Source organism: Thermus caliditerrae (genome assembly GCF_021462525.1).
Taxonomy (GTDB): Bacteria; Deinococcota; Deinococci; order Deinococcales; family Thermaceae; genus Thermus; species Thermus caliditerrae.
In genome coordinates this window covers 1-53518 of the sequence record NZ_JAKEDT010000010.1, presented here as the reverse complement: position 1 = coordinate 53518, position 53518 = coordinate 1, and the positions used below count along the sequence as shown (strand labels likewise).

The 53518-nt window shown below is 67.6% G+C and carries 55 protein-coding genes, 3 tRNA genes and 2 CRISPR repeat arrays (1 of these 60 cut by a window edge); of the genes, 27 read left to right on the top strand and 31 right to left on the bottom strand.

Annotation, left to right across the window (positions count from 1 at the left end):
• Nucleotides 1–630, top strand: partial view of a glycoside hydrolase family 130 protein gene (locus L1088_RS07070; RefSeq protein ID WP_234554310.1) — the 3' portion only. Its footprint begins 417 nt before the window's first position; the window shows 630 of its 1047 coding nt (coding positions 418–1047); its start codon lies off the left edge, out of view; the stop codon is at nucleotides 628–630.
• A gap of 35 nt (nucleotides 631–665) precedes the next feature.
• Here L1088_RS07070 and L1088_RS07065 read toward each other — a convergent pair whose 3' ends face one another.
• A complete protein-coding gene (locus L1088_RS07065; RefSeq protein WP_234554309.1) occupies nucleotides 666–2051 on the bottom strand; it encodes a phosphohexomutase domain-containing protein in 1386 nt (461 codons plus the stop codon).
• A gap of 52 nt (nucleotides 2052–2103) precedes the next feature.
• A CRISPR array of direct repeats spans nucleotides 2104–2559; the repeat unit is 29 nt; unit sequence CGGTCCATCCCCACGCGTGTGGGGACTAC.
• Nucleotides 2560–2758: 199 nt separating this feature from the next.
• Between L1088_RS07065 and L1088_RS07060 the strand changes: the two genes are divergently transcribed.
• From L1088_RS07060 to cas2e, 9 genes are read left to right on the top strand one after another with little or no spacing between them, the layout of a single operon-like run.
• Entirely contained in the window at nucleotides 2759–3727 is a 969-nt protein-coding gene (locus tag L1088_RS07060) for a helix-turn-helix transcriptional regulator (RefSeq protein WP_234554308.1), read from the top strand.
• Nucleotides 3728–3736: 9 nt separating this feature from the next.
• Nucleotides 3737–6532 (top strand): CRISPR-associated endonuclease Cas3'', encoded by a 2796-nt coding sequence (locus L1088_RS07055; RefSeq protein WP_234554307.1) that lies wholly within the window; start codon nucleotides 3737–3739, stop codon nucleotides 6530–6532.
• 53 nt (nucleotides 6533–6585) lie between these two features.
• On the top strand, nucleotides 6586–8046 hold the full coding sequence (gene casA, locus L1088_RS07050; protein WP_234554306.1) for a type I-E CRISPR-associated protein Cse1/CasA: 1461 nt from the start codon (nucleotides 6586–6588) through the stop codon (nucleotides 8044–8046).
• Nucleotides 8043–8546, top strand: a complete 504-nt coding sequence (gene casB, locus L1088_RS07045; RefSeq protein WP_234554305.1) for a type I-E CRISPR-associated protein Cse2/CasB — start codon at nucleotides 8043–8045, stop codon at nucleotides 8544–8546. The genes casA and casB overlap by 4 nt, the downstream gene beginning before the upstream one ends.
• Entirely contained in the window at nucleotides 8543–9688 is a 1146-nt protein-coding gene (gene cas7e, locus L1088_RS07040; RefSeq protein ID WP_234554304.1) for a type I-E CRISPR-associated protein Cas7/Cse4/CasC, read from the top strand. Before casB ends, cas7e begins: the two co-directional genes overlap by 4 nt.
• A gap of 1 nt (nucleotide 9689) precedes the next feature.
• Nucleotides 9690–10460 carry a type I-E CRISPR-associated protein Cas5/CasD gene (gene cas5e, locus L1088_RS07035; RefSeq protein ID WP_234554303.1) on the top strand — a complete coding sequence of 257 codons (771 nt, stop codon included), beginning with the start codon at nucleotides 9690–9692 and terminating at the stop codon, nucleotides 10458–10460.
• Nucleotides 10435–11055 (top strand): type I-E CRISPR-associated protein Cas6/Cse3/CasE, encoded by a 621-nt coding sequence (gene cas6e, locus L1088_RS07030; RefSeq protein WP_234554302.1) that lies wholly within the window; start codon nucleotides 10435–10437, stop codon nucleotides 11053–11055. Before cas5e ends, cas6e begins: the two co-directional genes overlap by 26 nt.
• A 3-nt stretch (nucleotides 11056–11058) precedes the next feature.
• Nucleotides 11059–12036 (top strand): type I-E CRISPR-associated endonuclease Cas1e, encoded by a 978-nt coding sequence (gene cas1e, locus L1088_RS07025; RefSeq protein WP_234554301.1) that lies wholly within the window; start codon nucleotides 11059–11061, stop codon nucleotides 12034–12036.
• Complete coding sequence (cas2e, locus tag L1088_RS07020) at nucleotides 11990–12346, top strand: type I-E CRISPR-associated endoribonuclease Cas2e (protein ID WP_234554300.1); 357 nt, start codon at nucleotides 11990–11992, stop codon at nucleotides 12344–12346. Before cas1e ends, cas2e begins: the two co-directional genes overlap by 47 nt.
• 58 nt (nucleotides 12347–12404) lie before the next feature.
• Nucleotides 12405–12738: direct repeats of the CRISPR family, unit length 29 nt; unit sequence GTAGTCCCCACACGCGTGGGGATGGACCG.
• Between the two features lie 81 nt (nucleotides 12739–12819).
• Here cas2e and L1088_RS07015 read toward each other — a convergent pair.
• Nucleotides 12820–13950 carry a vWA domain-containing protein gene (locus L1088_RS07015; protein WP_234554299.1) on the bottom strand — a complete coding sequence of 377 codons (1131 nt, stop codon included), beginning with the start codon at nucleotides 13948–13950 and terminating at the stop codon, nucleotides 12820–12822.
• Complete coding sequence (locus L1088_RS07010) at nucleotides 13931–14545, bottom strand: hypothetical protein (protein ID WP_234554298.1); 615 nt, start codon at nucleotides 14543–14545, stop codon at nucleotides 13931–13933. The genes L1088_RS07015 and L1088_RS07010 overlap by 20 nt, the downstream gene beginning before the upstream one ends.
• 76 nt (nucleotides 14546–14621) lie before the next feature.
• Here L1088_RS07010 and L1088_RS07005 point away from each other — a divergent pair, with 76 nt between their 5' ends.
• Nucleotides 14622–15575 (top strand): TRM11 family methyltransferase, encoded by a 954-nt coding sequence (locus tag L1088_RS07005; RefSeq protein WP_234554297.1) that lies wholly within the window; start codon nucleotides 14622–14624, stop codon nucleotides 15573–15575.
• Entirely contained in the window at nucleotides 15575–15994 is a 420-nt protein-coding gene (locus L1088_RS07000) for a hypothetical protein (protein ID WP_234554296.1), read from the top strand. Before L1088_RS07005 ends, L1088_RS07000 begins: the two co-directional genes overlap by 1 nt.
• Before the next feature lie 278 nt (nucleotides 15995–16272).
• On the opposite strand, the gene L1088_RS06995 is transcribed toward L1088_RS07000, so the two are convergent.
• Genes L1088_RS06995 through L1088_RS06960 form a run of 8 tightly spaced genes read right to left on the bottom strand, consistent with a single transcriptional unit; the run spans nucleotide 16273 to nucleotide 22371 of the window.
• Nucleotides 16273–16515 (bottom strand): hypothetical protein, encoded by a 243-nt coding sequence (locus tag L1088_RS06995; RefSeq protein WP_234554325.1) that lies wholly within the window; start codon nucleotides 16513–16515, stop codon nucleotides 16273–16275.
• Nucleotides 16516–16561: 46 nt separating this feature from the next.
• The gene (locus tag L1088_RS06990) at nucleotides 16562–16969 is read right to left on the bottom strand and encodes a helix-turn-helix domain-containing protein (RefSeq protein WP_326490763.1); all 408 of its coding nucleotides are present in this window, start codon (nucleotides 16967–16969) and stop codon (nucleotides 16562–16564) included.
• 38 nt (nucleotides 16970–17007) lie between these two features.
• Entirely contained in the window at nucleotides 17008–17682 is a 675-nt protein-coding gene (locus tag L1088_RS06985) for a DUF58 domain-containing protein (protein ID WP_234554295.1), read from the bottom strand.
• Nucleotides 17679–19442 carry an adenosylcobalamin-dependent ribonucleoside-diphosphate reductase gene (locus tag L1088_RS06980; protein WP_234554294.1) on the bottom strand — a complete coding sequence of 588 codons (1764 nt, stop codon included), beginning with the start codon at nucleotides 19440–19442 and terminating at the stop codon, nucleotides 17679–17681. Before L1088_RS06980 ends, L1088_RS06985 begins: the two co-directional genes overlap by 4 nt.
• Before the next feature lie 9 nt (nucleotides 19443–19451).
• Nucleotides 19452–20420 carry a class II fructose-bisphosphatase gene (gene glpX, locus L1088_RS06975; protein WP_267961113.1) on the bottom strand — a complete coding sequence of 323 codons (969 nt, stop codon included), beginning with the start codon at nucleotides 20418–20420 and terminating at the stop codon, nucleotides 19452–19454.
• Between the two features lie 18 nt (nucleotides 20421–20438).
• Nucleotides 20439–21077, bottom strand: a complete 639-nt coding sequence (hisIE, locus tag L1088_RS06970; protein ID WP_234554293.1) for a bifunctional phosphoribosyl-AMP cyclohydrolase/phosphoribosyl-ATP diphosphatase HisIE — start codon at nucleotides 21075–21077, stop codon at nucleotides 20439–20441.
• A gap of 5 nt (nucleotides 21078–21082) precedes the next feature.
• Nucleotides 21083–21841 (bottom strand): imidazole glycerol phosphate synthase subunit HisF, encoded by a 759-nt coding sequence (gene hisF, locus L1088_RS06965; protein WP_135259769.1) that lies wholly within the window; start codon nucleotides 21839–21841, stop codon nucleotides 21083–21085.
• Entirely contained in the window at nucleotides 21838–22371 is a 534-nt protein-coding gene (locus L1088_RS06960; protein ID WP_234554292.1) for a Uma2 family endonuclease, read from the bottom strand. Before L1088_RS06960 ends, hisF begins: the two co-directional genes overlap by 4 nt.
• 61 nt (nucleotides 22372–22432) lie before the next feature.
• On the opposite strand from L1088_RS06960, the gene trmFO reads away from it, so the two are divergent.
• Complete coding sequence (trmFO, locus tag L1088_RS06955) at nucleotides 22433–23746, top strand: methylenetetrahydrofolate--tRNA-(uracil(54)-C(5))-methyltransferase (FADH(2)-oxidizing) TrmFO (RefSeq protein WP_234554291.1); 1314 nt, start codon at nucleotides 22433–22435, stop codon at nucleotides 23744–23746.
• Here trmFO and L1088_RS06950 read toward each other — a convergent pair.
• Genes L1088_RS06950 through uvrC form a run of 6 tightly spaced genes read right to left on the bottom strand, consistent with a single transcriptional unit; the run spans nucleotide 23723 to nucleotide 31039 of the window.
• Entirely contained in the window at nucleotides 23723–25183 is a 1461-nt protein-coding gene (locus L1088_RS06950; protein ID WP_234554290.1) for a Mur ligase family protein, read from the bottom strand. The two genes, trmFO and L1088_RS06950, sit on opposite strands and share 24 nt — an antisense overlap.
• Nucleotides 25180–25788, bottom strand: coding sequence for a deoxynucleoside kinase (locus tag L1088_RS06945; protein ID WP_234554289.1), 609 nt, complete (start codon nucleotides 25786–25788; stop codon nucleotides 25180–25182). Before L1088_RS06945 ends, L1088_RS06950 begins: the two co-directional genes overlap by 4 nt.
• Nucleotides 25789–25796: 8 nt before the next feature.
• A complete protein-coding gene (locus L1088_RS06940; RefSeq protein WP_038041786.1) occupies nucleotides 25797–26405 on the bottom strand; it encodes a deoxynucleoside kinase in 609 nt (202 codons plus the stop codon).
• Nucleotides 26406–26425: 20 nt separating this feature from the next.
• Complete coding sequence (locus tag L1088_RS06935) at nucleotides 26426–27475, bottom strand: S1C family serine protease (RefSeq protein ID WP_135343507.1); 1050 nt, start codon at nucleotides 27473–27475, stop codon at nucleotides 26426–26428.
• A 4-nt stretch (nucleotides 27476–27479) separates the two neighbouring features.
• A complete protein-coding gene (locus L1088_RS06930; protein WP_234554288.1) occupies nucleotides 27480–29258 on the bottom strand; it encodes an arginine--tRNA ligase in 1779 nt (592 codons plus the stop codon).
• Entirely contained in the window at nucleotides 29258–31039 is a 1782-nt protein-coding gene (gene uvrC / locus L1088_RS06925) for an excinuclease ABC subunit UvrC (RefSeq protein WP_234554287.1), read from the bottom strand. Before uvrC ends, L1088_RS06930 begins: the two co-directional genes overlap by 1 nt.
• A 14-nt stretch (nucleotides 31040–31053) precedes the next feature.
• On the opposite strand from uvrC, the gene L1088_RS06920 reads away from it, so the two are divergent.
• On the top strand, nucleotides 31054–32016 hold the full coding sequence (locus L1088_RS06920; RefSeq protein ID WP_234554286.1) for a dipeptidase: 963 nt from the start codon (nucleotides 31054–31056) through the stop codon (nucleotides 32014–32016).
• Here L1088_RS06920 and L1088_RS06915 read toward each other — a convergent pair.
• On the bottom strand, nucleotides 31999–32403 hold the full coding sequence (locus L1088_RS06915) for a PaaI family thioesterase (RefSeq protein WP_234554285.1): 405 nt from the start codon (nucleotides 32401–32403) through the stop codon (nucleotides 31999–32001). The two genes, L1088_RS06920 and L1088_RS06915, sit on opposite strands and share 18 nt — an antisense overlap.
• 22 nt (nucleotides 32404–32425) lie before the next feature.
• Between L1088_RS06915 and L1088_RS06910 the strand changes: the two genes are divergently transcribed.
• The 3 genes from L1088_RS06910 to L1088_RS06900 are packed head-to-tail and all read left to right on the top strand — an operon-like array spanning nucleotide 32426 to nucleotide 33877.
• Nucleotides 32426–33058 (top strand): alpha/beta fold hydrolase, encoded by a 633-nt coding sequence (locus L1088_RS06910; protein ID WP_038041791.1) that lies wholly within the window; start codon nucleotides 32426–32428, stop codon nucleotides 33056–33058.
• Nucleotides 33055–33417, top strand: coding sequence for an alpha/beta fold hydrolase (locus L1088_RS06905; RefSeq protein WP_234554284.1), 363 nt, complete (start codon nucleotides 33055–33057; stop codon nucleotides 33415–33417). The genes L1088_RS06910 and L1088_RS06905 overlap by 4 nt, the downstream gene beginning before the upstream one ends.
• A gap of 25 nt (nucleotides 33418–33442) precedes the next feature.
• Nucleotides 33443–33877: a hypothetical protein gene (locus L1088_RS06900; protein WP_234554283.1), complete on the top strand. Its 435-nt coding sequence runs from the start codon at nucleotides 33443–33445 to the stop codon at nucleotides 33875–33877.
• Between the two features lie 35 nt (nucleotides 33878–33912).
• Here the strand turns inward: L1088_RS06900 and truD are convergent, their stop codons facing one another.
• Together truD and L1088_RS06890 are read right to left on the bottom strand one after the other, a co-directional pair.
• Complete coding sequence (gene truD, locus L1088_RS06895) at nucleotides 33913–34968, bottom strand: tRNA pseudouridine(13) synthase TruD (protein ID WP_234554282.1); 1056 nt, start codon at nucleotides 34966–34968, stop codon at nucleotides 33913–33915.
• A gap of 14 nt (nucleotides 34969–34982) precedes the next feature.
• Nucleotides 34983–36698 (bottom strand): M3 family oligoendopeptidase, encoded by a 1716-nt coding sequence (locus L1088_RS06890; RefSeq protein ID WP_234554281.1) that lies wholly within the window; start codon nucleotides 36696–36698, stop codon nucleotides 34983–34985.
• A gap of 485 nt (nucleotides 36699–37183) precedes the next feature.
• Between L1088_RS06890 and L1088_RS12470 the strand changes: the two genes are divergently transcribed.
• The 5 genes from L1088_RS12470 to L1088_RS06865 all read left to right on the top strand — a co-directional run bounded on the left by L1088_RS12470 (nucleotide 37184) and on the right by L1088_RS06865 (nucleotide 43694).
• Complete coding sequence (locus L1088_RS12470) at nucleotides 37184–38191, top strand: polyadenylate binding domain-containing protein (RefSeq protein WP_206201725.1); 1008 nt, start codon at nucleotides 37184–37186, stop codon at nucleotides 38189–38191.
• A gap of 877 nt (nucleotides 38192–39068) precedes the next feature.
• On the top strand, nucleotides 39069–39872 hold the full coding sequence (locus L1088_RS06880) for a hypothetical protein (protein WP_135259753.1): 804 nt from the start codon (nucleotides 39069–39071) through the stop codon (nucleotides 39870–39872).
• A 141-nt stretch (nucleotides 39873–40013) separates the two neighbouring features.
• On the top strand, nucleotides 40014–40895 hold the full coding sequence (locus L1088_RS06875) for a hypothetical protein (RefSeq protein WP_234554280.1): 882 nt from the start codon (nucleotides 40014–40016) through the stop codon (nucleotides 40893–40895).
• Nucleotides 40882–41721 carry a hypothetical protein gene (locus tag L1088_RS06870; RefSeq protein WP_234554279.1) on the top strand — a complete coding sequence of 280 codons (840 nt, stop codon included), beginning with the start codon at nucleotides 40882–40884 and terminating at the stop codon, nucleotides 41719–41721. Before L1088_RS06875 ends, L1088_RS06870 begins: the two co-directional genes overlap by 14 nt.
• A gap of 185 nt (nucleotides 41722–41906) precedes the next feature.
• Complete coding sequence (locus L1088_RS06865) at nucleotides 41907–43694, top strand: RNB domain-containing ribonuclease (RefSeq protein ID WP_234554278.1); 1788 nt, start codon at nucleotides 41907–41909, stop codon at nucleotides 43692–43694.
• Between the two features lie 3 nt (nucleotides 43695–43697).
• Here the strand turns inward: L1088_RS06865 and icd are convergent, their stop codons facing one another.
• Complete coding sequence (gene icd, locus L1088_RS06860) at nucleotides 43698–44975, bottom strand: NADP-dependent isocitrate dehydrogenase (RefSeq protein WP_234554277.1); 1278 nt, start codon at nucleotides 44973–44975, stop codon at nucleotides 43698–43700.
• 61 nt (nucleotides 44976–45036) lie between these two features.
• Here icd and L1088_RS06855 point away from each other — a divergent pair, with 61 nt between their 5' ends.
• The 3 genes from L1088_RS06855 to L1088_RS06845 all read left to right on the top strand — a co-directional run bounded on the left by L1088_RS06855 (nucleotide 45037) and on the right by L1088_RS06845 (nucleotide 46779).
• Complete coding sequence (locus L1088_RS06855) at nucleotides 45037–46149, top strand: NAD(P)/FAD-dependent oxidoreductase (RefSeq protein WP_234554276.1); 1113 nt, start codon at nucleotides 45037–45039, stop codon at nucleotides 46147–46149.
• A 56-nt stretch (nucleotides 46150–46205) separates the two neighbouring features.
• The gene (locus L1088_RS06850; RefSeq protein ID WP_234554275.1) at nucleotides 46206–46655 is read left to right on the top strand and encodes a YbjN domain-containing protein; all 450 of its coding nucleotides are present in this window, start codon (nucleotides 46206–46208) and stop codon (nucleotides 46653–46655) included.
• 47 nt (nucleotides 46656–46702) lie between these two features.
• Nucleotides 46703–46779 (top strand) — tRNA-Met (locus tag L1088_RS06845).
• 77 nt (nucleotides 46780–46856) lie between these two features.
• Here the strand turns inward: L1088_RS06845 and L1088_RS12545 are convergent.
• Together L1088_RS12545 and L1088_RS06835 are read right to left on the bottom strand one after the other, a co-directional pair.
• Complete coding sequence (locus L1088_RS12545) at nucleotides 46857–48053, bottom strand: tyrosine-type recombinase/integrase (protein WP_234554274.1); 1197 nt, start codon at nucleotides 48051–48053, stop codon at nucleotides 46857–46859.
• Nucleotides 48054–48055: 2 nt separating this feature from the next.
• Nucleotides 48056–48280 carry a hypothetical protein gene (locus L1088_RS06835; protein ID WP_119360013.1) on the bottom strand — a complete coding sequence of 75 codons (225 nt, stop codon included), beginning with the start codon at nucleotides 48278–48280 and terminating at the stop codon, nucleotides 48056–48058.
• 255 nt (nucleotides 48281–48535) lie between these two features.
• On the opposite strand from L1088_RS06835, the gene L1088_RS06830 reads away from it, so the two are divergent.
• Nucleotides 48536–48613: transfer RNA gene (locus tag L1088_RS06830), tRNA-Ile, on the top strand.
• A 5-nt stretch (nucleotides 48614–48618) separates the two neighbouring features.
• Nucleotides 48619–48695: transfer RNA gene (locus L1088_RS06825), tRNA-Met, on the top strand.
• A gap of 48 nt (nucleotides 48696–48743) precedes the next feature.
• Here the strand turns inward: L1088_RS06825 and L1088_RS12460 are convergent.
• The 8 genes from L1088_RS12460 to L1088_RS06785 are packed head-to-tail and all read right to left on the bottom strand — an operon-like array spanning nucleotide 48744 to nucleotide 53399.
• Nucleotides 48744–49433: a DNA-methyltransferase gene (locus L1088_RS12460; RefSeq protein ID WP_267961105.1), complete on the bottom strand. Its 690-nt coding sequence runs from the start codon at nucleotides 49431–49433 to the stop codon at nucleotides 48744–48746.
• Nucleotides 49423–49908 (bottom strand): hypothetical protein, encoded by a 486-nt coding sequence (locus L1088_RS06815; RefSeq protein ID WP_234554273.1) that lies wholly within the window; start codon nucleotides 49906–49908, stop codon nucleotides 49423–49425. The genes L1088_RS12460 and L1088_RS06815 overlap by 11 nt, the downstream gene beginning before the upstream one ends.
• Before the next feature lies 1 nt (nucleotide 49909).
• On the bottom strand, nucleotides 49910–50212 hold the full coding sequence (locus tag L1088_RS06810; RefSeq protein ID WP_234554272.1) for a hypothetical protein: 303 nt from the start codon (nucleotides 50210–50212) through the stop codon (nucleotides 49910–49912).
• Complete coding sequence (locus tag L1088_RS06805) at nucleotides 50209–50526, bottom strand: PDDEXK family nuclease (protein ID WP_234554271.1); 318 nt, start codon at nucleotides 50524–50526, stop codon at nucleotides 50209–50211. The genes L1088_RS06810 and L1088_RS06805 overlap by 4 nt, the downstream gene beginning before the upstream one ends.
• Before the next feature lie 9 nt (nucleotides 50527–50535).
• Nucleotides 50536–50832, bottom strand: coding sequence for a hypothetical protein (locus L1088_RS06800; protein ID WP_234554270.1), 297 nt, complete (start codon nucleotides 50830–50832; stop codon nucleotides 50536–50538).
• The gene (locus L1088_RS06795; protein ID WP_234554269.1) at nucleotides 50825–51163 is read right to left on the bottom strand and encodes a hypothetical protein; all 339 of its coding nucleotides are present in this window, start codon (nucleotides 51161–51163) and stop codon (nucleotides 50825–50827) included. The genes L1088_RS06800 and L1088_RS06795 overlap by 8 nt, the downstream gene beginning before the upstream one ends.
• Entirely contained in the window at nucleotides 51160–52464 is a 1305-nt protein-coding gene (locus tag L1088_RS06790) for an AAA family ATPase (protein ID WP_234554268.1), read from the bottom strand. The genes L1088_RS06795 and L1088_RS06790 overlap by 4 nt, the downstream gene beginning before the upstream one ends.
• On the bottom strand, nucleotides 52455–53399 hold the full coding sequence (locus L1088_RS06785; protein WP_267961114.1) for a bifunctional DNA primase/polymerase: 945 nt from the start codon (nucleotides 53397–53399) through the stop codon (nucleotides 52455–52457). Before L1088_RS06785 ends, L1088_RS06790 begins: the two co-directional genes overlap by 10 nt.
• Between the last annotated feature and the right edge of the window lie 119 nt (nucleotides 53400–53518).

Below are 53518 nucleotides of genomic sequence, written 5' to 3'. Positions count from 1 at the left end.
ACGGGGGTGGGGAAGCTGGGTGAAGCCGCCTTAACGGACCACAAGGATGTGTTTTTCCCTGCCCTGGCCTTGGCGGAGCTTGGGAGGGACCTCCGCCTGAGGCGTAAGGGCATTGTGCGCTTGGGCAGGGAAGGCGAGGGCCTTCTCCTGCCTACCAAGAACGCCACCTTCCTGGAAGGAGACGCCTTCCTCCTGCGGCCCAGCCTGCCGGGCTTGCCGGATACCGGCTGGCGGGGAAGGTTGGATAAGGAGAGGCTTAGGGCCTTTGCCCTCGAGCCCGTTCTCCCGCCGGAGCCCTTCGAGTTCAAGGTGGGCTGGTCCACGAATGCGGTGAGGCTCGAGGACGGCACCTACCTGGTGGCTTACCACGGGATTTTGCGCGCCGATTTCTCTTACCGCCACGGCTTCGTCCGCCTTTCCGGGAGCGGGGAGTTGTTGGCCTACACCTCCTATTTGCTTGCCCCGCGGGGCTTGAACGAAAGCTACGGCGATCGCCCGCTAACCCTTTACGGCAACGGACTTTTCCTGCACGGGGAGGAACTTGTCTTTGTGGCGGGGGTGGGCGACTACGGCATTGGGGTCATGACAGCTCCTTTGGAGGAAGTTCTGAAAAGGATGCGGTCAGTGTAGGAAGCCCCACCTTCCCAGGATCACCCCGTAGGCCCTCATGCCCCCTCCACCAGGGCCCTGGCCTCCCGGAGAAGGGCCCGCACCAGCTCCGGGCTCGTGGCCTCCGCGTAGACCCGGAGCAAGGGCTCCGTGCCCGAGGGCCGGAAGAGCACCCAGCCCTCGGGGTAAAGCCACTTGCTCCCGTCCAGGGTCTCCAGCCCCACAGGGGCCATCCCCGCCAGGGGCCGGGGCTCCAGGAGGCGCCTGGGATCGAACCCCGGGGGCAAGGGCAGGTCCAAGCGGTCGTAGGCATGGGTGAGGCCCGCCAGGCCTTCGGCCTCCCGGAACCCCTCCTCCAGGGGCTTCCCCGTGGCCCCCACGCTCTCCAGGAGGAGGAGGGCCGCCAAAAGCCCGTCCCGCTCGGGTAGGTGTTCCGGCACCCCCACCCCCCCGGACTCCTCCCCGCCCAAGGAGCACCCTCCCTTGAGGAACTCCTCCTTGATCCACTTGAACCCGATGGGGGTGGTGGTCACCCCGAACCCCAGCCGCACCCCCAGCCGGTCCAAAAGCCAGGTGGTGGCGAAGTTCTTCACCACCCGCTCCCTGTGCCCCCGGCGGAAGCGGTGGAGGGCCAGCACCGTGAGCACCTGGTGGGGGTTGAAGTACCGGCCCCCCGCCAGCACCACCCCCAGCCGGTCCCCGTCCCCGTCCGTGACCACCGCCAAAGCGGGCGGGGCCTCGGCGGAAAGCACCGCCAGGGTGGGCCCCAGGTTGGCGGGGATGGGCTCGGGGTTCACCCCGTGGAACAGGGGGTGGAGGGCCTCCCTGAGGGGCCGGAAGGGGATGGGGAGGCCGAAGCGCAGGAGGAAGTCCCGCAGGTACCCCGCCCCCGCGCCCCCCATGCTGTCGTGGTACAGGGGGCCGGGGAAGCGGGCCAGGGCCTCCAGGTCCACCCGCCGGGCCAGGGCCTCCAGATACTCCCCCTTGAGGTCCAGCTCCTCGTAGGTGCCTTCCCTCTCCGGGGCCTCCTCGGGCACCCGGGCCTCCAGGGCCTTGGCCTCCTCGGGGCCGATGGGGCCCCCGGTGGCGTCCTTGAACTTCACCCCCAGGTACTGGGGCGGGTTGTGGCTGGCGGTGAGCATGGCCCCGCCCGCCGCCTCCAGGTGGCGCACGGCGAAGGAGAGGAGGGGGGTGGGCACGGGGCCCCGGAGGAGGTAGACCTCAAGCCCCATCCCCGAGAGGTGCCCCGCCAGGGCCCGGGCGAACGCCTCCGCCAGGAAGCGGCCGTCGTACCCCACCGCCACCCGGCCCCCGCCCCTTTCCAGGAGGTGGCGCCCGTAGGCCTCCCCCAGGCGGTGCAGGGCGGTGAAGGTGAACTCCCGGGCAATCACCCCCCGGAAACCCTCGGTGCCGAAGCGGAGGGTGTTCTGCTTTGTGCCCATACCAGTTTGAAGGGTAGCAGATTTGCTCGTGGTCTGGTGGACGAAATCCTACCGGTCCATCCCCACGCGTGTGGGGACTACACCCAGCTGGACGACTACGGCGCCTTCGGCCACGGTCCATCCCCACGCGTGTGGGGACTACCACTCCTCCTTCCGCCTCTCATCCAATCCCAGCGGTCCATCCCCACGCGTGTGGGGACTACGTCCTCACCGTCCGGCACACCCGTGGGGAGCCCGGTCCATCCCCACGCGTGTGGGGACTACGTAGCCCGGACTGAAACTCCCACAAAGCCGTGAGGTCCATCCCCACGCGTGTGGGGACTACATTTGCCCTCCCCGGTCTGCCCAGGCCTGGGCCGGTCCATCCCCACGCGTGTGGGGACTACAGGCACACGGCGGGGGAACCTCTTCGTGAGGTCGGTCCATCCCCACGCGTGTGGGGACTACAGCCCCGAGGAGGCGGATCGGTGGTACCGGGCCGGTCCATCCCCACGCGTGTGGGGACTACACATGACCAGGACGGCAAAAACCCCCGCTCACCCCCCTCTAAGGGTCTGTAAAGGGAAAAAGCCCAAGCAAGGAGGTGGCTTGGATTGGCTTGTCAAGCTCCACGCCAGCACTCAGGCCAGCTGGGCCGGGAAGCAGGAAGGGAAGGAGGAAGCCCTTAGCTCTTAGGGTACCACATGCCTGGTTATAATCCCCACAAGATGGCGGAAAAATCCAAAGCGGAGCGTCTCCTGGACCTGGTGGAGGAGTTGAAACTGAGGCCCCACAGCGTGGGGGAACTGGCCCGGCGCTATGGGGTAAGCCCCCGCACGGTGGAGCGGGACCTCGAGGCCCTCGCCCTCCAGGGCTACCCCCTGGAGCGGGTGGCCCGGGGGGTCTACCGCCTGAGGGAGGCCCCGCCTGCCCTCCACCCTGTGGAGGCCTTGGCCCTTTTCGCCGCGGGAAGGCTCCTCTACCACCAGGCTCCCACCCGGCAGTACGGAAGCGCTTTGGAGAAGCTAGCCCGAATGCTCCCCGAGCCCCTCAGGGGCCTCCTCCTTCGGAACACGGAGGGCCTAAAGGAGCGCCAGGGAGACTCCCGCACCCTGGAGATGGTGGCCAGGGCCCTTTTGGAGAGGAGGGTACTGGCCTTTGAGTACCGCTCTGGGGGTTCCAAGAACTGGCGGCCCAAGGAGCTTCTGGTGTACTTCCTCGAGGCGGGCCGCACCAACCTGGGCCTCTACGCGGTGGGCTTTGAGCGCACCTTCCACCGGGCGGTCCTCACCTTCAAGCTCTCCCGCATGCGCCACGCCCGCCTCCTGAAGGAAACCTATGAACTGCCCCAGGACTTTGACCCAAGCGCCTACTTCCGCCAGGCCTGGGGGGTGGTGGGGGTGCGGGAAGGGGGAGTGGAGGTGCGCCTCCGCTTTGCCCCCGAGGCCGCCTGGCGGGTGCTGGAGGGGGACTACCCGGGCCTCGAGGTGGAGCGGGAGCTCCCCGACGGAAGCCTCCTGGCCCGGCTTTGGGCCGCTCCCTTCAAGGGCGGGGTGCCCTGGGAGGTCCTGGCCTGGGTGCAGAGCTTCGGGCCCCGGGTGGAGGTCCTCTCTCCCCCGGAGCTTCGGGAGCTTTGGCTGGCCGAGGCGAGGCAGGTCCTGGAGAAGGCGACAGCCCCTGTCGCCTTGGGCGGTTAGGGTGGGCGTATGCAGGCGAGGCAAGCGGCCCTAACCCTCTGGGCCAAGAGCGGGGAGCCCTTCCACCCTCTTCTGGCCCACATGCTGGACACGGCGGCGGTGGCTTGGGCCCTTTTGCAGCGGGAGCCTGCCCGCACCCGGAGGCTCTACGCCCAGGACTGGGGCCTACAGGAGGAGAAAGCCCTGCGCCTGGTGGCCTTCCTGGCGGGCCTCCACGACCTGGGTAAAGGAAGCCCCGTCTTCCAGGCGGCCTGGCCCCAGGGGGCCCAGCGGGTGCAGAAGGCAGGTCTTTCCTGGAACGAAACCTTGGTGCGCGAGTCCTGGGTGGCCCACGGGGTCTTCACCGACCTCTACCTGCGGGAAGCCCTGCGGGCATGGGGCTTTTCCCGCAAGGGGGCCTGCCTCCTGGCCCAGGCCCTGGGGGCCCACCACGGCTTCCCCGCAGACGAGCGGGAGCGTGCCTCGGGAAGGCGGCATGTGCGGAGCGAGCCCCAAGGCTGGCGGGAAGCCCGGGCCTACTTGATGGAAGCCCTGGCCCAGGCCCTGGGGCTAGAGCCCTTCTCCTCCCTCCCCGACCCCAGCCCCGAGGCCCTCCTCCGGGTCATGGCCCTGGCCTCCTTCGCCGACTGGATCGCCTCCGACCCCGGTTTCTTCCCCTACGGGAGGGACCCCTCGGCCCCGGGATACTGGGAGGAAGCCCTTGGGAAGGCCCGGGAAGCCTTGGACAACCTCCCCTGGCCTAAGCCCCTGCTCCAGGGGGAGAGAGGTTTCCAGGAGCTTTTCCCCTTCGCCCCCAACGCCTTGCAGGAGGCGGTGCCCCGGCTTCTGGATGGCGTCCAGGAACCCGTTCTCCTCCTGGTGGAGGCCCCCATGGGCTTGGGGAAGACCGAGGCCGCCCTCTACGCCTACCACCTCCTCCAGGAACGCCTGGACCACCGGGGGCTCTACCTGGCCCTCCCCACACAAGCCACAGCCAACGGCCTCTTCACCCGGGTGAAGGGCTTCCTGGCCAAGCTGGCGGAGGAAGGTCGCCTGGAGCTTCAGCTCCAGCACGGGGCGGCTCTCCTGAACCCGGAGTACGAAAAGCTTCTGGAACGCTCCAAGCCCCAGCAGGTGTACGACACCCAGTATGACCCCAATAAGGGCGTGGCCACCTTCCAGGATGAGGAGGAGGGGGGCGTGGGCGCCTCCGCCTGGTTCTCCGCCCGCAAGCGGGCCATGCTGGCGGGCCACGGGGTGGGTACCCTGGACCAGGCCCTTTTGGGGGTCCTCCGGGTGAAGCACCACTTCATCCGGCTTTGGGGGCTCATGAACCGGGTGGTGGTCCTGGATGAGGTGCACGCCTACGACACCTACACCTCGGGGCTCCTTTCCGCCCTTCTCCGCTGGCTTAAGGCCCTGGGATCCAGCGTGGTCCTCATGACCGCCACCCTGCCCAAGGCCAAGCGGGAAGAGCTCCTCCGGGCCTGGGGGGTGCAGGCGGCAGCCCTGCCCCCCTACCCGCGGGTGGCGGCCTTCGCCGGGGAGAGCCTCCTTCGGGCCGTAACCCTTCCCCTGGAGGACGGCAAACGGGTGCGCCTTCTGGCCGCCCCTGTGGAGCCGGAGGCTTTGGCCCAGGAGCTTTTGGGCAGGCTCCCTGGGGTCTTGGGGGCCATCGTGAACACCGTGGACCGGGTCCAGGCCCTCTACCAGGCCTTGGGCGATGGGGAGAGGCTCACCCTGGCGGGGCTTTTGGCAATCCTTGGCCATCCTGCCTCGGAGGGCCCCTGGGGCGAACTCTGGAAGGCGCGGGATGAGAAAGGGGATTTCGTGGTGGGGAAGCGTCTTGAGGACGGCACCCTGGTCTTCCTCCTCCATGCCCGTTTCCCCGCGGAGGAGCGGGCCCTTAGGGAGCTTGTGGCCCTGAGCCTGTTCGGCAAAGGGGGCCCCAGGCCCGAAAGGGCCATCCTGGTGGCCACCCAGGTGGCTGAGCAAAGCCTGGACCTGGACTTTGACCTGCTCTACACCGACCTTGCCCCCGTGGACCTCCTCTTCCAGCGCTTGGGAAGGCTCCACCGCCACGAGCGGCAAAGACCTTCGGAGCACGGGGAACCTCGACTGCTGGTGGGCGGGCTTGGGAAGGAGCCGGAGTTTGGCGAGGGGCTCCATTGGAATCGGGTTTATGAGGACTACCTCCTCCTCTCCACCTGGCTGTCCCTGCGGGGCCGGGAGGCCCTTAGGGTGCCGGAGGACCTCGAGGGCCTCCTGGAGGAGGTTTATAGCCGCACCCCGGAGGGCTTTCCGGAAGACTTGAGGAGGCGGGCAGAAGACAGCTATAAGCGCCTTCAGAACCGCTGGGAGCAGGAGGCCAAGACCGCGGAAAACCTGTCCCTATCCGACCTCGAGGCCCTCCTCTCCGACACCGAGGCCAGCGCCCTGGCGGCGGCCTTCCATCTGGACGATGACGCTGAAGATGAGAAGACCCAGCGCCTCCTCACCCGCTTGGGCGACCCCAGCGTGCCCGCGGTGCCCCTTTATCGGGTGGGGGAAGGGTGGGCCCTGGACCCCGAGGGAAAGCGCCCCGTGCGCCTGAAGGGGGAGGTTTCCAAGGAGGAAGCGCTTGCCCTTTGGTCCCGGGTGGTGCGCCTTTCCCGCTACCCCATTCCCCAAGCCCTGTTAAAGGAAGATCCCCCGCCCGCCTGGCGGCGAAGCGGCCTCCTGCGGGGCTTGAGGCTTCTAGAGGTGGGGCGAGTATTTCCCTTGGAGAAGGGCGGCGTGCGGGTGGAATTGGACCCGGAGCTGGGGGTGGTCTACGAGCGGGTGTAAATCCGTCAGCGGATGACGGGTTGGCCCCGTAGCCTGAGGGAAGGAGGTGTTCCTTGGCCAAGTTCAACCTGTTGACAGAGCCCTGGATCCCGGTGTTCCAAGGGGGCCGGGTGCGGGAAGTGGGCCTTGCGGAAGCCCTCCTCGAGGCCCACACCATAGCGCGCATTGAAACACCCTCACCTCTGGAGGAGGTCGCTCTCCACCGCCTCCTTCTGGCGGTGCTCTACCGGGCCCTACCCCTGGTAAGGGGTGGTTGCGATGCCTTGGAACTCCTGGAACAAGGCGGGTTTGACCGCAACGCTCTCCAGATATACCTGTGCCGCTTCTGCGACCGCTTCTACCTCTTCCACGATACTGCCCCCTTCCTGCAAATCCCCGACCTGCCCGACAAAGACCCCCTGCCCTGGGCCAAGCTCCTGCCGGAGATGGCGAGCGGCAACAACCCCACCCTCTTCGACCACACCACCGAGGAGAACGTGCCCCTGGCCTCCTATGCCCAGGCGGCCCGGGCCCTCCTGGTGCACCAAGCCTACGCCCCCGGCGGCTTCCTTAGGCGGCTTGGGGTCACCTCTGCCAGGGACGCCCCCCTGGCCAGGCCCGCGGCCTTTTTGGCCGTGGGGGAGAACCTCTTCCAGACCCTGGTCCTGAACCTGGTGCCCCAGAAGGATCCTGGGGTGCCCGTGTGGGAGTTGCCGCCCCTCCGCACCCAAGACGTACAGGGCCACGCCACCCGGTGGCCCTTGCAGGGCGCCGCCCGGGTCTACGCCTGGCCCAGCCGGGGGGTACTTCTCCTAGACGAGGGAAACGGAGTGCGGGAGATGGCCTATGGTCCCGGGGTGGAGCCCCTGGAAGTGGGCTTCCGCGACCCCATGGTGGCCTACCGCCTAGGGGGCGAGGGCCAGGTGCTCCCCTTACGCCTCAGCGTGGAAAAGAGCTTTTGGCGGGATTTCTCCGCCATGCTCCCCGCCGCTGGGGGGAGCTTTCCCGCCACCCTGGCCCACGCTGTTCGGGTGGCGGAGGAGATGGGCTTAAGGCGGGTGCTTCGGGTGCTGGGCCAGGTGTCCAACCAGGACAAGGTGCTGGATGTGCGCCGGGAGGTCTACCCCCTGCCCCAAGGTTTCCTTTCCCTGGAGGCGGAGGAGCTTTTGCAGAAGGCCCTCGAGCTTGCGGAAAGGGTAGGGAACGCCCTGTATGGGGTAGCCCGGGAGGTGGCCAGGGGGGTTCTGGGGGACAAGGACCAGGAAGAGCTCCGCCGCTTCCAGGACTCCTTGCCCCTCCTCCGCCTCTACTGGGCCGCTCTGGACGGGCGCTTCCCCCGGTTTCTGGAGGGCTTAGCCCAACCGGACGCCATGGACCGGTGGCGGGAGGAGGTGAGGCAGGCGGCCCTTAGGGCCTGGGAGGAAACCCGGGCCTTCGTGGGTACGGAAGGACGGCACCTGAAGGGTCTGGCGGTGGGGGAGAGGGCCATGGGTCTAGCCCTGACCCACGCCCAGGCCAGGGAGGGGAGGCCATGAGCAGGGCTTTTGTGGATTGGTTGGAGAAGCTCAAGGAAAGCCAGAGCTGGACTGCGGTCCGGGCCACTTTAAGGCGGAGCCTGGCCTTTGCGCCGGGGGCATATCCGCCCGCCTTCCCCTACGTGGAGGCCTTCGTGCGGGAGGAAGGTTGGCAACGGGAGGCCCACTACCTGGTGGCCGCCCTCTACGCCCTGAAGGACGGGGCCCACCAGGAGGGGCGCACCCTGGCCCGGGCCCTGAAGGAGGCAGAGCGCGCCCGGGACTCTAAGAGCGTGGAGAGGCGCTTCCTGGCCCTTTTGGATGCAGACCGGGACCAGATCGCCTTCCGTCTGCGCCAAGCAGTGGGCCTGGTGGAAGGCGGTTTGGACTTCGCCCAACTGCTGGAGGACCTCCTCCGGTGGTTCGACCCGAGGAGGCGGGTCCAGGCCCGCTGGGCCCGGGAGTACTACGGCGTTCGGGAAGAGCAGACACAAGAAGGGATAGAGGAGGTGAAGGCATGAAGCTTCTGGAAGTGCACGTGATCCAGACGGTGGCCCCCAGCAACCTGAACCGGGACGACACGGGAAGCCCCAAGGACGCCCTCTTCGGCGGTTTTCGCCGGGCCCGCATCTCCAGCCAGGCGCAGAAGCGGGCGGTGCGGGTGGCTTTTAGAGAAGGTCTGATTGGGGAGTTTACTGAGGCCGAGCTTGCCATACGGACCCAAAGGCTGATCAGAGAACGCCTCATTCCGCTTTTGGTGGGCCGGGGAATTGCCGAGCAAGATGCGCTCGCAGCCTCAAAGAGGCTCCTGGAGTTAATGAAGAAGCAGGAGAAAGGTTCCTTCTTCAAAAAGGACGATCCGGAGAAAACTTCTTACCTCCTCTTCTTGGGGAGCGAAGAGGTAAGAAGGCTGGTTGATCTTATTCACCGTGAAATGCAGAAACTTCTGACTGGAACTCTTTCTGATAAAGAAAGAAAGCACTTCCTTAACGAGTTGTTAGATATTCTTAACGGGGGCAAGGCGGTGGACCTGGCCCTCTTCGGCCGGATGCTGGCGGACCGCCCCGAGTTTGGGGTGGACGCCGCCTGCCAGGTGGCCCATGCCCTTTCCACCCACAAGGTGGACCGGGAGTTTGACTTCTACACCGCCGTGGACGATCTGAACCCCAAGGAGGACACCGGAGCGGGAATGATGGGGGACGTGGAGTTTTACTCCGCCACCATGTACCGCTATGCGGTGGTGAACCTGGACAAGCTCCTGGAAAACCTGCAGGGGGATCAGGAGCTTGCCCGGAAAGGGGCCCTGGCTTTCCTGGAAGCCTTTGCCCTCACCCTGCCCTCGGGCAAGCAGAACAGCTTCGCCGCCCACAACCCGCCCCTTTTCCTGGCCTTCCGCGCCGGGGTGGGGATGCCCCGCAACCTGGCCACCGCCTTTGAGAGGCCCATCTGGCCCAAAGAGGGCAAGGCCCTCTCCGACCTCTCCGTGGAGGCCCTGGCCCGGGAGTGGGCCAAGTTTGACCGGGCTTACGGCCCCCTCTCCCCGGAGTGGAAGGGAGCCCTGAACCTCACCGAAGGGGAGGCGGAAGGCCTTCCCCTGGCGCAGAGCCTTCCGGAGTTGAGGGGAAAGGTGGAGGAGGCCCTTAGGGCCCTCTTGGAGGGCTAGCATGGCCACCCTTCTCCTGCGGCTCCAAGGCCCCATGCAGTCCTGGGGTACAAGGAGCCGCTTCGACCACCGGGACACCTGGCCCTACCCCACCAAAAGCGGTGTCCTGGGCCTCCTGGCTGCCGCCTTGGGCCGGGATCGACAGGAGGACATCTCCGACCTGGCCGCCCTACGGATGGGGGTGCGGGTGGACCAGAAGGGGGTGTTGCGGGTGGACTACCAGACGGCCCAGTTTGTTTACAAAGCCGAGGGATATGTTGCTGTTAATACACAAAAGGAAAAGGAGTGGTTGCAAGAAATAATCCCCCACATACCTATTCGCATAGACCCCAAAAACTCCACTGTGGTCAGCCAGAGGTTCTACCTCTCCGATGCCGCCTTCCTGGTGGGTCTCGAGGGGCCGAAGTCTCTTTTGGAGGCGGCTCACCGGGCCCTGAAGGATCCCCGGTACGTCCTCTACCTGGGCCGGAAGGGCTACGTGCCAAGCCCCCCGCCCTACCTGGAAGACGGCTTGCGGGAAGAACCCCTGGAAGAGGCCCTTAAGGCCTACCCCTTTCTCGGGAAGGGCAAGGAAGGGAAGGATCCCAGGCCCGAAGAGGGCTTCCTCCTGGTCCTGGAGGCGGAGGAGGGGCGCCTGGTCTACGACCAGCCCGTGGCCCCCTTTGCCCAGCGGCGCTTTGGGGCCCGGTACGTGCGGGAGGAGGTTCTGCCCAAGGAAGCGGTGCCTCTGCCCAAGGAGGGAGACCATGTGGATCAGCAAGCTGGTGCTTGACCTCCGCTCCAAGGCCGCCCGCAGGGACCTGGCCAGCCCCTACGAGATGCACCGCACCCTCTCCAAGGCGGTTTCCCAAGCCCTGGCGGAGAAGCGGGAGCGGTTGCTATGGCGCCTCGAGCCCACCCGGGGCCTCGAGGACCCCGTGGTCCTGGTGCAGACCCTCACCGAGCCAGACTGGGGCGTTCTGGAAGCCGGATACGCCCGGGTCTTTCCCCCCAAGCCCTTCCACCCTGCCTTGCACCCTGGGCAGGTCCTCCGCTTCCGCCTAAAGGCCAACCCCAGCAAGCGGGAGCGGGAAACCGGGGAACGGGTGGCCCTCAAGACCCGCGCAGAAAAGTTCTTCTGGCTAGAGCGAAAGCTGCGGGAGGGAGGTTTCCGCCTTTTGGAGGAGGATGGGCGCCTGCTAGCGGACATACGCCAGGACACCTTTCTGGAGGTACGCCACAAGGATGGCCACCTGCTCCAGGTCCAAGCGGTGCTCTTTGAGGGGGTGCTGGAGGTGGTGGACCCCGAGATGGCTCTGAAAACCCTGGAGCGGGGTATTGGTCCGGGGAAGGTGCTTGGCCTCGGCCTCCTCTCCCTGCGTCCATAGGCCATGCCCCCCGTTCCCCCAGCCCGCAACCTGAAGGAGCTCCCCAAGTTCCGGGACGGCCTCTCCTACCTCTACGTGGAGCACGCCTTCATCGAGCAGGAGGCCCAGGGCATCGGCATCTACGACCGGGAGGGCCTCACCTTGGTGCCGGTGGCCGCCTTGGGGGTGCTCTTCCTGGGTCCCGGCACCCGCATCACCCACGCCGCCATCCGGGCCCTGGCGGGCAACGGGTGCACGGTGTGCTGGGTGGGGGAGGGGTACGCCCGCTTCTACGCCCAGGGCCTGGGGGACACCCGAAGCGCCCTCCGCCTCCAGCGCCAGGCCCGGGCCTGGGCCGACCCCAGGCTCCACCTGGAGGCGGTCTACCGCCTCTACGAGAAGCGCTTTCAAGAGCCGCTACCCCGGGACCTCAGCCTGGAGCAGGTGCGGGGCCTCGAGGGGGTGCGGGTGCGGGCCGCCTACGCCCGCTGGAGCAGGGAAACGGGGGTGCCGTGGAAGGGCCGGAGCTACGACCGCCGGGACTGGGCGGCCTCCGACCCGGTGAACCGGGCGCTTTCCGCGGGGGCCGCCTACCTCTACGGCCTGGCCCATGCGGCCATCGTCAGCGCGGGCTTCAGCCCCGCCCTGGGCTTCATCCACACGGGGAAGCTTCTTTCCTTTGTCTACGACGTGGCCGACCTCTACAAGACCGAGGTCCTGGTGCCCGCCGCCTTCCTAGCGGCGGCAGAGGGGGACCTGGAGGTAGATCGGCGGGTGCGCCATAGGCTTCGGGAGCAAATCCAGGAGGCCAGGCTTCTGGAGCGGATGGTGGAGGATCTCCTGGACCTCTTCCAGGGCCTCGGCCTGCCCGAAGAGGCCAAGGAGGAGGAAGAAGACCCCACCCGCCCCGGGGGGCTTTGGGACCCGGAGGGCGAGGTGGAAGGGGGCGTGGCCTATGGTGGTGATGGTCTTGGAGAAGGTGCCGAAGAGCTTGAGGGGTGAGCTGACTCGCTGGCTCTTGGAGCTGGACACGGGGGTCTTTGTGGGCCGGGTGAGCGCCGTGGTGCGGGAGCTCCTTTGGGAAAAGGTTGTGGAGAAGGCTGGGGACGGGCGTTGCGCCATGGCCTGGCGCACCAACAACGAGCAAGGCTTCGCCCTGAGGTTGCACGGCTACCAGGACCGGGTCTTGCGGGACTTCGATGGTATAGTGCTAGTGTCGGTGCGCACCGCCGAGGCTTTGCGCAAAGCGGAAAAGCTGAAGCGTATAGCCAAAGCCGTGCGCGGGGATTTTGAAAACCAAACCTTGGAATAGCTCTCTTTACAGACCCTTAGAGGGGTGTGAGCGGGGGTTTTTGCCGTCCTGGTCATGTGTAGTCCCCACACGCGTGGGGATGGACCGTTCTGGCAAATGGTCGGCGCCCTCTGGGGGCGGTAGTCCCCACACGCGTGGGGATGGACCGGCGCCGCCCAGGATCCCCGGCTGGAACCGGAGGTAGTCCCCACACGCGTGGGGATGGACCGTGGACCCTGCTCATGGGGGTGCTGACGGTGCGGTAGTCCCCACACGCGTGGGGATGGACCGCATCCTCAAAGGCCATCGCCGCCCGGGTGGCCGTAGTCCCCACGCACGTGGGGATGGACCGCCGTAGCCCCTCCCCCGGAGGATCTCCCCGTAGTAGTCCCCACGCACGTGGGGATGGGCCTAGGCCAAAACGAGGGGTTTGGCACCGCCCTGCTCTTGCGGCCTAGAGTGAGCAGCGCCTGCCAAAGCAGGGCGGCATCCCGCTATGAGCGCTTGCGGTAGCGCTGGGCCAGGGTTCTTTCCTCGGAGAAGAGGCGCGTGGCGTAGGCCCGCCCCTCGCGGGCGGCCCGGTCAGAGAGGTGGATGTCAAAGCGCCGGGCAAGTTGGGCCAGCGTCCCGGCGAAGGCTTCCAGGGCCTCCACCAGGCCCTGGGCCCGGGGGTTTTGGGCCAGGGGGTGGCCCTCGAGGAGTTCCTTGAGGTCTAGGGCCTGCTGGCGGAGGGCCTTGGCCTCCTCCTTGTCCTGCGGTTCAGCGGCCAGAAGCCTGGCCCCCGCGGCCAGAAGCTCCTCCAACTCCACCAGGTGCCAATCCGGAGAACCTTTGGGGGCCCTGGGCGGCAGGGGGAAGAGGCGAGAGACCTTCCCGTGGGGGGTTCGCTCCTCTACCTCCAGGGGCATTTCCCCTTCCACCCGCAGGAGGACCACCCGTCGCTCCCCAGGAGCGAAGGGGGCCAGATGGCGCACCTGCTCTCCCAAGGCTAGGCGCGCCCCCAGGTTGACCGGGCCTCGAAGGAAGGCCAGCTCCCCTTCTAGGGCTTCTTGTAACTCCCCTTGGGCCGCGTAGAGGTGGGTGCCGCCCCCGGCCAGGGCCATCCCTGCCAGCAGTTCCCGGTCGTATCCCTCACCAAAGCCCAGGGTGAAGGTGTAAACCCCGGCCTCCGCGGCCTTGGCCGCCTCTTGCACCAGGGCCTCGGGATCGGTGAGGCCCACGTTGGCCAGGCCGTCGGTGAGGAGGAGGACAAACCGGGGCCGGGAGGGGTTTCGGAGAAGCTCCGTCCCCATCTTCCAACCCGCGTGCAGGGCGGTGTTTCCGCGGGCCTCGAGGCCCTCGAGAAATCCCAGGGCTTCCTCCCGGGAGAAACCGCCCACTTCCACCTCGTGGTCGTAGGCCACCAGGGCCAGCCGCCCCGTTTCGGGCAGGGCGGAAAGGAGAAGCCTGGCGGCCGCCTTGGCCTCCGCCAGCTTCCCCCCCGCCATGCTCCCGGAGCGGTCCAACACCAAGGCCACCTCCGGGGCCAAGGGTGCGCCACGGACAGCCTGCAGTTCCACCCGCAGGAGATCGTGTCCCGCCACCAGGGCCCGCGAAAGCTTCAGCTCAAGGGTTTTCGGCTCCATCTTCCACCTCCGGGGCCAGCTTACGGGGGGCCCCTTTTTCCGTCCGACGTAGGCGCTTCCGGTGGAGTTCCAGAAGCTGCCACCATACCGCCTTCTCTTCCCCGGAAAGCTCATAGGAGGGGTCCAGGTCTGGCGGCACGGGCGGGCAGGAGGCGCCTCCCCGGCCCCAGAAGCCCCCATCCATGGGCGGCCCTCCCGGGTAGACCAGAAAGCGCTCCCCGTCGGTAAGGATGGCGAAAATCATGCTGGCGGTGTGGCGCCGGAGGAAGGCATCGGGGCGGCAGACCAAAGGCGGTCTCCCTTCGGCCACCGTGGCCAGGTGGAGCCAGAGCCTGCCCCGGCGGTCCCTGAGGAAGCGGGTGTCCGCTTCCCCCGAGCGCACCATCTCGGCGTAGAGCCGCTCGGCCTTGCGCACCCGGCCGTTTCCCCCCAAGACGCTGAAGTGGTCCAGGATGCGGTAGGCCAGCTCCTGGCCCTCCTCTTCCCGTTGCCGCCTGCCCCACAGCCGCCATACGTCATATTCCCCGCAAGTGCGCAGGTAGCGCCACCAGAGCCCGCTTTTGGGATGAACCCGCTCGTAGAAGTTTCGGCCCATTAGCACCTCCAGGCTTTAGGATGGGCGGGGCCATTTTTCCGTCGGACGGAAGCCCTGTGGGGGCTACCCTGGGGGCATGGGAAGGAGCGCTTGGGAAACGTACCTGAGGGTTTTGGAGAAGGGGAGGGCGATGGGACTGGGGGAGGAGGAAAGGGCGGTGGCCCAGGGGCTTTTGGCCCTACCCAAGGAGGCCTTTTCTATCCTGGCCCGAGAGCTAGGCTTGAAGCCCAAATATTTGCGCCACGACCTCCTTCCCGTGGCCTTTTTTCCCGAGGCCTTGCGGGAGGCCCTGAAGGGGGGTCTACCCCTTCGGCACGCCCACCGTCTCCACCGCCTCCTGAGGCGGGGAGAAGCCCGCCTCGAGGACCTCCAGGGCCTTCCTCCCGAGGCCCTGGCCACCTGGCCCCTGGAGGACGGGGAGCTGGACCCCGCAAGGCCCGTGTGGCTTTACCCGGAGGATCCCCGGCCTGAGGGCCTGGCCCCCTCGGTGGCCCGGGCCCTGGTCCGGCTCCACACCCGCGCCGGGGAGCTGGTGGTGGACCCCATGGCGGGCTACGGCACCGTGGTGGAGGCCGCCCTGGCCCTGGGCCGGAGGGCCTGGGGTGGGGACATCGCCCCCAAGGGGCCCCGGGTGGAACGAGCTGACATCCGTCACCTGCCCAGGCGCTTTCGGGAGGAGGCGGCCCTCCTGGTCTTGCACCCTCCCACCTTCGCCACCTGGGTGCGGGAGGAGGGGCACCGGGAGCCCCCCGAGGAGCGGTACGGGGGCTACATCGGCTACCTCCAGGGCCTCCTAGAGCTTTCCCTTCCCGCCCTGCGCCCAGGGGGACGGCTGGCGCTGGTGGTGCGGCCCAGGCGGTGCCTGAGCCCTGGGGATTGGGCAGGGGGGCGGGATTTCTTTCTCTCCCCCTTTGAGCGGGCCCTGGCGGAGATCCCCGGCCTTCGTCCCCTGGCCTACCACCTGGCCGTAAGCCGGGGTGGGGGAGAGGACTGGCACCTGTTTGTGGCCGAGCGTCAGGAGGAAGCGTGATGCTTTGGCTACCTGGCCTCGAGCCCTTTCAGGATGGGGCGCTTGCGGTACGGGTGGCGCTGGTGGTGGACGACACCCCCGAGCGGTATGCGGTTTTGCAAAGCTTCCTTAGGCGGCGCTTCTCTGTTTCCATGGTACGCTTTGCCCCCCGCGTGCCGGAGGACTTTGGGGAGGCGGAGCTGGTGAGCCTGGACTATCACCTGGGGGAGGAAACGGCCCTGGACCAGATGCGGAAGGTTCCCCCAGAAAGGCTTCTGGGCCGGGTGTATCTGGTGCACTCCACGGGGGGCCTCGAAGCCACCATGCTGGAGGACTGGCTTAGGAAGAGGGGCCTGGTGGTGGTGAGATACCCGTACTCCCTCATGCGCATGGAGGTGCGGGGCGGAAAGCGCCAGGCGGCCGAACCCCGGGCCCGGTAGCTTCCACCTAGCCCCAGCCCCCGGTGCTCCTCCCGCACGGGCGCCTGGCGGCCCCCCTTGGGGCCCGGTGGGGGAAGAAACCGCGCATTCCCTTACGGGGCTAAACTGGCGCAACAAAAGGTGGGTTCCACCTACCACTTCAATTACTGCCTGGAGTCGCAATCTCCTCATAAGGACTCCTTTTCAAGCCCTCCCTCAACATCCCCCTGCCCACCAGCGGAAGAGCGTGTAGCTCCGGATAAGGGCGTGCTGGGTCTGGAGGTAAGCACACCGCGCCTTCACCCGCCCCACCTTCCCCTTCCCGCCCCTCGGGCCCGGGCGAAAGCTTCCAGAACGGCCGGAAAGGATTCGGTGTCCACCAAGGGCAAGAGCCCGTGCTTGTTCTCCCCCGTGCTGGGCCGCACGAAGGCGTAGACGTAAAGCCACCGGTAGGAGGGCCTCTCCCAGACCAGAGGGGTCTTGCCCCGCAGGGCCCACACCCGGCGGCGGATGGGCTTCAGGCCCAGGCGGTGCTCATCCATAACCCCACCAGTTGCCCTCCTGGGGTCCACGGGGCGCCCGAGCCTCTCAGAAAGCCACTCCGTCGCGTTGCGGATGGTCCAGGAGGCCATCCCGGGGATGGGGAGCCGACAGGGCTTGGCGGAAGGCCTCTTGGACCTCTGTGGGTAGGTTCATTTGGGGTTGGGGCCCCAAAGAGGAGGGGGGCTTACCGCGGTTGCGGTGGCGCAGGTCGGCCATGGCCTCCATGCCGCCTTGGTTGGGGCGATGGACCTTGGTGCGGACCCAGCGCTGGGAGTAGCCCAGGGTCTTGGCCACCTCGGGGATGGGGTGGCCGGTGGCGAGGAGCCATAGGGCATGCCAGCGGGCACGTTCCACGGGGTCTTGGGCGTCCCGATAGAGGGCGTGGAGGTTGTCGGGGTGGGGAGGGTTCTTCAGCTCCAGCCTAGGGCGGCGTTGGTGTTTGGCCAGTTGCATGACCCCATCCTAGCGGATGGGGTCATGGGGAGTTCTTATTAGAGGGGCTCCAGCACCCCCTGCCGTAGGAGGGCGGGAAGTGGGGGGTCCCCCACCCGGAGAAGGGCGTACCGCCCGCGGAGGAGGGCCAGGAGGCGGAGGGCCTTAAGGTGGGCGCCCAAGGCCTCCCGGTAGGCCCTCACCTCCTCTGGCCCCGCGGGAAGTGCTTCGCCGGTTTCCACGTCCCTTAGGAGGACCTCCTCTAGGGGTGGGGCCAGTTCCACGGGGGCCAACACCTGGACCAGCACCACCCGCTTCGGGAGGATCCTGGCCCAGGGCAAGGGGTCCAGGCCATCGGTGAGGAGGACCAGGGTGCCCCGTCCCGGGGGGATCTCCGCAGGCTTTCCCCGGAAGAGCCGGGCTAAGGGGTCTTCCTGGCGAGCGATCTTGAGGAGGAGCCCCGCCACCTCTTCCGCGTAGGAGAGCTTCCTGTGGAGGCGCATGCTTTCGCTTTCGTCCAGAAAGAGGCGGAAGCGGGCTCTCTCGGGGGCGGTTTCCACCCGGGTGTAGAGCCTCCCCGTCTTGGCGTAGGCCCGCCAGTGGACCCTGCGCACCTCGTCCCCGGGGGCGTAGGGGCGGAGCTCGTAAAACTCCCCGCCCAGCCCCTTCCGGCGGGCCACCCTTTCCCCGGGGTAGGGGAGGTAGGGCTTGCTGGCGATGCGGTAGCGGGTCATGCCGTCTGGCAGAAGGTGCAGACCCCCACGGGGGGTAGGGGCTCGATGACTTCCTCCCGGCTGCCCTCGCGGAAGACGGTGATCCCCTTGCACCCCTCCTTCCAGGCGGTGAGGAAAAGCCTCTCCACCACCTCTTTGGGGGTCTCCCGGGGCAGGTTCACCGTGGAGGAGATGCTCTGGTCCACATGGCGTTGCAAGGCGGCCTGGAGGCGCACCCTCTGGAAAGGATCCACGGTGTGGGCCGTGGGCCAGTCGGGGATTTCCCCGCCTTTTTCCTTGCGGTAGCGACGAAGGAGGGGGTGCTCCGCTAAGAACACCTGCCCCCCGGCGTGGCGCAGGTAGGTGAGGGCGAAGATGGGCTCTATGCCGCTCGTCACCCCCGCCAGGATGGAGATGGAGCCCGTGGGGGCGATGGAAAGGAGGGCGGCGTTCCTTAGGCCCCGTTCCACCTCCCGGATGAGCTCTTCGGGTAGGGCCTGGATGAAGGGGCTTTTGAGGTGCTCCCTAGGGTTAAAGGCGGGGAATGAGCCTCGCCTCCTGGCCAGGCGGGTGCTTTCCCAGTAGGCGGCTTCCTTGATGCGGCGCATGACCTCTTCCGCAAACTTTAAGCTTTCCTCCGCACCATAGGGCAGTCCCAGCATGGTCAGGGTGTCCGCCAGGCCCATGATCCCAAGGCCAACGCGTCGGCTTCTTAAGGAAGCTTCCCGTTGGGCTCTCAAGGGGTGGCGGTTCTTTCCCAGGTCCACCACCGCATCCAAAAAGCGCACGGCCAAACGGGTGGCCTCCTCGAGGCCCGCCCAGTCCAGGCGTGCCCTTTCCGTAAAGGGCTCCTGCACGAAGGCCGCCAGGTTCAGGCTCCCCAGGTTGCAAGCCCCATAGGGCTCCATGGGCACCTCGCCGCAGACGTTGACCCCCTGGACCTCCATCCCCCCGTACTGGGCCGTGGCCCAGGTGCGGACCCGGTCCCAGAAGAGCAATCCGGGCTCGGCGCTAGCCCAGGCCGCTTCCACCAAGGCCTCCCAGGCATCTTTGGCGCGGATGGTGCGGGCGATCCGCTCCCTTGGCGTGGTGAAGGCAAGCGTCCAGGGCTCATCGGCTAGGGCGGCTTCCAGGAAGCGGTCCGTGGCCCTTAGGGAGAGGTTGGCGTGGCGCACGCGGCTCCTGCCCGGGTCGGTCTTGGCCTGAAGGAAGTCCAGGAGGTCGGGGTGGGTGTCGGAGAAGGTGAGCATGAGGGCTCCCCGCCGGCCACCGCTCGCCCCCATGACCCCGGCCAGGGTGGAGAAAAGCTCCATGAAGCTGACCGCTCCCGAGCTTTCCATGCCCGCATTCCCCACCTTGGCCCCTTTAGGCCTGAGAACATCGGCGTTGGTGCCCACCCCGCCCCCGTAGGCGAAGGTGCGGGCGGCCTCGTCCAGGAAGCGGGTGATGCCCCGCACCGAGTCCTCTCGGATGGGGAGGAAGTAGCAGTTGAAGAGGGTGCTTTTGCGCCAGTTGCCCAGGCCGAAGAGGATGCGCCCCCCGGGGACGAAGCGGAAGTCGGCGAAAAGCCAGGCAAGCTCTTGGGCACCGCCTTTGATGACCCGGGAGGCCTCCCGCACCAGCCGCCGTTCCATCTCCTCCGGGGTGGCCTCGAGGAGCCTCCCCTCCCGGTCGCGGAGGGCGTAGCGCCCGAGGAAGACCGAGGCCCTTAGCTCATCGCCCCCGAAGAAGTCCAGGGCAAGCTTCAGGGCCTCGGCTTCGCTGTAGGCGCGCTGGGGCACGCCCTCAGCTTACACCCGGATGGTGACCCGGGCGCCGGTTTCGAAGAGGTGGATGGAGTCGATGAAGCGCACGATGCGGGTGGCGTGGCCCATGACCACCGAGTGGGTTCTGGCCCCGCCTCCGAAGAAGCGCACACCCTGGAGGATGTCCCCGTCGGTGATGCCGGTGGCGGCGAAGACGATCTCCTTTCCGGGGGCCAGGTCCTCCGTGCGGTAGATGCGGTTTTCGTCCCCTCCCATGGCCTTGAGCCGGGCTCGTTCCTCCTCGTTTTGCGGGGTGAAGCGGGCCTGGATCTCCCCGCCCAGGCACTTCAAGGCGGCGGCGGCCAAAACGCCTTCGGGGGCTCCACCAATCCCCATCACCGCGTGCACCCCCGTGCCCCTGATGGTGGCGGCCAAGGCGGCGATCACGTCCCCGTCGGAGATGAGCTTAACCCTAGCCCCCGCTTCCCGGATTTCCCGGATGAGCCTTTCGTGGCGGGGGCGGTCCAGGACCACGATGACCAGGTCCTCCACCGAGCGTTGCAGGGCCAGGGCCAGGGCCTTGAGGTTGGCAGAAACGGGCCAGGTGAGGTCCACAAGCCCAGCGGCGGGCGGGGGGACGATGAGCTTTTCCATGTACATGTCGGGGGCGTGGAAGAGGCCTCCTTTCTCGCTAATGGCGATGACGGTGACGGCGTTGGGCAGGCCCTTGGCGGCGGTGGTGGTGCCCTCCACCGGGTCCACGGCGATGTCCACCTCCACCCCTCCCTTGCCCAGCACCTCCCCGATGTAGAGCATGGGGGCCTCATCCATCTCCCCCTCGCCGATGACCACGGTGCCCTTGATGGGTAGCTCGTTCAGCACCTGGCGCATGGCCTCGGTGCCCGCCTCGTCCACGGCCTCCTTGTCTCCCTTGCCCGCATAGCGGCTGGCGGCCAAGGCGGCCTGCTCCGTGACCCGCACCACCTCGAGGACCAGTCGGCGCTCGATTTCCATGCTTCCATCATACCGGGCCTAACCGGAGGCTCCCGGTCGTCCCTGGGGTTTGTGCCTTTCCCAGAGGGTGTGGGCCAGGTCCTGGAGGCCGACCCCGGTTTCCGCCAGGACCAGGAGGAGGTGGAAAAGGAGATCAGAGGCCTCCCAGCGCACCTCCTCGGGGCTCCCGTTCTTGGCGGCGATGATGACTTCCCCCGCCTCCTCCCCAATCTTTTTCAGAATGCGGTCCAGCCCCTCCCGGTGGAGCCGGGCCACGTAGCTCCCCTCGGGGAGGGTGCTTAGGCGCTCCTGGATGGTGGCGTAGACCTGGCCCAGTACGAAGCCCAGGTCGGGTTCGCCGGAGAGAAGGGGACGGTGGAAGCAGGTGCGCTCCCCCGTGTGGCAGGCAGGGCCGTGGGAGATCACCCGGTAGACCACCGCGTCGCCATCGCAGTCCAGGAGGACCTCCACCACCTCCTGGGTGTGCCCGGAGGTCGCCCCCTTGCGCCAGAGGGCCTGGCGGCTGCGGCTAAAAAAGGTGCTCTTACGGGTCCTTAGGGTTTCCTCCAGGGCCTCCCGGTTGGCGTAGGCCAGGGTCAGGACCTCCCCGGTGCGGGCGTCTTGCACCACCACCGGGACCAGGCCCCGCTCGTCAAAGCGCACCGCGCTCAGGTCCATAGGCCCTAGTCTAAGCGCACGTGCACGCCCTTTTCCGCCAGGTAGGCCTTGAGCTCGGGGATGGGGATCTCCCCGAAGTGGAAGACGCTGGCGGCCAAGGCGGCCTCGGCCCCGGCGGCAAAGGCCTCGAGGAAGTGCTCCTTCCGCCCTGCCCCTCCGCTGGCGATGACGGGCACGCTCACCGCCTCGGCCACCCACCGGGTGAGCCTGAGGTCGTAGCCCTCCTGGGTGCCGTCCCGGTCCATGCTGGTGAGGAGGATTTCTCCTGCCCCCAGCTCCACCCCCCGCACCGCCCACTCCACCGCGTGCAGGCCCGTGGGGATGCGCCCCCCGGCGATGTAGACCTCGGGGAAATCCCCCTTCCAGCGGGCGTCGATGGCCAGGACCACCGCCTGGGCGCCGAAGTGGTCGGAAAGTTCGGCGATCAGCTCCGGACGCCGCACCGCCGCCGAGTTCACGCTCACCTTGTCGGCGCCTGCGAGGAGAAGCTTCCTGGCGTCCTCTAGGCTCCGCACCCCACCCCCCACGGTGAGGGGGATGAAGACGGACTCCGCCACCTGGGCCACCACCTCCAGCAGGATGGCCCGCTCCTCGTGGGTGGCGGAGATGTCCAGGAAGACCAGCTCGTCGGCGCCGGCCTCGTCGTAGGCCTGGGCGGCTTCCACGGGGTCGCCCGCATCGCGGAGGTTCACGAAGTTAACCCCCTTGACCACGCGCCCCGCGTGGACGTCCAGGCAGGGGACGATGCGCTTGGCCAGGCTCATAGGGGAGGGCTCCAAAGGATTTCTGCCTGGGGGAGGAGGAGAGGGGCGATCCTTTCCCCTTTCTTCCCCAGAAGGCGGTGGCGGTAGGCGGTTTCCTGGGGTTCCCGGTAGACCTCGAGGCCCTCCTGCCCCCAAAGCCAGACCTCGGGAACCCCATGGCGGGCGTAGAGGGGAAGTTTTACCCCCCGGTCGTAGGCGTAGGAGGAAAAGCCCACCTCCACCAGGAGGAGAACTTCCTGGGGGGTGGGATGGCTTTGAGTGTAGAAGTCCTCTCGGGGCTTCAGGAGGAGAAGATCGGGAATGGGAAGGCTTTCTTGGGAGAGGTAAAGGGGGCTTTGCACCCGGATGTGGGCTTGACCCAGGGTACGGGTGGCCAGGGTCTGCAGGAGCCAGTCCAGCAACCCCGCGTGTTCGTTGGAAATGGGGGCCATCTCGTAGACCTCGCCTTCCAGTAACTCCAGGCGGGCTTCCGGCTCCAGGGCCGAAAGGGCTAAGACCTCCTCCACCTTAAACCGGTGCCGCACCGCCATAGGGTCATTCTAACCGCCCTCGCCCTTTTCCCAAACCAGCCCGGGTGGTACCATCTAAAGGATGGAACGGGTGACGGTGGTGGGCGGTGGCCTAGCGGGAAGCGAGGCCGCCTGGACCTTAGCGCGCTTGGGGGTGCCCGTGCGCCTTTACGAGATGCGCCCTAAGAAGCTGACCCCGGCCCACAGCACCGGAGGGCTGGCGGAGATCGTCTGCTCCAACTCCTTGGGCGGGGAAGGCCCCACCAACGCCAAGGGCCTCCTGCAGGCGGAGATGCGCCAGGCGGGAAGCCTCATCCTGGAGGCGGCCTCCCAGGCCCGGGTGCCCGCCGGCGGAGCCTTGGCCGTGGACCGGGAGGAGTTCAGCCAGTACATCACCGAGAGGCTGGCCCAGCATCCCCTGGTGGAGGTGGTGCGGGAGGAGGTGGCAGAAATCCCTAAAGGGATCACCATCCTAGCCACGGGGCCCCTCACCTCGGACGCCTTGGCCGAGGCCATAAGGGGGCGCTTCGGCGACCACTTCCTGGCCTACTACGACGCCGCAAGCCCCATCGTCCTCTACGAGAGCATTGACCTCAGCAAGTGCTTCCGCGCTGGGCGCTACGCGCAAGAGGCGGACTACCTCAACTGCCCCCTTACGGAGGAGGAGTACCGCCGCTTCTATGAGGCCCTCCTCGAGGCGGAGCGGCACACCCCCCATGCGTGGGAAAACCTGCAGTACTTTGAGGCCTGCGTGCCGGTGGAGGAGCTAGCTCGAAGGGGCTACCAAACCCTTCTCTTCGGCCCCATGAAGCCCGTGGGCCTCAAGGACCCGAGGACCGGCAAGGAACCCTTCGCTGTGGTGCAGCTCCGCCAGGAGGATAAGGAGGGGCGCATGTGGAGCCTGGTGGGCTTCCAGACCGGGCTCAAGTGGCCCGAGCAGAAGCGTCTCATCCAGATGATCCCTGGGCTGGAAAACGCCGAGATCGTGCGCTACGGGGTGATGCACCGCAACACCTACCTGAACGCCCCCAGGCTTCTGGAGGCCACCTTGGAGTTCAAGGGGCAAGGGGGCCTCTTCGCCGCCGGGGTGTTGGCGGGGGTGGAGGGGTACCTGGAAAGCGCCGCCACCGGCTTCTTGGCAGGCCTGAATGCTGCCCGGCGGGCCCGGGGCCTCCCTCCCGTGGTCCCGCCGGAGGAAAGCATGCTGGGGGGGCTGGTCCGCTTCCTGGCCACCGCCAATCCCCAGGGCTTCCAGCCCATGTACGCCAACTGGGGGCTGGTCCCTCCGGTGGAGGGAAGGATGGTCAAGAAGGAGAAGCGGGAGGCCATGTACCATAGGGGCCTCAGGGCCTTTGAGGCGTGGGTGGCTTCCCTAGGGATGCTCGCCGCCACCTAGGCCCAGGGCCTTTAGCCCCTCCAGGGCCACCGCCCTCTCGTCCCAGGGCAGGGCCTGGGTACCCCTTTCCAGGGTGCGCTCGTGCCCCTTGCCAGCCAGGAGCACCGTGTCCCCCTCCCGGGCCTCGGAGAGGGCACGGAGGATGGCTTCCTTTCGGTCGGGCACCAGCTCGTAGGTGCCCCCCTCTCGTGCGGCTGCCTCGGCCATGGCTTGGAGGATGGCCCCTAGGTCCTCCGTGCGGTGGTCCTCCTCGGTGAAGAAGGCCTTGTCCGCCAGGCGGGCGGCCACCTGGCCGATGTCCTCCCGCCTCCTGGGGTCGCGCTCCCCTGCCGCGCCCACCACCAGGAGGAGGCGCCCCTTGGTGGTGCGGCGCAGGGTTTGGAGGGCGGCCTCGAGGCTCTTGCCAGTGTGGGCGAAATCGATGACCACCCGGAAGGGTTCTTTTTGCACCACCTCCATCCGCCCCGGCACCCCCCTGAAGGTGGCGAGACCTTGGAGCACCCCCTCCAGGGGAAGCCCAAAGGCCAAGGCGGCGGCGCTGGCGGCCAGGGCGTTGTCCAGGTTGTAGGCGCCCAGCATGGGCAAGAAGGCCTCCCCCGAGCCCCAGGGGGTGTGCAGGGTGAAGCGGAGGCCTTCCGCCTCCTCCCGCAGGCCCTCCCCCCAGACCTCCCCCCCGGGCCCGAAGAGGAGGTGGGGCCGCCCCTTGAGGCGGTCCAGGTGGGGGAGGGCGGCGTTCAGGACCGCAAGCTCCGAGCGCTCCACCAGAAGGGCCTTGGCCCCGAAGTAGGCCTCCGCCGTGCCGTGGAGGTCCAGGTGGTCGTCGGGGTAGAAGCTCACGAAGACGCCCACCCGGTAGGCAAGCCCCTCCACCCGCCGGAGGGCCAGGGCGTGGCTGCTGACCTCCAAGACCGCAGCCTCCAGGCCCTGGTCCGCCGCTTCCCTCAGGAAGCCGTAGACCTCCGAGGCTTCTGGGGTGGTGAAGTGGCCCATGGGGGGGCGGGCCTCCTTCCCCAGCCTCAGGGCCACGGTGGAGAGGAGGGCGGTTTCCACCCCCGCCCCCTGGAGGAGGTGGTGGAGGAGGCTGGCGGTGGTGCTTTTTCCCTTGGAGCCCGTGACCCCGAGGAGGACTAGCCTCCGGTCCGGCTCCCCGTGGAAGCGCCGGGCGAGGTGGGCCAGGGCCAGGCGGCTATCCGCCACCTGGAGGTAGGGGACGGGGAGGGCCAGCGCCCGTTCCCCCACCACGGCGATGGCGCCTTTTCTGAGGGCCTCGAGGATGAAGTCGTGCCCGTCCAGGGGCTTGCGGTGGGGGAGGGGCACCCCCGGCACGGCCACGAAGACAAAGCCCGGCTCCACCCGCCTCGAGTCCAGGGTGATCCCCCGCACCGGGAGGGGCGGGGCCTTTAGGCCATAGGGGGCGAAAAGCTCCTCCAAGGTCATGGCTTGATCCAGGGACGTAGGGCCGCAAGTAGGGCTTGGCGGTCCTCCTCCTTCTCCACGAAGTCTATCCGGTCCGCCTCCACCACGTACACGGGGGAGAGGTTCCAGGAGGCGATGAGTTCCTCGTAGAGGGCGTTGAGCCCGAGAAGGTAGCGGTCGGGGAGGTTTTGCTCAAAGGGCCTTCCCCGCTTTTTTATCCGCTCCCTTAAGGTGGGTAGGCTCGCCCGGAGGTAGATGAGAAGATCGGGCTTCCTGAGGGCTGGGGACACGCTCTGGAAGAGGTCCAGGTAGGTCCGCCAGTCCCGCTCCTTCAAGTGGCCTTCCCGGTAGAGGTTCTGGGCGAAGACCAGGGCGTCCTCATAGACCGTGCGGTCCTGCACCACGGCCTTCGCCCCGTTCACCTCCAGGAGGTGCTGGCGCAGCCTCCGGGCCAGGAAGAAGACCTGGGAGTGGAAGGCGTAGGCCCCCATATCCCGGTAGAAGTCCTCCAGGTAGGGGTTTTCGCTCACCGCCTCGTACACCGGCTTCAGCCCGAAGGCCTCTGAGAGCAAGGCGGTGAGGGAACTTTTGCCGCTACCGATGTTGCCGGCGATGGCCAGATACATGTTGGACCTCAGATGGTCCTGCCGTCCTGGGCAAGGTGGGCCTTCACCAGGGCCACCACCCGGTCCTGGTCGGGGCCGGGTTGGCTGTAGTCCAGCTGGTCCGCTTCCAGGACCAAAAGGGGATGGGCGTAGCGGGCAAAGTGACGCTCGTACGCTTCGGAGAGGGCCTCGAGGTAGGCGGGGTCCATCCCCTCCTCAAAGGGCCTGCCCCGTTTCCTTATCCGCTCCAATAGCACGGGCACCGGGGCCCTCAGGTAGACGGTGAGGTCGGGTGGGGGAAGCTTCAGGGAAAGCTCCCGGTAAAGGTCCAAGTAAAGGTTCCACTCGGGGCCCTCCAGGTTGAGGCTCGCAAAGATGGCGTCCTTGTCAAAAAGGTAGTCGGCCACCACCCCGCCGAAGAGGGGTCTTTCCCGGAGGCGGGAGAGCTGCCGGTAGCGGGAAAGGAGGAAGAAGACCTGGGTCTTGAAGGCGTAGCGCTTTCGGTCCTGGTAGAAAAGGGGCAGGAAGGGATTTTCCTCCACCACCTCCAGAAGGGGCTCGGCCCCAAACCTTTGCGCAAGAAGCTGGGCCAGGGTGGTTTTGCCCGCGCCGATGGGGCCTTCTATGGCGATGTACACGCTTACCTCCGCAGGGTAGCCTAACGGCTGGCAGGCCGGGCCACCATGGTGAGGGTGACCTCGAGCCTTCGTCCCTCCCGCCAAAGGGTTAGCCGCACCCGGTCCCCAGGGCGGTAGCGGGCGATGAGGCGCACCACCTCCGCCTTGTCCTTGACCGCCTTACCGTTTACCGCCAGGATCACGTCCCCGAGGGCCAAAAGCCTCCCTTGGGCGTCCCGCTGGGCTCCCCTTAGGCCGGCCCGGGCCGCGGGGCTTCCTGGATCCACCCGGTCCACCATGGCCCCTTGGGCCGTGGTGAGGCCCACCGCCCTGAGGAGCACCGGCGGAAGTTCATCCAAGCTAACCAGGCTGGCCCCCAGCCAGCCCCGCTGGGGGATGCCAAACCGCTCCAGGTCCTGGACGCTTTGGGCCACCAGATCCGCCGGGATGGCCACCCCGATTCCTCCCACCCCCGAGGGTCCCCCGATCACGTCCGCCACTACCCCGATCACCTCCCCTTGCAGGTTGAGAAGGGGACTACCCGAGTTGCCCACGGTGAGGGGGGCGTCGGTGAAGAGGTACTCCCCCACCTCGGCCCCCACGCTGGGGTCAGGGGAGGGGACCTCGAGGGGGCCTATGCCGGAGAGGATCCCGTAGGAGGCCAGGGGTCCTTGTCCGAAGGGAAACCCCACCACCACCACCCCCATGCCCAGGGGAAGGCTGGTGCTGGGGGTCTTGCTGAAGGCCAGCACTCGAGGGGCCTGGAGGCCGCGCACCGTGAGGAGGGCGAGGTCAATCCCTGGGTCCACGGCGAAGCGCTCCGCGGGGAAAGTGCGCCCATCCGTGAGGCGGACGGTAAGCTCGGTAAGGCCCTGGACCACGTGGTAGTTGGTGACCACCCGGAAGGGGCTCACGAAGAACCCCGTACCCACCACCTGGTTCTCCCCAGGGGCGGTGGGGGAGCCCTGGACCCGGACCACCGCGGGCAGGGCCCTCTGGATCACCTGGCTGCGGGCCACCTCCTCGGGGGAGACCAGGCGCTGGCCCAGGGCCAAGAGGGAAAGGAGGAGGGCGGCGAGGACGAGGCGCATGCCCTTACATTACCTCAGGGGCGGGGATGCCCAGGAGGGAAAGCCCCGTCTTCAGGGTTTCTTGCAGGCTCCTCACCAGGCCAAGGCGGAGTTCCCTCAGGCCCTGGGGTGCCGTGAGCACCGGGGTGGCGGGCCTCCCGTCCTCCTTGGCGTTGTAGTAAGCGTTCCAGCTGGCGGAAAGGTCCAGCAGGTACTGGGCCAGGACGTGGGGGGTTTTCTCCTCGGCGGCCTCCAGCACCGCCTCCTCAAAGTCCAACAGGGCCAGGGCCAGCTCCCGCTCGTACGGGGTGGCCTGGGCGAAATCGGGCTCACCCCACGCCCCGGCCTTGCGCAGGATGCTGTGGGCCCGGGCGTGGGCGTACTGCACGTAAGGCCCCGTGTCCCCTTCAAAGGAAAGGGCCTCGGCGTAGCGGAAATCGATCTGCTTTTTGGGTTCGGTCTTCACCATGGCGAAGCGGATGGCTCCCAGGGCCACCATCTTGGCCGCTTCCTCCTTGGCGGGGTGCCCGGGGTTTTTCTCCTCGATGACCTTGAGGGCCCGCCGCTCTGCCTCCTCCAGGACCTCGTCCACGCTCACCGAAAGGCCCTTCCTCCCCGACATCTGCTTGCCCTCCAGGAGCACGGTCTCGTAGGCCAGGTGGAAGGCGCCTTCCGCCAGATCCGGCCTCCCCGCCAGGGCCAAGGCCGCCCGCACCAGGGCCTGGGGGTGGCTCTGGCGCACGTCGATGACGTTCACGGTTTCCTTGGCCGCTGGGGTGTAGGGCTCCCCCTCGGGGGCGCTGGTCCTTAGGGCGGGGTAGTAGGGGTTTTCGTAGGGACGGAAGGGGAGGCCCTGGAGGAGGCCCATCTTCCAGAACTGGAAGGCGATGTCCTTGGCGTAGTAGGTGGCCGCCCCCCCGGAGCGAACCAGGACGAAGTAGGGGTCTTCCAGCCCGGGGATGAAGGGGCTTGCGTCCATGACCAAAGCCCCGGCGTACTTGCCCTCAGCGGGGCGGAAGACGTGGGGGCTTCGCTCCAGGATTTCCAGAGCCTGGCCCAGAAGCCCCGCCCGCACGATGTCCGACTCCCAGACCAGAAGGTCGTAATGAGCATTCAGGGCCTTCATGGTGGCCATCTGGGCCAGGAGGATGCGGTTGACATCTTCCCTGAGTTCCCCCCGCTCCAGGGCGTGGAGGACTTCCTCTATCCCCCCCTGGAGGCTTTCGTACTCGGGGTCCTGGTGGAGGCGCACGTAGGCCCTGCCGGCGAAGTGGTCGTACTTCTCCTTCCCGTCCCAGGTGAGGCCGTAGTGCCTTAGGGCGAAGAGGGTTTCCGCCGCCTGGCGCCCGGTGTCGTCGATGTAGTTCAGGACCAGGACCTCCCGCCCCGCATAGGCCAGGATGCGGGCCAGGCTGTCCCCGAGGGCGATGTTCCGCAAGTGGCCCACGTGGAGCTCCTTGTTGGGGTTCACCGAGGTGTGCTCCACCAGGACTAGCCCTTCCCGCTTGGGGAAAGGCCCCTTGGGCCTCAGGGCTTCCTTCAGGAGGTCTTCCGTGCGGATGCGGAAGTTCAAATACCCCCCCACGGGGATGGTCTCCTCCACAAAGGGGGGCAGATCCAGGCGGGCCTTGAGCTCCTCGGCGATGGCCTGGGGGGGTTTCCTTAGCTCCTTGGCCAGGGCGAAGAGGGGTACCCCGTAGTCCCCGGGCTTGTCCTTGGGGGCCCGGGCCACCTTGAGGCGGAGGTCCAGGCCCAGCTCCTTAAGGGCGGTGTGAATGGCCTCTTCCAGGGCGCGGCGCACCATCAGGGGGCTATCTTACCAGCCAGCGCCCTCTTGAGAGCCTCCGCCGCCTTGCGGTTCATCCCGGGGAGGCTGGCGAGCTCCTCCAAGGGCGCTTCCTTGAGGGCCTCGAGGCCCCCGTAGCGCTCCAGGAGGAGGCGCTTGCGGGTTTCCCCGATGCCGGGTATGCCGGCAAGCACCTGGAATAGCTCCTGGCTCCTCCGCTTTTGGTGGTAGCGGAGGCCGTTTTGGTGGGCCTCGTCCCGCAGATGGATGAGGAGCCTTAAGGCGGGGTGGGTGAGGGGCAGGCGGATCTCCCGCCCCTCAGGGGTGATGAGGACCTCCTCCTTCTTGGCCAGGCCCACCAGGGGAAGGCGGAGCCCACCCCGCTCTAGGGCCTTTTCCGCCGCCCGCACCTGGCCCAGGCCGCCGTCGATGAGGAGGAGGTCGGGGAGGGGAAGGTCCTTGAGGCTTCCCGTATAGCGGCGAAAGACCCCTTCCTCCATGGCGGCGTAGTCGTCGTTGCCCGCCTGGAGGCGCATCCGGCGGTACTCCGCCCGCTTGGGCCTTCCCCCCTCAAAGACCGCCAGGGAGAAGACCCGGGCCTGGCCCTGGAGGTGGCTTACGTCGTAGCCCTCGAGGCGGTAGGGCCGGGTGGGCAGGCCCAAGAGCTCCTGCAGGGCCTTGAGGGCGGGGTGGTCCCCGCGCCGCTCCCGGAGCTTGAGCTCGGTTTCCAGGGCGAGCCGGGCGTTCCTCTCGGCCAGCTCCAGGAGCCGCGCCTTCTCTCCCCTTTGGGGCACCCTAAGCTCCACCTTGCGCCCGGCCCGGCGGTGGAGGAGCTCTTCCAGGCCCTCCAGGTCCTCCAGGGGGAAGGGGAGGAGGATGAGGGGAGGGAGGGGGGAGGCCTCGAGGTAGTGGTCCCTGAGGAAGGCCCAGAGGATTTCCTCCGGGCTCGTCTCCTCCTTCTCCACCACCCGGCTAATGCGCCCCAGGATGCGGCCCGAGCGCACCTGGTAAAGCTGCACCACGGCCAAAGGCCCCGCCTGGGCCAGGCCCAGGAAGTCCAGGTCGCCCAGCTCCGGGTCAAAGGCCTGCTGGGCGGTGGAGAAGAAGGCCTTGAGGGCTTCCATCTGGTCGCGGAGCTCCGCCGCCCGCTCGAACTCCAGCCGCTTGGCCGCTTCTTGCATCTTGGCCTCCAGCTCCCTTAGGAGCCCATCCACCTTCCCCTCCAGCACCGCCTCCACCTGGCGCACCACCTCCCCGTAGGCCACGGGGTCGGCCAGGCCCACGCAGGGGGCCAGGCAGCGGCCCATGCTGTGGTTCAGGCAGGGGTAGCGCCTCCTTTTCATGGGGTAGCCCGAGTTCTTGCGCAAGGGGAAGAGGCGGTCAATGAGGGTTTTGATGCGCCTAAGGGCGCTGGCCTCGGGGAAGGGCCCATAGTACTTGGCCCCGTCCGCCTCCACCCGCCGCACCACCAGGAGGGTGGGGAAGGGCTCGTGGGTGAGCTTCAGGAAGGGGTAGTGCTTGTCGTCCTTGAGGAGGACGTTGTAGGGCGGGCGGTGGGCTTTGATGAGGTTGGCCTCGAGGAGGAGGGCCTCCACCTCGTCCCGGGTGGCGATGAAGTCCAAGGCGGTGGCCTCCTCCGCGATGCGGGCCGCCTTGCCCTCGGCATGGAAGTAGCTCCGCACCCGGGCCCTGAGGTTTTTGGCCTTGCCCACGTAGAGGACTTCTTCCCCCTGCTTCCAAAGGTAGACCCCGGGGGCCTCGGGCAGGGGAGGAAGCTCGGCAAGCCGCACAAGCCTCATTGTAGAGTGCCCCTATGGAGCCCGTCATGGTGGACGCCCACCTGGACCTGGCCCATAACGCCCGGGCCCTGGGGCGGGACCTCACCCTCCCCCTGGACCGCCTCCGGGAGGTGGACCCCCACCCCGAAACCCCCTTGGTGACCCTGGAAAGCCTCCGGGAAGCGGGGGTGGCCGTGGCCTTCGCCACCCTCTTCGTGGACCCCCGGGAGGGCAGGCGGGAGGACTGGGAGGAGGAGGTCTGGGTCCAGCTTCACCTCTACGAGGCCTGGGAGGCCCAGGGCTTGGTGCGGCTTGTGCGGGATGGGCGCGGGTTGGAAGCCCATCTCCGGCGCTTTCCCCAGGACCGGGTGCCGGGCCTTCTCCTCCTCCTGGAAGGGGCCCACGCCCTGGCCTCCCCCGAGGACCTCCTGCCCCTAAGGGAGCGGGGTCTACGGCTCCTTTCCCTCACCTGGGCCACGGGGAACCCTTACGCTGGGGGCAACGCGGAGGAGGGCCCCCTCACCGAGCGGGGCAAGATGCTTTTGGAAGCCATGGCCCGTTGGGGTGTGGCCCTGGACCTCTCTCACCTGGCGGAAGAGGCGGCTTGGCAGGCCCTCGAGGTCTTCCCGGGACCGGTGTGCGCCACCCACGCCAACGCCCGGGCCCTGGTGCCCTCTCCCCGCCACCTTTCCGACCGGCTCCTCTCGGCCCTGGGGGAGCGGGACGGGGTCTTGGGCCTGGTGCCCTTCAACGCCTTCTTGGACCCCGGCTGGAAGCGGGGCGACCCCAGGCTTCCCCTGGAGGCCTTTTTCCGCCACAAGGCCCACGCGGAGGCCCTCCTGGGCCCAGGGGGAGTGGGCCTGGGCACCGACTGGGACGGGGGGTTTGGCCTGGAAGGGGTTCCCCAGGGCTTGGACCGCCACCGGGACCTCCGGGCCCTGGGGGACGCGGGCTTCTTAGGGGAAAACTGGCTTCGATGGCTACGAACCTGGTTCTAGGGGCACCACCGCCAGGGTGCACCGGCTCGCCGCCACCAGCCTTGCCTCCTCGTCGTAGACCTTGACCTCCCAGACCTGGGTGGTGCGGCCCACGTGCAAGGGCTTCCCCACCGCCCGGATGACTCCTGCTTGCTTCTTGCGGATGTGGTTGCAGTTGATCTCCAGCCCGAAGGCCGCATGCCCCGGGGGGCAATTCAGGAACCCGCCCACGCTGGCCACGCTTTCCGCCAGGGCCACCGTGGCCCCTCCGTGGAGGAAGCCGAAGGGCTGGTGCACCCTGGGGGTCACCTCCAGCTCGGCCACCACCTCCTCCTTCTCCAGCTTCAGGTAGCGCACCCCCAGGGTGCTGTCCAGGGTTTCCCGACCGAGGACGCGGTCCAGTTCCATGCCCTGGAGTATAAAGAAGGCCGTGGCTGACCTGCGCCTGTTCCCCGGGCTGCTGGCTCCTCCCAGCGGCCTGGACTTTCTCGCCGGGCTTCCGGCGGAAGAGGGGCTTCACCTGGTGGCCTTCGGGGAGGGGGCGATCCCCGCCTTGCAGGTGGCCTTCCGCGAGCAGGCCAAAAGCTTGGTTCTGCTTTCGCCTATCGTGCGGAAGGACGCCCTCTTGGCGGCGAAGGTGGCAGCGCTCCGCTTTGGCCTAGAGCGGGGCGGGGTGGAGGGCTTCGCCCAGGTGGGCCGGGCCCTTTTCTTCGGACCGGAGAGCGTGGGTGACGAGGAGATCTTCGCCGCCTGGCGGGAGGGGCTTTCCCGGGAGGGGGTGGAGGCCTGGCTCTCCCGGGTGGAGGCCTTGGGGGACGAGCGCCGCTGGCTGCGGGGCACGGGGGCCCGGGTGCTGGTGATCCAGGGGGCCTGGGACGCCTTTACCCCTCCTTTTTACGGCAAGGAGGTGGCGGACTTCGCCAAGGGGGAGGCGGTGCGCTTTGCCCTCGAGGGGGCGGGCCACTTTGTGCCTTGGGAAGCAAGGGAGGAGGTCTTGGACCTGGTGAAGGACTTCGTGTCGGGAGAGGGCTTTCGTCCCCTACCGGGTGGGCTGGCCTTATGAGGCGCACGGGCTACCTGCACCTATACGGCCTGAACCTGGTCTTTGACCGGGTGGGCCGGGGTCCTGCCGTCCTCCTGCTGGCGGAGGAGGCCAGCCTGTGGCCGGAGGAACTCCCTCAGGGCTACACCTTTTACCTCCTGGACCTCCCGGGCCACGGGCGCACCGGAGGGCCTAAGATGAGCCCCGAGGAGCTAGCCGAGTACGTGGCGGGCTTTGTGGTCATGACCAACCTCGGCTCGCCCCCCATCCTGGTGCGGGGCCTGGGGGAGGCGGTGGGAGAGGCGCTGGCAGAGAGGGGGTATGCGGTCTTTTCTGGGAAAGATATAGGCGAAGGGTTGCGCTGTGCCCAGCTTGTTTGATACCCTACCTACTGGAGGTAGGTTTATGCGGAGACTGTTGGCTCTTTTGCTTCTCGTTTTAGGCATGGCTTCTGCCCAGTTCTCGGTGGAAAACCTCAAGCCCTCCCTGGCAGTGGTGGGAGGTACCCAGGGTTTCGGCGCCGAGCTTTCTTGGCACTGCCTGCTCTTCCAGCCGCCTGTGGGGGAGGTGCGGCCCACCCTGGACGTGGCCTATGTGACGAACGGGGCGGTGAACGGGGCCTTCCTCTTCCGCTACCTTTACCCCCTGGCCGAGGGGCTGAACGGGGGGGTGGGCCTGGGGGTGGCCTTCCCCGGCTTCCAGAGCGCCAACTTCTACTTCCGCGCCGATGCGGAGTACGACCTGAAGGCGGTTTTAGGCCTGCCCGCCTTCCTGGGCGGGGACCTGGGCTTGGCCGGGGGCACCCTCGCCGCCCAGATGAAGCTGGGCTACCGCTTCTAGGGGATGGGAGCCCATAGGGAGGGCCTAGGCCCTCCCTATTCTCCTTCTTCTGTCAGCCCCCCCTCCGGGGCGTCCACCTCCACCTTCATCACCTCCCTCAGGAGGCTGGTGGCGTAGGAGCCTTTGGGGAGGAAGAAGGCGAGCCAAAGCCCCTCGGGAACCTTCTCCACCCGCCACTCCTGGAGAGGAACCCGGATGGGGCGCCGTGCCCCCCGCCTGAGGGCGAAGTCCTCGCGCCGGAGGCCGTAGCGGGCCAGGATTTCGTCTTCCAGCGCCCTGGCCTCCCCTTGGGCCTCGGGGTACTTCTTGCCGAAGAGGGGCCCCGTGGCGCTGATCTCCAGCCTGAGGGCCCTTTCCGCCTCCTCTTCCCGTTCCACCAGAAACTCCCCTCCCGTGGAGTGTTTCTTGGCCCAATCCCCGGGGATGACTCGGTCGTAAAGGCCCCGCGCCATTCTCAGGGCCACCCAGTCGTTGAAGAGGAGGCTCTGGAGGCTTCCCACCAGGAAGCGCTTGAGCCAGGGGCTACCCCGGCCCTTGCCCCGCTTCACCAGCTCGTAGCCCCGCACGGGGTTCAGGCCCCCCAGGCCGAAGCGCTGGGGGCCGTAGTAGTTGGGTAGGCCCTTCTCCGCCAGGGCTTTTAGGATAGCTTCTGCCTTTTCCCTGTCCTTTGCCCCTCGGATGAGGATGCGGAAGCGGTTGCCCTTGAGGTGGCCGGTGCGGAGCTTGTTGGTGTGGAGGCCCGTGTCCAAAAGCCTCACCCCGCGGAGGTTTTCCAAAAGGCAGAGGGCGTCCTCGTGCTGGCGGGGGATGGAGAACCACTGGCGGGTTTTGGCGTGCTTGTCCTTGAGCCCCGCTACCCCGATCTCCTTTTCCGGCACCCCCACCTCGTCCCGCAGAAACTCCAAGACCTGTCTGGTGGTGAGGCCTTCCTTCTCCAGGAGGAGGTAGAGGTGCTCCCCTTCCCCGCTGGGCAGGTAGGCGGGCACCTCCTCCACCTGGAAGTCCTCGGGGAGGAGGCGGATCGTGCCCCCCACCCCGGGGAGGTCTTGGGTGAGAAAGGGGTAGCGCTCGGGGCGAAAGACGAGGTCCATCCCCCTATTCTGGCTCAGGGGAGGGCCTTGAGCCAAGACTCCAAAACGCCAAAGCCGTACCGGAAGAAGGCCTCCGAGGCCAGGTCCACCCCGGCCTTGGCCAGGATCTCCTTGGGGCTTTGGCTTTCCCCCGCCTCGAGGACCCCCAGGTACTTGGGCACGAAGGCCTCCCCCTCCTCCCGGTACTTGCCGTAAAGGGCCAGGACCACCAGGTAGCCCAGGGCGTAGCTGTAGGTGTAGAAGCGGTAGTGGACGAAGTGGGGGATGCCCGCCCAGGCCGCTTGGTCCAGCTCCGTCCACTCCACGGCCTCCCCGTAAAGCTGCGCCTGTTCCTCCTGCCAGATTCCGTGGAAGGCCTCAGGGGAAAGGGCGGCTTCCCGGCGGGCCTCGAGGCTCCTGCGCTCAAAGAAGGTGTACATCACCTGGCGGAAGAGGGTGTTGACGGCGTCCTCCACCCTTTCCGCCAGGAGGAGGGTCTTTTGCTCCTCGGGAAGCTTTTCTAAGAGGAGGTCGTCCAGGAGGATTTCCGCGAAGACGCTGGCCGTCTCCGCCAGGGGGGTGGAGGCCCCGAAGTTGAGGAGGCGCTGCCGGCGGGCCAGGTAGAAGTGCACCCCGTGCCCGAGCTCGTGGGCCAGGGTGTGGGCGGCGTCCAGGTCGTCGGTGTGGTTGAGGAGGACGTAGGGGTGGGTGGAGGGAAGCCCCCCAGAGCAGAAGGCCCCACCCCGCTTGCCGGGGCGGGGGTAGACGTCGATCCAGCGCCGTTCAAAGAACTCCCGGGCGATTTCCTCCACCTGGGGGGAGAAGCGGCGGAAGGCTTCCAGGACCAGCGCCTTGGCCTCCGCAAAGGGCACCTTGGGCTTTTCCCGGCTCAGGGGGGCCAGGAGGTCGGGGCTTGCCACCTTCTCCTGCCCAAGCCGCCGGGCCTTCCAGCGGTAGTAGGCCTCCACCAGGCCGTAGTGGGCCCGGGTGGCCTCGAGGAGGGCCTCGATGTCCCGCACCTCCACCTCGTCCCGGAGGGCCACGGGCTCCAAGGGATGGCGGTAGCCCCGAAGGCGCAGGTCCTGGAGGTAGTCCAAATAGACCGCGTTGAAGACGGCGCTCAGCGTGGGCGCTTCGGCCAAGAGCTTGCCGTAGAGCACCCGGTGGGCCTCCCGCCGCACCTCGGGGTCGGGGTCGCGCCTTAGGGCCCGCACCTCCATCTCCGTGAGCTCCTTGCCCCCCACGGGGAAGCGGAAGCGGCCCGTGTACTCGGTGTAGAACTGGCTCCAGGCGCTTCTGCCCACCAGGCCCTTGAGGTTTAGAAGCTCCTCCTCCCGCTCGGAGAGGGTGTGGGGGGCGTAGGCCCGCTGGACCTCCAGGAAGTGCCGGAGGTCGGCGAGGCCGGGCTCCGCTAGAAGCGCCTGAAAGGCCTCCTCGGGGAGCTTGCGCAGGGCCACCTCGAGGGGCAGGAGGCGGTTGCGCACCTCGGTGTAGCGGTTCCGCACCCGGTCTAGAAGGGCCTTGGCGGCGGGGTCTTGGGTGCGGGTGGCGAAGAAGAGGGAGGCGTAGTTCAAGGGCTTGTAGGCCTTCTCCAAGGCTTCCTCATAGCGGCGGAAAAGGGCTTCTGCCCGCTTGGGGTCCAGGAGGTCCTTGGGGTCCAGCCCTTCTGCCAGGTGGAGGGCTTGGGTGAGGTCGGCCTCGAGGCTTGGGTCGTCGGGGCCTCCGTACAGGTCGGAAAGGTCCCACTCCATGCTGCCCACTATACCGGCCCCCGCCCGTTTAAGGGGTTTGTAAGGCCCCCGGCCTAAGGTGGGAAGTGGGAAAGGAAGGTGAGAGCCTTGACGAGGAGGGTTTTAACAAGGGGCTTCTGGGCCAAGAGGGCCCAGTGGCAAAGGGCTTTGGGCCACCCCGCTCCCTTTGTCACTGCCTGCCAAAGTGAGGAGGAGCTAAGGGTGGAGAAGGAGGCCAGCTGGAAAGGGCCAGGGACTTCCCTGGATGGGGGAGTCGGGTTTGCCGGGTACGGTCCTGAGGAGGAAAGGGAGGAGACATGAAAAACAGGATTTTGCTTTGGTGGTTCTTCTGGGGTGCGTTCACCTGGGCCCAGGTGGGTCTTCCCGGGTTGCCCCAGGTTCCAAGCGCAGGCGGGCAGGTTTACCAGAACCCCGCTTTAGGGATGGTCTTCCCCATCCCTCAGGGTTTTCAGCTGGCTCGGGAAGTTCCTATGGAAGGAGGTTTGATGGCGGCCTTCCTACATCCCATGGGTGCCGAGCTTTACGCCACGTCCCTGGCGCTTGCCCAGCCCATGGACCTGCAAGGCTTCCACCAAGCCAACCTGCAACGCCTGGCCCAGCAGGACCAGGCCCTGCGCCAACAGGGAATCCAGGTGCAGCGCCAGCCCCTTTCGGGCCTGACCCTAGGGGGCAGGCCGGCTTTGGGGGTGGTCAGCCAAATCGTGTTTCAAGGGCAGAACTACGTGGACCTTGCCGTCTACACCGTGGAAGGGGGGCGGGCCTATGGCCTACAGCTCACCGCTCCTGCCCAGGTGTTTTCCCAGGTGCAGCCGCTTTTCCAGCAACTGCTGGCCCAGGTGCAGCTAATGGGGGTGGGTGGGGGTCTTTCCCCCATGCCTCCGGGGATGCCGGGGTACTCGCCCCCGCCTTTTGGTCCTGGCCTGCCCACGGCTCCCGCTTACCCTGGTCCTGGTCCGAGCCAGCCAGGGGCTCTGCCGCCGGGTCCGGGTTTACCTTCCCAGCCCACGCTCCCTGGCGGGGCGGCCCAGGCCCCTTCCCCTACCCAGGGGCGGCCTGCTTTTACCCCTCCCGCCAACCGGGTGGTGGAGCTCCGCTACAGCAAGGAAGTGGGGGATGGCAAGCAGTTTGCCCTGGTGCAGGGGGGGCTCTATTACCGCATTGAGCCCGCGGGGGCCGGCCGTTGGCAGGTGACCGAGGTGGTGGAGGACGCGGAGGGTAGAAGCGAGGACACCTACCTTTTGGATGGGTTCGGCTTGCAAGACGGAGAGGAGGTACTCTTGCCCCCCGTCTGGCACACGGGAAGAACGGAGATTGGGGGCGAAAGGTTTGCCCGGAGCCAGCAAGGTGGCCTAGTCCTTTACCGGTTCCAGGATGACCAGACGTGGGTAGAGGTGGCTTACCGCGGGGACGGGTGGCTGGCCTATTTCGTGTATTGTGACCTCAGCAAGCAGCGCAATCCCTGTACCCGCTACGCCTTGAAAGAGGTCCGCTAGGACCCGGGAGGATGCCGTGAGGAGGCACTTCTGGACCGGCTGGTGGGCGGTGGGCGGTCTTTGGCTTCTGTGGGCCTTGGCTCAGCAAGTGGTTTACCCCCCGGACTTCGGGCCCTATGAGCCCTTAAGGCAGCAGGCCCATGCCCAGTGCCAGGGGTACCTGGCCCAGGGAGCTCAGGCCTACGTCATGTGCCTGCAACAGCTTTCTGCGGGTATGTGCATGGGACCTTATGCGCCGAGAATGGATCCCATGTCGAGCATGGCTTGTACCGCTGCGGTTTCCGCCGGCTACCCCGCTTCCGGGAAGCCCGTGCTTACCCAGCCTTCCTACCGGGTAGAGGTGGTTGGAGGGGTGGAGCGAAAGCGGGATCTGCGGACGGGCCAGGTGGTAGAAACGCCCGTTACCCCTCACCTCCTTTTTACGCTGGAGCAGACACCCCAGGGCGTTTACCGGGGCATCACCTATGGCTCCGATGGGCGATCCGTCGCCACTTACTTGGTGAGTACCGCTTGTGAGCTTCTGGATCCCAGGGGCCAGCCTACCATGGATGGCTTGCGTTGTCCGGTGTATCCTGAAAAGCCCTTCCTGCTCGTTCTCCTGGATCCACCTGCCCCAGGTTTCCCCCCTAACCCCCTTCGCTTTGCGCCTGGCCGCCTGGCGGACGATTTTGACCAGGACGGAGTGCTGGAGATTGGCTACATGGCTACCGCAGGTTCGGGGGGGCGCACCTTCACTTCAGGCTGGGTTCAGGCCCTAGGGTACGACCCCGCAAAGCGGCTGCTGAAGTACGAATACTTAATGGCTGTCCGGGAGGGGGAGAGTCAGTACACCAGCTACGCTCAGGAACGGTTGGTGCGCTTCCGCGTGAGGTGAGGTATGGAGGTCCTGCGCTATGCTTCCTGGCAGAAGTGGGCCGCAGGGGGGCGCCTGGTCTTGGGCCTTCTCGCTCTCGCCCTCCTCTGGTGGGTTTTTTTTGACGTGCGGGATGGGCTCTCGTTGCTTCTGGGCCTTCTCGTGGGCCTGGTTGTGGCCCTTTACCTCTTGCGCACGGCGGTGCAACCCCTGTTGCGTTCGCGCCTCGAGGTGGCTCTGGAACCCAGGGGGATTAGGATAGGGGGTAAGTTTTACTCCCGGTCGGATTTCCGTGGCCTGGGGATGGCTTCGGGATGGTGGGCGCAGAGGGCGCAAAGGGCCTTGCGGGATGCGGGAACCTACGGCCCTTGGGCCCCGTACCCTCCCTTCCACCTGGATTTTGGCAGGGCAAGGCTTCCCCTTTTCTTGGACCTGCCAGGTTGGGATCGGCTCCTGCGGCACTTGGGCGTGGACTGGAGAGAGGTTCCGGAGTTGCGGGAGTTCCTTACCTTGGCCCGAGGGATGGGCTGGCTGAATGGCCTGATGCACCCTCCAGAGGAGGCGGAACAGGCTTGGGTGCAAGCCCGCTCCCGCTACCGCCGTGCGTGCGCCTGGATTTGGATAGGTTGCCTGGGCGTGGTGTTGGGCATTGTGGGGGTGAGGGTAGTCGAGGGCCCCGGTGGAGGGGATACCCCCTGGACGTGGGCCTTGGTCGGGGTCAGTTTGATGGGCCTGTTGCTGTGCCTGGGATGGGTCGGGATCACCTTTGGCTTAAAGGGCCTTGCGAGGGGCTGGGTGAGCGAGTACAACCCTTTGGCTTCCCTGTAGTCCTGTGGATTAGGCCTTCGGAAGAGGTTGGGGCGTATGGCGGAGGGCATTCAGGGGGAAAGGATGAGGGGTACAGGGGAGCGGTTCCTTTGGCCCCGCACTCGGCGGGACTGGTTTTTGGCTGTTCTGCTAGGAGTTTTCGTGCTAGGAATCATCGGAAACCTCATAGCGGAGGAGCCTCAGGAGGTGGAAGTGGGACAGGTACGGCTTCAGGTGCCCCGGGGCTGGGAGGCCAAGGAAGTCCAGGGGGGCTGGGCCCTGTTAAGTTCCTTGGAGGGCCCCAAGGACGCCTTCCGGGAAAACCTCACCCTCCTGGTGGAAATCCTTCCCCAGCCCATGAACTCCCTCCAGTATGCCCAGGTGGTGGCCTGGCGGAACGCCCAGGGGGTGGAAGGGTTCACCCCAGGGCCGGTCCAGATGGGGTCCTTGGGCGGGGTGGAGGCGGTGGTTTTTGCGGGGCAAGGCCGGCATGGTGGAAGGCCTTTGGAGTTTTGGGTCTGGGCCTTCGTGGTGGGCCGGGAAGGGTACCAGCTTACCCTCACCGGCGAGCCCGGCAAGCTGGCCCAGATTCGGCCTCAGGTGGAAGCCGTTCTGGCCTCCATAAGGGTGGGCGGTCCCATGGCCCGGCGGGGGCCAGACTCGGGCCCAGGGGCGGGAGAATGGGGTGAGGCTCCTGCACCTGCTTCCCCCTCTGTGCCCTGGGGGCCGTCTCTGGATGGGGAGCCCTATTCCCCTGGGTTTTCGGGTGGTGGGGATTTTTCCGGTTCTCCCTATGGCTATGGACCCAGGGGTAGTCCTGGGGGAGGGTTGCCTATGGACCTCCCAGGTGGGGGCTTGGATTCCTCGGGGTTGGACGAGAGCCTACAACAGCACCGGGATTTCAACACCTGGATGGCCGAGGAGTGGAGCCAGCTCCTTTCTGGGGAAACGCCCGAGCCCACGTACCAGGATGAGGCGGGGAAGCTCTACTGGGAGGGTCCCTCGGGCCTCCTCCACGAGTGGGGGGATTATGGCGGTGAGTGAAGGGGATGCGGCGGTCCTGGGCTACCAGCCCTGGCAGCGGCGGGCGGCTTACGAGCGGTTTGCGGCCTTGTCCTTCGCGGCGGTCTTCGCCTTGTTTGGGGGCAATCTTTTGAGCTTGCCCCTGGTGGTGCTCCTGGGCCTTTACGCCTACGCCACGTCCTTGGGCCCTCTTTTGCGCTTTGGCCTCAGGGTATCCCTAGAGCCAGGGGGAGTGCGGATTGGGGAAAGGTTTTACCCCAAGGAGCGGTTTGCCGGCCTAGAGGGCCCCTTGGGCCCGTGGACCCGGTGGGAGGTCTGGCCGGGGGTATGGTCGTCTTACCGCTTCCGCCTGCGCTTGGGGTGGCGCTTCCGCACGGACCCCCTCTTCCACCTGCTTTTTGGGGAGGAGCGGGTCCCCCTATGGCTGGACCTCCCGGGTTGGGACCGGATGCTGGCCCACCTGGGGCTAGACTGGAGGAAATACCCCGGGCTACGGCGCTACCTCCACACCGCCCGGGGGTTGGCGTGGCTTAACGGCCTCCTCTACCCGCCCGTTGAGGCCGAGGGGCCCTGGCGGGAAGCCCGGGGTCGGTACCGGCGGGTTTGCGCCTGGATGTGGGCTGGGGCGGGCCTGGGGGTTTCGGGTTTTGCCTTCTCACTTTTCGCCTTGTTCCTTGGGGCCAACGTTTGGCCTGTTGTGGGGCTGGCCCCCTTGGCCTTGGGCCTAGTCCTCTTGGCCTATCCCTTCCTCACCGCCTTCAACTTCGGCCGGGGCCGCCCGGGATGGGCGGTGGCCTACAACCCCCTGGTGCCCCTCGAGGCCAGCCTAACGGGGGAGAAGGGATAGTACCACCCCACGGGGACTTCGTCCCCGTGGGGGCCCCGGTGAAAGGGTACCCAGGGCCTCCGCCGGGGGAAGGGAGCGAAGGGTTCAGCGGGAAAGGGTAATAGCTCGGGCGAGGGGGGCAGGGGGTAATCCCGTTTGCCGTGGGTGCGGTCCCCGGTGCCGAGCGCCAAGGTATCCTTAGGGGCGTGGCCGCTTTGGTGATCTACAAGAACCGGCCCGCCTTGGCGGAGGAAAGGGGCGATAAGCTGGAGCTCGCCCTACCCGATGGCGCTAGGGCCCGGGTGCGCCCCAAGGATGTCCTCTTTCTCCATCCTGGCCCCGCCCAGCTCCCCCTGGAGGTGCCCGAGGGAGAGGAGGAAGCGGTCTGGGAGCTTCTGCAGGGCCAGGCGGTGAGCCTGAAGGAGCTGGCGGAGTTGGTCTACGGTGCCTACACGCCGGAGGCCGCCTACGGGGCCTACCTCCTGGCCCAAAGGGGGGAGCGGTTTGTCCTCGAGGGCGACCGGGTGCGGGCCCGCACCCCCGAGGAGCTTGCCGCCCTTCTGCGGGCCAAAAGGGCGCGGGAAGAGCGGGAGCAGGCCTTCCAGGAGGCGGTGGGGAGGCTTAAGGAGGGGAGGTGGCTTCCCGAGGACCGCCCCCTCTTGGCCGAGGCCGAGGCCCTGGCCTGGGGGGAGCGGCGGGAAAGCCGCCTGATGCGGGCCCTGGCCCTCCCGGAAACCCCGGAGGCCGCCCACGCCCTCCTCCTGCGCCTGGGCCTCTGGCGGTGGGAAAACCCCCATCCCCGGCGCCTGGGCCTTCCCCTGACCCCTCCAGACCTCCCCCTGCCCCCTTTGCCCGAGGAGGCCCGGGAGGACCTCACCCACCTCCCCGCCTTTGCCGTGGACGACGAGGGTAGCCAAGACCCTGACGACGCCGTCTACGCCGAGCGGGTGCCGGAAGGCTTCCGCCTCCTGGTCCACGTGGCGGACGTGGCTGCCCTAGTGCCCCCGGGAAGCCCCCAGGACCTGGAGGCCCTCCGCCGTGGGGCTAACCTCTACCTTCCTGAAGGCACGGTGCCCATGCTGCCCCAGGCCGCCACCGAGCGCCTGGGCCTGGGCCTTCAGCCGGTGTCCCCCGCCCTCACCTTTGAGCTTTGGGTTTCCGAGGAGGGGGAGCTTCTGGAGGAGCGCCTTTACCCCTCCTGGGTCCGGGTGCAAAGGCTCACCTACCGGGAGGCCCTGGGGGAGCCCGCCTTGGGGCCCTTGGCCGCCTTGGCCCAGGCGTTTCACCGGAAGCGCCTGGCCCAGGGGGCCTTGGACCTCGCCCTGCCCGAGGTGAAGGTGCGCCTGGAGGAAGGGCGGGTGCGCCTCACCCCCTTGCCCCCCTACGAAAGCCGCCTCTGGGTGCGGGAGGCCATGCTCCTGGCGGGCTACGCCGCCGCCCACCTGGCCCTCCGGGAAGGGTTTCCTTTCCCCTTTGCCACCCAGGAGGCGCCGAGCCGCAGGGTGGAGGGGGAGGGCCTCGCCGCCATGTGGGAGCAGCGAAAGCTCCTCAAGCGGGCCCAGCTCAAGGCGGTGCCCGCCCCCCACAAGGGCTTAGGCCTCCCCCTCTACGCCCAGGTGACGAGCCCCCTTAGGCGCTATTTGGACCTGGTGGCCCACCAGCAGCTCAGGGCCTGGCTCCGAGGGGAAAAGCCCCTTTCCCAGGAGGAGCTCTTGCAGCGGGTGGGGGCGGCGGAGGCGGTGGCTGACCTGGTGCGGGAGGCGGAGCGCAAGAGCAAGCTCCACTGGACCCTGATTCACCTCCTGCAGGAGGGCTACGAGGGGCCGGGGGTCTTGGTGGAAAGGCGGGGTGGGCAGGGGGTTTTCCTCCTCCCCGAGCTCGGCCTCAGCGCCCAGGTGGCCTTGGCCCAGCCCCTTCCCCTAAACGCCGAGGTCCGCCTCCGCTTCCTCGAGGCGGACCTGGCCAACCTGGAAGCCCGCTTTGCCCTGGTTTAGGGGCTACATGTGCTCGATCAGGGCCCGCCCGAACTCGCTGGTTTTGAGGAGGGTGGCGGGTTTGCCCTCCGCCACCAAGAGACGGTGGAAGTCGTAGGTGACAAGGCCCTTGGCGATGGTGCGCTCCATGGCCTGGAGGATGAGGTCGGCGGCCTCGTTCCAGCCCAGGTAGCGGAGCATCATCTCCCCGGAGAGGATGACGCTCGAGGGGTTCACCTTGTCCTGGCCCGCGTACTTGGGGGCGGTGCCGTGGGTGGCCTCAAAGACCGCATGGCCCGTGAGGTAGTTGATGTTGGCCCCGGGGGCGATGCCAATGCCCCCCACCTGGGCGGCCAGGGCGTCGGAGATGTAGTCCCCGTTGAGGTTCAAGGTGGCGATCACCGAGTACTCGTCCGGGCGGAGGAGGATCTGTTGCAGGAAGTTGTCGGCGATCATGTCCTTGATGACGATTTCCCGCCCGGTGCGGGGGTTCTTCAGCACGTGCCAGGGCCCGCCGTCCAGGGGTACGGCCCCGTACTTCTCCCGGGCCAGGGCGTAGCCCCACTCCCGGAAGGCCCCTTCCGTGAACTTCATGATGTTGCCCTTGTGCACCAGGGTGACGCTGGGGAGGTCCTCCTTGATGGCGTATTCAATGGCCGCGGCCACCAGGCGCTCCGTGCCCTCCTTGGATACGGGCTTGATGCCGATGCCGGAGGTCTCGGGGAAGCGGATCTTGGCGTAGGCCTTGGGGAACTCCCGCTTGAGGAAGTCCAGGACCTTTTGCACCTCCTCCGTGCCCGCGGGCCACTCAATCCCGGCGTAGATGTCCTCGGTGTTCTCCCGGAAGATGACCATATTGACCAACTCCGGGTGCTTCACCGGGCTTGGCACCCCTTTAAACCAGCGCACGGGGCGCACGCAGGCGTAGAGGTCCAGCTCCTGCCTTAGGGCCACGTTGATGGAGCGGATACCCCCGCCCACCGGGGTGGTTAGGGGCCCTTTGATGGCCACCAGGTACTCCCGGATGAAGTCCAGGGTTTCCTGGGGTAGCCAGATGGGCTCCCCATAGACCTGGTTGGCCTTCTCCCCGGCGTAGATCTCCGCCCAGGCGATCCTGCGCTTGCCGCCGTAGGCTTTGGCTACCGCCGCATCTAGGACGGGCTGGGCCGCTCTCCAGATGTCGGGGCCGGTGCCGTCCCCCTCGATGAAGCCGATGATGGGGCGGTCCGGAACCTGGAGGACCCCGCCTTGGATGGCGATCCGCTTGCCGTCTTCGGGAACCCGGATGTGCTGGTAGGCCATAGCGTACCTCCGGGCCCTAGCATATCCCTTCCGCGGGGGAAAAGTGTCCTAGACTTGGCCTATGCCGGACATCGTGGTGGTGGGGGCAGGCATCGTGGGGGCGGCCTCGGCCTTCCGCCTGGCGGAGGCGGGGCTTAGGGTCTTGGTTCTGGAGAAGGAGGCCACCTTCGCCCAAGGCTCCACAGGGCGGAGCGCCGCTGGGGTCAGGGTGCAGTTCTCCGAGCCCTGGAACATCCTCCTTTCCTACCACTCCATCCTGGAGTACCAAAGGATCCCGGAGGCCGGCTACCGGCCCATCGGCTACCTTTTCCTGGTGCCCGAGGCCTTGAGGGAGGTCCAGGAGGAGGCCCTGGCCACCCAGAGGGCCCTGGGGGTGCCGGTGGAAAAGCTCACCCTCGAGGCGGCCCAAGCCCTGGTGCCCTTCCGGGAGGAGGGCCTGGCCTACGCCACCTTTGGCCCCATGGACGGGATCATTGACCCCCACGGGGTGACCGCCTATTACCTGCGGGAGGCCAGGCGCCTTGGGGCCGAGGTGCGCTTTTCCGAGCCCCTGCTTGGGGCGCAGCGGAAGGGGGGCGTTTGGTGGGTGGTGACCCCCAAGGGGCGGTACGAGGCCCCTTTCCTCCTCCTTTGCACCGGGGCCTGGACGGGGGAGGTGGGGCGGAGGCTGGGCCTGGAGATCCCCATCCACCCCGTGCGGCGCATGGTCTATGCCACGGCCCCCGTCCCTTTCCCCCACGCCTTCCCCCTCACCATCGATCTGGCCACGGGCTTTTACCTGCGCTCGGAGGGGCCCAGGGTGCTCCTGGGCCGGTCCAATCCCGCCGAGCCCCCTGGCTTCGCCGAGGGGATGGATTGGGAGTGGCTTGGGCCCACCCTCGAGGCGGGCCTTTTCCGCTTCCCCTTCCTGGAGGGGCTCGCCCTGGACCGGAAGGCCAGCTGGTGGGGCTACTACGAGGTGACCCCAGACCACAACCCCATCCTGGGTTTTGTGGAGGAGGGGCTTTTGGTGGCGGCGGGTTTTTCCGGCCACGGGGTGCAGCAGGCGGCCATGGTGGGGAGGCTCATGGCGGAGGAGGTGGTCCACGGGAAGGCGAGGAGCCTGGACATAACCCCGTTCCGCTTGGGTCGCTTCCGGGAGGGGCGTTTCCTGAAGGAGAAGGGGATCGTGTAGGCTAGGGGTGTCCTGCAAGGTGGTCTGGAGGCCCACCGGGACGGAAGAGGGGTTTTATGAGGATGTTGCTGGCGGGCGTGTTGTTTTTGGGGTTGGCCTTGGGGCAGGCCGTGGTCAAGGGCTTGACCCCGGCCGAGGTGGAAGGGATTCTCAAGCAGGCGGGTCTTGCCTACGAGAAAACGGGTGCCCAGGAGTTCCGTCTGGAGATGGCTGGCTTGACCAAGGTCTGGCTCTACCTGGATTTCTGCCAGGAGGAGCGGTGCGGGGTCCTGACCCTAAGCGCTGGCTTTACCCTGGAGGAGGTGCCGGACCTCGAGGCCGTAAACGCCTGGAACCGGGACCGCCGCTTCAGCCGGGCCTTTTTGGATGAGGAGGGAGCCGTGTGGGTGGAGTCGGACCTGGACCTCACGGGCGGGGTGAGCCTGGGGGCGGTAAGGGGCTTCTTGGACCTTTTCGCCGAAGAAATCCTCCCCGCCTTCATGGATCACATCGGCTTTGAACCTTGACCGCCTGGGGGCCCTCCCCTAAGATGGGGATTGCCTGGTGCGCCCGTGGCGGCGTAGCTCAGGTGGTCAGAGCACACGACTCATAATCGTGGTGTCGTGGGTTCGAGTCCCACCGCCGCCACCAGCAAGAGAAGGCAAAGCTTCACCCCCCGGTAGCGTGGCCGGGGGGTGTTGCCGTTAGCGAATGGTTAGCTTATCCGCTCAGGCCTCCCCTCGAGGCCCCGCCACGTCCTCAGGGTCCAGGACCCACCCCCGGCGCTCCTCCTCCAGGAGGTGCCGGTAGACGGCCAGGGTGATGTTGGGGTTGGCGTGGCCCATGCGCTCGGAAACGAGCTCCACCGGGGCCCCGTTGGCCAGGAGGAAGGAGCCGTAGGTGTGCCGGAGGTCGTGGAGCCGGAAGTGGGGGAGGCCCAGGGCCTTCCGGATGCGCTCTAGGGCCTTGTTCAGGCTGTGGGGGTGGATGGGCCTGCTTCCATCCGCCTCGAGGCTCGGGAAAACCCACCTGTCCTGAAGCTCCTCGGGGGAGAAGCCCTGCCTAAGCCACATCTCCCGGTAAGCCTTCACCCGCTGGAGGGTCTGGTGGGGAATGGGCACGGTGCGCCCGCCCTTGGCGGTCTTGGGGGCGGTCAGGAGGAGCTCCTTGCCGTTTTCCGTCCAGGCCCGGCGTACGGTGAGGGTGCCCGCCTCGAGGTCCAGGTCCTCCCACTTCAGGCCCAAGACCTCCCCCCGCCGGAGGCCGCAGGCCAGGCAGAGGCGGAGGGCCAGGGCGGTGCGGGGGTCCTTGTGATGGTCCAGGGCCTTGAGGAAGGCGCTCACCTCGTGGGGTTCCAAGGCCCTTGCCGCTTTCCCCTGTCCCTCTCCCTTGGGCGCCCGCACCTTCACCGGGTCCACAGGGTTGCGGGCGATGACCTCGAGGGCCAAAGCTTCTTCAAAGACCTGGTGGAGCCTCTGCCTTACCGCCCGCACCGTGCGGAGGCTGTACCGCCCCTTCAGCCCTTCCAGCACCCCCCGGATGTGGGAGGGCTGGACCGCTTGGAGGCGCAAGGAGCCGAAGGGGTCCGGGGTCTTGGGGTCCTTGAGGGAAGGGATGGCATGCCCAAGGTCCTGGAGGTAGAGGGCTAAGGTGCGGGGGCGGACCTCCTGGGCCTTGCCCTCAAGCCACCTCGAGGCCCACTCCCGCACGGTGATGGCCTCCGGCGAGCCCAAGAGGCCCTTGTGGAGCCGCGCCGCCTGCTCTACCCGCCAAGCCTCCGCTTCCTTGCGGGTGGGGAAGACGCGGGTGATCTTTCGGGGAAGGCCCGTAGCGGGGTCGTGGCCCACGGTGAGCTGGGCTACCCACCGCCCCCGCCTCCGGTCGTAGAAGACCGTGCCCGTGCCCTTCCCGCCCCGCCGCTTCACGCCTACTCCTCCGGGGGGTCAAACCAGTAGTGCGTGGCCTTGAGCCCGGCCAGCATGGCCTCCCCCCGCTCCTTGGGGGTGAGCTCCTCGAGGACCCGGAACATGTGCTCGGGCCCCCGTAGCCGTACCATCCGGCTTTCCTCCTCGGGGCCTAGGGCCTCCACCCCCAAGAGCTTGAGCCGCACCCGCAGGGGAAGCCGCACCCGCTGGAGATGAGCGCCGCGCATGAGTCCATTATCGCGCCTCACGCCAAGCCTTCGCTTCCCGTCGGCTCCCCGTCGGCTTCCTTCGTTTTCCTTCACCCCAGCGCCGCCTTCCCCTCGCCTTCCTCCGCCTTTCGTCGGCTTCCTCCGCCTTCCATTGACCGGAAGGGGGAGGGCCCGCTACCCTAGGGCTATGGTCTGCAAGCGAATACCCCTCGAGGCCTGAGGCGCTTTGGGGCGCTTCAGGGAGGGGTTGGGCACGGTCCGCAAGGGGGCCTTGGGGGCGTAGCTCAGGCAGGTGAGAGCGGCGGTCTTATAAACCGCAGGTCGCGGGTTCAAGTCCCGCCGCCCCTACCAGGCGAGGGGGCGTTCCCGGAAGGCACAGGGGGCCGGATTCATAACCCGGCTGATGGGGGTTCAAATCCCCTCGCCCCCACCAAAGGCAGGGCCTAGCCCTGGGGCTAGGCCCTACTCCTTTTCGCCCAGCTCACCCCTCAATGGGGGCCTCGAGGAGGGGGGCCTGAAGAAGGGCGTTTTGCAGGCGCTTTTGGGCCACCTCGTACCAGGAGGCTTCCCGCTCCACCCCGATGAAGCCCCGCCCCAGCCGCAAGGCCGCTTCCCCGGTGGAGCCCGAGCCCATGAAGGGGTCCAAGACCACCTCGCCGGGCCTCGAGGCCAGCTCCACCAGCCAGCCCATGACCCGCACGGGCTTCTGGTGGGGGTGGCCCGTGGCCTCCCTGTCCCTCCCGGGGCGGGGGGAGGAGGCCAGGAGGTAGTCCTTGCCCTTGCCGGGGAGGGGCCTCAGGGCCAGGATGGGCTCGAAGCCGTAGGCGGGCCCCTGGGGCCGGGGCCTGGGGTCGGGTTTGGCCCAGAAGAGGAGGCGGTGGGGAAGCCCCCGGCTCCGGGCAAAGGCCAGGGCCTCCTCCAAGCGCTCCTGGGGGAGGAAGAAGACCACAGGCCCAGCGCTTACCCGGAGGGCCTCGGGTAGCCAGGCCAGGCTCCACTCGTCCCAAGCCTCCCGGGTCCAGACCCCCCGGGGATCGCTCCCCAGCCCCGTCCCGGGCCGCTTCCAGTTCCCCGTGCCATAGGGCGGGTCGGTGATGACCGCCCCCACGCTTCCCGTCTTGAGGCGGGCTAGGACCTCGAGGGCCTCCCCGTGGTAGAGCTCAAGCCTCATCGTCCTTCTCGGGATCCGCCTCTTTGGGAGGGAGGGGCTCCACGGTGAACACTTGCCTCGAGGGCTCGGAGGGGGGATAGGCCCCGGGGGGTGGGTTCTCGTAGGGGTCGGGGAGCCCCTGATCCATCGCCACCTTCTTTACCCAGTAGACGCCTTCCGGGTCTTGAGGCAAGGGTGGAGGAGGCTCCTCGATGCCGTACACGTCCCGCTTGATGAGCCAGACGATATAGGGGTCGATCCGGGTCAAGGGCGGGCGGGTTTGCCTTTCCTTCTGGCGATTTTTCTCCATCTGCTCCCGCTCCCACTCCGCATAGGCCGCCCGGTAGGAGGCGGCGATGGTGGCCAGGGCGTGCGTGGCCCGGAGGACCACCTGGGGGTCGTCCGAGTCCAGGAGCTTGGAGGTCTTTTTGACAGCCTTCCACAGCTTGCGGAGGAGGCTCCCCCGGGTACCGTAAAGGTCCTTGGGCCTGGGCACCTCAAGCCTCCTCGGGGGCGAAGCGGGGGGCCCACCTGAGCTCTTCCCGGGCCAAGGGGTCTACCTCCACCTCGAGGCCCCGCTTCAGGGCCCAGGCCACTAGGCCCAGCACCACGTCCTTCACCTGCTCCCTTTCCCGCACCAGGAGGGCGATCCGCCCGTCCTTGAGAAAGACCAGGCTCCGCACGCCCAGGCGGCCCAGGGCCTCTAGGCTCCAGGCCGCGCCTCCGCCTTGCACCCGCACCAGCACCTCCGGCCCATCCAGGGCCAGGGGGTGGGCCTGCACCGTAAGCTTGCCCGTCATGTCTCCTCCTTTACGCCAAGCGCCTTCAAGAGGTGTTCCAGCCGCATCACCGCCAAGGGGGGCCTCCGGTCGGGGCGGAGGACCAGAAGGCCCCGCCCCTCAAGCCACCCCTCGAGGCCGAACCGCCTCCTTGCCTTCACCTCCACCACCACCTCCCCCAGGCCGGGGAGGTGGGCCACCAGGTCCCCCGGGTAGCCGGGAGCGCTCCCTGAGAGGGGGACCCGCCGGGCCTCGAGGCCCGCCTCCCGCAAGAGCCGCAAGGCTTCCCGCTCCGCCCGGGTGCCTTTGCGCTTTGGCCCTTTGCCCCCAGGCATCTCCTCCTCCTAGGCGCGGGGCCGGGGGCTCCCCCCTAGGGCCTCCCGGGTCTTCTCCAAAAGGGCCAGGGCTCCGGGAAGCCCCCAGCGCTCCACCGCCTCCGCCAAAACGGCTAAGAGCTGGGGGGAAAGCTCCCCCTTGGGGGCCTCGAGGGCCAGGAGGGCCAGGGCCTCCCCCCACCTCATGGCCCGCTCCCGTAAGGCGGGGGCCTCCTCGGGCAGGAGGAGGACCAGGCGCCTTTCCTCCAACCGAAGGTGCCCCCCCGCCTGGGCGATCTCCGCCAAAACCCGGCTCAGCTCAGGCATATTCCCGCACCTCCTTCCTCCCCTTGGGCCGGGCGGTGGCCACGGGCTCCACCCGGGGCGGGTTCCCGCCCCAGACCCCCAGGAGCTCCACCTCCAGCGCTTCGGGGAAGTCGGCCTCGAGGCGCTCCAGCCGGTCCAGAAGCCACGCCTCCCAGGACCCTACCCCGCCCCAGGCCTGGGCGTGGGCCTCGAGGTCCTCCTCCGGGGGGAGGAGGAGGGCCCAGTAGACCACCCGGCCTTCCACCACCACCCGAAGCTTGGGAGGGCGTACCCGCCTCAGCTTTTCCGCCAAGGGCACCACGTGCGCTCTTAGGGCCTGCCAGGCGTTCAAAGCTCCACCTCCAAATCGTTTACCTCCCCCGTGGAGGACGGGGGAAGCCTCCTTCCGCCAAGCCCTCCCTCAAGGGTGAGGAGCTCTTCGCTTTCCCGCGAAGGGGTTGCGGGCGCGGGTTCTGCCCTTTGGACAGCGTTTTCCTTACCTCCCACAGGCCCCCCAGCACCGTTAGGGGCTTGCTCCTCCGCCTCGAGGGGATCAGGCGATTTCGTGCCAAGCCCCCCATTTTGTGCCAACCCCTTGGCACAAAATCTTTTTGCGTCCTGGACGGGATTTTCCCGATTTTGTGCCAAGGGCATAGAGAGATTGGAGCGGGGAAGTCTGAGGACTTTGGGGGCTCCTCTCCCCGGAAGCTCCGTTTCCTCCACCAGGCCCCGGCCCCTGAGCCCGGAGAGGGCCCGCATGGCGGTTCTTTCGGAAACGTTGCCCCGCCGGACCACCTCCCCCAGGAGCTCCTTCCGGGGGAGGCCCTCCTCCCCCGCTTCGGCCAGGAGCTCCAGGATGACCTTCTCCGCCTTCTCCTCCAGGGTGGCCGCCTCGGGGAGAGGGTAGGGCTTGAAGTAGGCCCCTCCCCCGTCCGAAAGCCACACCAGCTCGAGGCCGATGGGGGGCGGTAGCGGGGCGTAGGACTGCTTCACGCAGGTCAGCTTCACCACATCCCGCCCCTCCACCTCCTTGGGCGGGAGGCGGTCCAGGGCGAAGGCGGCCCGGGGGGAGAAGAGCTTGGCGGTGGAGCCCAAGGGCCCCTTCTCGGCCACGGTCTGGCCGGGGGCCAGCTTGCCCACATGGTCCACCAGGAGGAGAGCCGCCCCCGTGGCCTGGGCTAGGGAGGTCAGGGCGCGGATGGGGGCGTGCACCTGCTGGGGCTTAATCACATCCACCCCCAGGAAGGCGCTAGAGAAGGCGTCCACCACGATGAGGACCGGGGGGTCTTGGCGAAGCTCCTCCTCCAGGGCTCGCACGTCCTCAGGGGTCAGGCCTCCTTCCACGGCCCGGAGGTCCAGGAGGCCCTTATCCGCGTCCTCATAGGCCCTCAGGAAGCGGTGAAGCCAGAGGGCGTAGCCCAGCCCTCCGGGGTCGTCCGCGTCCAAGACGAGCACCCGCCCACGCCGAACGGGGCGCTTGGCAAAGCTTCCCTGGGGCCGGAGGGCCTGCACGGCCAGGAAGGCCACCAGGCGGGTCTTGCCCTCCCCCTGCCGGGCGAAGAGCACGCTCACGTACCCGGCGGGGATGAGCTCGTCCACGAACCACTCCACCACGGGGGGCTCCTGGGGGAGGCTAAGGCGCTTCACCGCCATCCGCCCTCACCTCCCTCCCCCCAGGGATTGGGCTCCCTATATTGGTGTGTTTCGTTGGCCCAAAATCGGGTTTTTGCCGTCCAGGACGGCGCAGGATTTTGGGCCAACCCCTTGGCCCAAAATGCCCCCCTTGGCCCAAAATCCTCCTCCAGGGGGAGGGGGGCCTGAGCTCCCACCTCAAGCCCCCACCGCACCGCCTCCCGGGCCTCCCGCTCGGGAAGCCCCGCCTGCATGGCCGCGCTCACTAGGGCCTCCTCGGCCTCCCTGGGGTCCAGGCCGTGGGGGAGGAGGCCCCCGGCGGCCCGGGCATAGGCGATGAGGGTGAGGTGCCTTTGCCCTATGGGGGCGGCGGCCACCCGATCCGCGAAGGCCTCGAGGATCGCCCGCAACCTCCTTGGCGAGGCCCCCAGCCCCACCTCCCGGGGCGGGGGAGGCGGCGGCGGCAAGAGCCTTTGGAGGAGCCCGGAGGGCACCAGGGGAAGCTCCTCCGGCCTCCTCAAGGGCACCTCCCAGGCGTACCCCCGGCCATCCGCCAAGCGGGTGGGGGCGGCCACCACATAGGCCCGCCCCATGCCCCGGAGGTCCACCCCCTCCAGCCGCCTCACGGAGGCGCTCAAGGCCCCCTCCAGGCCCGGAGGAAGGCGAAGGAAGAGATGGACCCCGCCCTTGGGCGTCCGTTGCCGGGGGGCCTCGAGGAGGCCCGGGTGCTCCCCCCTCAGCCCCTCCCAAGCCTCGGGCCGGTCCACGTCGAGGACCAGCACCCCCTCCGGGGCCAGGAGGCCCACCCCGGCCCGAGGCTCCCGCCCCCACCAAGCCCGGATCACGCCCTCCTCCCGGGAGGCCTCCTTGAGGCCGTGGGGTACCAGGCCCCCGTGGGGCCGCTTCTCCCCCGGGTGGAGGGGGAGGACCCGGTAGCCCAAGCGGGCGTAGGCCAGGGCGGCCTCGAGGGGCGGGCTTTGCCGTGGGCTGTAGCGTGAGGCGCGATGCCCTGAACCCGGACAGACACATGTGAGACACTGAGTGGGATAAAAAGATGGGGAACCGACCCTGTAGC

Coding starts and splice junctions, on each gene's coding strand:
- L1088_RS07065 (WP_234554309.1), bottom strand. CDS start 2,051: ATGGGCACAAAGCAGAACACCCTCCGCTTCGGCACCGAGGGTTTCCGG.
- L1088_RS07060 (WP_234554308.1), top strand. CDS start 2,759: ATGGCGGAAAAATCCAAAGCGGAGCGTCTCCTGGACCTGGTGGAGGAG.
- L1088_RS07055 (WP_234554307.1), top strand. CDS start 3,737: ATGCAGGCGAGGCAAGCGGCCCTAACCCTCTGGGCCAAGAGCGGGGAG.
- casB (WP_234554305.1), top strand. CDS start 8,043: ATGAGCAGGGCTTTTGTGGATTGGTTGGAGAAGCTCAAGGAAAGCCAG.
- cas7e (WP_234554304.1), top strand. CDS start 8,543: ATGAAGCTTCTGGAAGTGCACGTGATCCAGACGGTGGCCCCCAGCAAC.
- cas5e (WP_234554303.1), top strand. CDS start 9,690: ATGGCCACCCTTCTCCTGCGGCTCCAAGGCCCCATGCAGTCCTGGGGT.
- cas6e (WP_234554302.1), top strand. CDS start 10,435: ATGTGGATCAGCAAGCTGGTGCTTGACCTCCGCTCCAAGGCCGCCCGC.
- cas1e (WP_234554301.1), top strand. CDS start 11,059: ATGCCCCCCGTTCCCCCAGCCCGCAACCTGAAGGAGCTCCCCAAGTTC.
- cas2e (WP_234554300.1), top strand. CDS start 11,990: ATGGTGGTGATGGTCTTGGAGAAGGTGCCGAAGAGCTTGAGGGGTGAG.
- L1088_RS07015 (WP_234554299.1), bottom strand. CDS start 13,950: ATGGAGCCGAAAACCCTTGAGCTGAAGCTTTCGCGGGCCCTGGTGGCG.
- L1088_RS07010 (WP_234554298.1), bottom strand. CDS start 14,545: ATGGGCCGAAACTTCTACGAGCGGGTTCATCCCAAAAGCGGGCTCTGG.
- L1088_RS07005 (WP_234554297.1), top strand. CDS start 14,622: ATGGGAAGGAGCGCTTGGGAAACGTACCTGAGGGTTTTGGAGAAGGGG.
- L1088_RS07000 (WP_234554296.1), top strand. CDS start 15,575: ATGCTTTGGCTACCTGGCCTCGAGCCCTTTCAGGATGGGGCGCTTGCG.
- L1088_RS06995 (WP_234554325.1), bottom strand. CDS start 16,515: ATGGATGAGCACCGCCTGGGCCTGAAGCCCATCCGCCGCCGGGTGTGG.
- L1088_RS06990 (WP_326490763.1), bottom strand. CDS start 16,969: ATGCAACTGGCCAAACACCAACGCCGCCCTAGGCTGGAGCTGAAGAAC.
- L1088_RS06985 (WP_234554295.1), bottom strand. CDS start 17,682: ATGACCCGCTACCGCATCGCCAGCAAGCCCTACCTCCCCTACCCCGGG.
- glpX (WP_267961113.1), bottom strand. CDS start 20,420: ATGGAAATCGAGCGCCGACTGGTCCTCGAGGTGGTGCGGGTCACGGAG.
- hisIE (WP_234554293.1), bottom strand. CDS start 21,077: ATGGACCTGAGCGCGGTGCGCTTTGACGAGCGGGGCCTGGTCCCGGTG.
- hisF (WP_135259769.1), bottom strand. CDS start 21,841: ATGAGCCTGGCCAAGCGCATCGTCCCCTGCCTGGACGTCCACGCGGGG.
- L1088_RS06960 (WP_234554292.1), bottom strand. CDS start 22,371: ATGGCGGTGCGGCACCGGTTTAAGGTGGAGGAGGTCTTAGCCCTTTCG.
- trmFO (WP_234554291.1), top strand. CDS start 22,433: ATGGAACGGGTGACGGTGGTGGGCGGTGGCCTAGCGGGAAGCGAGGCC.
- L1088_RS06950 (WP_234554290.1), bottom strand. CDS start 25,183: ATGACCTTGGAGGAGCTTTTCGCCCCCTATGGCCTAAAGGCCCCGCCC.
- L1088_RS06945 (WP_234554289.1), bottom strand. CDS start 25,788: ATGTATCTGGCCATCGCCGGCAACATCGGTAGCGGCAAAAGTTCCCTC.
- L1088_RS06935 (WP_135343507.1), bottom strand. CDS start 27,475: ATGCGCCTCGTCCTCGCCGCCCTCCTCCTTTCCCTCTTGGCCCTGGGC.
- L1088_RS06930 (WP_234554288.1), bottom strand. CDS start 29,258: ATGGTGCGCCGCGCCCTGGAAGAGGCCATTCACACCGCCCTTAAGGAG.
- uvrC (WP_234554287.1), bottom strand. CDS start 31,039: ATGAGGCTTGTGCGGCTTGCCGAGCTTCCTCCCCTGCCCGAGGCCCCC.
- L1088_RS06920 (WP_234554286.1), top strand. CDS start 31,054: ATGGAGCCCGTCATGGTGGACGCCCACCTGGACCTGGCCCATAACGCC.
- L1088_RS06915 (WP_234554285.1), bottom strand. CDS start 32,403: ATGGAACTGGACCGCGTCCTCGGTCGGGAAACCCTGGACAGCACCCTG.
- L1088_RS06905 (WP_234554284.1), top strand. CDS start 33,055: ATGAGGCGCACGGGCTACCTGCACCTATACGGCCTGAACCTGGTCTTT.
- L1088_RS06900 (WP_234554283.1), top strand. CDS start 33,443: ATGCGGAGACTGTTGGCTCTTTTGCTTCTCGTTTTAGGCATGGCTTCT.
- truD (WP_234554282.1), bottom strand. CDS start 34,968: ATGGACCTCGTCTTTCGCCCCGAGCGCTACCCCTTTCTCACCCAAGAC.
- L1088_RS06890 (WP_234554281.1), bottom strand. CDS start 36,698: ATGGAGTGGGACCTTTCCGACCTGTACGGAGGCCCCGACGACCCAAGC.
- L1088_RS12470 (WP_206201725.1), top strand. CDS start 37,184: ATGGCGGCCTTCCTACATCCCATGGGTGCCGAGCTTTACGCCACGTCC.
- L1088_RS06880 (WP_135259753.1), top strand. CDS start 39,069: ATGGAGGTCCTGCGCTATGCTTCCTGGCAGAAGTGGGCCGCAGGGGGG.
- L1088_RS06870 (WP_234554279.1), top strand. CDS start 40,882: ATGGCGGTGAGTGAAGGGGATGCGGCGGTCCTGGGCTACCAGCCCTGG.
- icd (WP_234554277.1), bottom strand. CDS start 44,975: ATGGCCTACCAGCACATCCGGGTTCCCGAAGACGGCAAGCGGATCGCC.
- L1088_RS06855 (WP_234554276.1), top strand. CDS start 45,037: ATGCCGGACATCGTGGTGGTGGGGGCAGGCATCGTGGGGGCGGCCTCG.
- L1088_RS06850 (WP_234554275.1), top strand. CDS start 46,206: ATGAGGATGTTGCTGGCGGGCGTGTTGTTTTTGGGGTTGGCCTTGGGG.
- L1088_RS06835 (WP_119360013.1), bottom strand. CDS start 48,280: ATGCGCGGCGCTCATCTCCAGCGGGTGCGGCTTCCCCTGCGGGTGCGG.
- L1088_RS12460 (WP_267961105.1), bottom strand. CDS start 49,433: ATGAGGCTTGAGCTCTACCACGGGGAGGCCCTCGAGGTCCTAGCCCGC.
- L1088_RS06810 (WP_234554272.1), bottom strand. CDS start 50,212: ATGACGGGCAAGCTTACGGTGCAGGCCCACCCCCTGGCCCTGGATGGG.
- L1088_RS06805 (WP_234554271.1), bottom strand. CDS start 50,526: ATGCCTGGGGGCAAAGGGCCAAAGCGCAAAGGCACCCGGGCGGAGCGG.
- L1088_RS06800 (WP_234554270.1), bottom strand. CDS start 50,832: ATGCCTGAGCTGAGCCGGGTTTTGGCGGAGATCGCCCAGGCGGGGGGG.
- L1088_RS06790 (WP_234554268.1), bottom strand. CDS start 52,464: ATGGCGGTGAAGCGCCTTAGCCTCCCCCAGGAGCCCCCCGTGGTGGAG.